Source organism: Microbacterium sp. Beta, assembly GCF_005502545.1.
Lineage (GTDB): Bacteria > Actinomycetota > Actinomycetes > Actinomycetales > Microbacteriaceae > Microbacterium > Microbacterium oxydans.
In genome coordinates this window covers 1-57,084 of record NZ_SCOG01000017.1, presented here as the reverse complement: position 1 = coordinate 57,084, position 57,084 = coordinate 1, and the positions used below count along the sequence as shown (strand labels likewise).

The 57,084-nt window shown below is 69.6% G+C and carries 53 protein-coding genes (1 of these 53 only partly in view); 19 read left to right on the top strand and 34 right to left on the bottom strand.

Annotated elements, in window-relative coordinates; translation table 11 throughout:
- The 9 genes from FFS56_RS14960 to FFS56_RS14920 form a co-directional block, all read right to left on the bottom strand.
- Positions 1–454, bottom strand: the start of a protein-coding gene (locus FFS56_RS14960; RefSeq protein ID WP_249352991.1) for an FAD-dependent oxidoreductase. It extends 1,064 nt beyond the left edge of the window; only the first 454 of its 1,518 coding nucleotides appear in the window; the start codon lies at positions 452–454; the stop codon falls past the left edge of the window.
- Between the two features lie 25 nt (positions 455–479).
- Positions 480–1,787 carry a S8 family serine peptidase gene (locus FFS56_RS14955; protein WP_127012413.1) on the bottom strand — a complete coding sequence of 436 codons (1,308 nt, stop codon included), beginning with the start codon at positions 1,785–1,787 and terminating at the stop codon, positions 480–482.
- A complete protein-coding gene (locus FFS56_RS14950; protein ID WP_127012414.1) occupies positions 1,784–2,326 on the bottom strand; it encodes a DUF501 domain-containing protein in 543 nt (180 codons plus the stop codon). The genes FFS56_RS14955 and FFS56_RS14950 overlap by 4 nt, the downstream gene beginning before the upstream one ends.
- 47 nt (positions 2,327–2,373) lie before the next feature.
- On the bottom strand, positions 2,374–2,979 hold the full coding sequence (locus tag FFS56_RS14945) for a septum formation initiator family protein (protein WP_171011021.1): 606 nt from the start codon (positions 2,977–2,979) through the stop codon (positions 2,374–2,376).
- Between the two features lie 73 nt (positions 2,980–3,052).
- Positions 3,053–4,333, bottom strand: a complete 1,281-nt coding sequence (eno, locus tag FFS56_RS14940; protein WP_046749639.1) for a phosphopyruvate hydratase — start codon at positions 4,331–4,333, stop codon at positions 3,053–3,055.
- Positions 4,334–4,430: 97 nt separating this feature from the next.
- On the bottom strand, positions 4,431–5,090 hold the full coding sequence (locus FFS56_RS14935) for an O-methyltransferase (RefSeq protein ID WP_046749640.1): 660 nt from the start codon (positions 5,088–5,090) through the stop codon (positions 4,431–4,433).
- A gap of 31 nt (positions 5,091–5,121) precedes the next feature.
- Positions 5,122–6,072, bottom strand: coding sequence for a type II CAAX endopeptidase family protein (locus tag FFS56_RS14930; RefSeq protein WP_127012416.1), 951 nt, complete (start codon positions 6,070–6,072; stop codon positions 5,122–5,124).
- A complete protein-coding gene (locus FFS56_RS14925) occupies positions 6,069–7,139 on the bottom strand; it encodes a DUF1648 domain-containing protein (protein ID WP_046749642.1) in 1,071 nt (356 codons plus the stop codon). The genes FFS56_RS14930 and FFS56_RS14925 overlap by 4 nt, the downstream gene beginning before the upstream one ends.
- A 2-nt stretch (positions 7,140–7,141) precedes the next feature.
- Positions 7,142–7,534, bottom strand: a complete 393-nt coding sequence (locus tag FFS56_RS14920) for a GntR family transcriptional regulator (protein WP_127012417.1) — start codon at positions 7,532–7,534, stop codon at positions 7,142–7,144.
- Between the two features lie 108 nt (positions 7,535–7,642).
- On the opposite strand from FFS56_RS14920, the gene FFS56_RS14915 reads away from it, so the two are divergent.
- Entirely contained in the window at positions 7,643–8,113 is a 471-nt protein-coding gene (locus tag FFS56_RS14915; RefSeq protein ID WP_127012418.1) for a DUF4442 domain-containing protein, read from the top strand.
- Here the strand turns inward: FFS56_RS14915 and FFS56_RS14910 are convergent.
- Positions 8,094–9,098 (bottom strand): LacI family DNA-binding transcriptional regulator, encoded by a 1,005-nt coding sequence (locus FFS56_RS14910; RefSeq protein WP_046749644.1) that lies wholly within the window; start codon positions 9,096–9,098, stop codon positions 8,094–8,096. The genes FFS56_RS14915 and FFS56_RS14910 overlap by 20 nt on opposite strands.
- 106 nt (positions 9,099–9,204) lie before the next feature.
- Here FFS56_RS14910 and FFS56_RS14905 point away from each other — a divergent pair, with 106 nt between their 5' ends.
- From FFS56_RS14905 to FFS56_RS14890, 4 genes are read left to right on the top strand one after another with little or no spacing between them, the layout of a single operon-like run.
- Positions 9,205–10,215, top strand: a complete 1,011-nt coding sequence (locus tag FFS56_RS14905) for an alpha/beta hydrolase (RefSeq protein WP_046749645.1) — start codon at positions 9,205–9,207, stop codon at positions 10,213–10,215.
- On the top strand, positions 10,212–12,575 hold the full coding sequence (locus tag FFS56_RS14900; RefSeq protein ID WP_127012419.1) for an MFS transporter: 2,364 nt from the start codon (positions 10,212–10,214) through the stop codon (positions 12,573–12,575). Before FFS56_RS14905 ends, FFS56_RS14900 begins: the two co-directional genes overlap by 4 nt.
- Positions 12,572–14,275 (top strand): CocE/NonD family hydrolase, encoded by a 1,704-nt coding sequence (locus FFS56_RS14895; protein WP_127012420.1) that lies wholly within the window; start codon positions 12,572–12,574, stop codon positions 14,273–14,275. Before FFS56_RS14900 ends, FFS56_RS14895 begins: the two co-directional genes overlap by 4 nt.
- Positions 14,276–14,279: 4 nt before the next feature.
- A complete protein-coding gene (locus FFS56_RS14890; RefSeq protein WP_046749646.1) occupies positions 14,280–15,509 on the top strand; it encodes an amino acid permease in 1,230 nt (409 codons plus the stop codon).
- A 33-nt stretch (positions 15,510–15,542) separates the two neighbouring features.
- On the opposite strand, the gene FFS56_RS14885 is transcribed toward FFS56_RS14890, so the two are convergent.
- On the bottom strand, positions 15,543–16,334 hold the full coding sequence (locus FFS56_RS14885) for a helix-turn-helix domain-containing protein (RefSeq protein ID WP_127012421.1): 792 nt from the start codon (positions 16,332–16,334) through the stop codon (positions 15,543–15,545).
- A gap of 87 nt (positions 16,335–16,421) precedes the next feature.
- Between FFS56_RS14885 and FFS56_RS14880 the strand changes: the two genes are divergently transcribed.
- A complete protein-coding gene (locus tag FFS56_RS14880) occupies positions 16,422–16,964 on the top strand; it encodes a VOC family protein (RefSeq protein WP_046749648.1) in 543 nt (180 codons plus the stop codon).
- Here the strand turns inward: FFS56_RS14880 and FFS56_RS14875 are convergent.
- The 4 genes from FFS56_RS14875 to nhaA all read right to left on the bottom strand — a co-directional run bounded on the left by FFS56_RS14875 (position 16,933) and on the right by nhaA (position 21,076).
- Positions 16,933–17,754: an SGNH/GDSL hydrolase family protein gene (locus FFS56_RS14875; RefSeq protein ID WP_249352989.1), complete on the bottom strand. Its 822-nt coding sequence runs from the start codon at positions 17,752–17,754 to the stop codon at positions 16,933–16,935. The genes FFS56_RS14880 and FFS56_RS14875 overlap by 32 nt on opposite strands.
- A 69-nt stretch (positions 17,755–17,823) precedes the next feature.
- A complete protein-coding gene (gene hisS, locus FFS56_RS14870) occupies positions 17,824–19,074 on the bottom strand; it encodes a histidine--tRNA ligase (protein ID WP_058632511.1) in 1,251 nt (416 codons plus the stop codon).
- An 82-nt stretch (positions 19,075–19,156) separates the two neighbouring features.
- The gene (locus FFS56_RS14865; RefSeq protein ID WP_233437424.1) at positions 19,157–19,762 is read right to left on the bottom strand and encodes a MazG family protein; all 606 of its coding nucleotides are present in this window, start codon (positions 19,760–19,762) and stop codon (positions 19,157–19,159) included.
- A gap of 144 nt (positions 19,763–19,906) precedes the next feature.
- Positions 19,907–21,076, bottom strand: coding sequence for a Na+/H+ antiporter NhaA (nhaA, locus tag FFS56_RS14860; protein ID WP_127012423.1), 1,170 nt, complete (start codon positions 21,074–21,076; stop codon positions 19,907–19,909).
- A 107-nt stretch (positions 21,077–21,183) separates the two neighbouring features.
- Here nhaA and FFS56_RS14855 point away from each other — a divergent pair, with 107 nt between their 5' ends.
- A complete protein-coding gene (locus tag FFS56_RS14855; RefSeq protein WP_046749651.1) occupies positions 21,184–23,877 on the top strand; it encodes a phosphoenolpyruvate carboxylase in 2,694 nt (897 codons plus the stop codon).
- Between the two features lie 132 nt (positions 23,878–24,009).
- Positions 24,010–25,380, top strand: a complete 1,371-nt coding sequence (gene gdhA / locus FFS56_RS14850; protein WP_113681030.1) for an NADP-specific glutamate dehydrogenase — start codon at positions 24,010–24,012, stop codon at positions 25,378–25,380.
- Between the two features lie 64 nt (positions 25,381–25,444).
- Here the strand turns inward: gdhA and FFS56_RS14845 are convergent, their stop codons facing one another.
- The 4 genes from FFS56_RS14845 to mfd form a co-directional block, all read right to left on the bottom strand.
- Positions 25,445–26,872 carry an APC family permease gene (locus FFS56_RS14845; protein ID WP_231589750.1) on the bottom strand — a complete coding sequence of 476 codons (1,428 nt, stop codon included), beginning with the start codon at positions 26,870–26,872 and terminating at the stop codon, positions 25,445–25,447.
- Positions 26,873–27,031: 159 nt separating this feature from the next.
- On the bottom strand, positions 27,032–30,076 hold the full coding sequence (locus tag FFS56_RS14840) for an aminotransferase (RefSeq protein WP_171011020.1): 3,045 nt from the start codon (positions 30,074–30,076) through the stop codon (positions 27,032–27,034).
- The gene (locus FFS56_RS14835; RefSeq protein WP_127012424.1) at positions 30,073–30,696 is read right to left on the bottom strand and encodes a gamma carbonic anhydrase family protein; all 624 of its coding nucleotides are present in this window, start codon (positions 30,694–30,696) and stop codon (positions 30,073–30,075) included. Before FFS56_RS14835 ends, FFS56_RS14840 begins: the two co-directional genes overlap by 4 nt.
- A 35-nt stretch (positions 30,697–30,731) precedes the next feature.
- On the bottom strand, positions 30,732–34,307 hold the full coding sequence (mfd, locus tag FFS56_RS14830) for a transcription-repair coupling factor (protein ID WP_046749655.1): 3,576 nt from the start codon (positions 34,305–34,307) through the stop codon (positions 30,732–30,734).
- A 78-nt stretch (positions 34,308–34,385) separates the two neighbouring features.
- Between mfd and FFS56_RS14825 the strand changes: the two genes are divergently transcribed.
- The 7 genes from FFS56_RS14825 (at position 34,386) to FFS56_RS14795 (ending at position 40,008) form a co-directional block, all read left to right on the top strand.
- Entirely contained in the window at positions 34,386–34,949 is a 564-nt protein-coding gene (locus FFS56_RS14825) for a GNAT family N-acetyltransferase (RefSeq protein ID WP_046749656.1), read from the top strand.
- Between the two features lie 77 nt (positions 34,950–35,026).
- Positions 35,027–35,890, top strand: a complete 864-nt coding sequence (locus tag FFS56_RS14820; RefSeq protein ID WP_127012425.1) for a DNA-formamidopyrimidine glycosylase family protein — start codon at positions 35,027–35,029, stop codon at positions 35,888–35,890.
- A gap of 285 nt (positions 35,891–36,175) precedes the next feature.
- Positions 36,176–37,237, top strand: coding sequence for a bifunctional diaminohydroxyphosphoribosylaminopyrimidine deaminase/5-amino-6-(5-phosphoribosylamino)uracil reductase RibD (gene ribD / locus FFS56_RS14815; RefSeq protein ID WP_127012426.1), 1,062 nt, complete (start codon positions 36,176–36,178; stop codon positions 37,235–37,237).
- The gene (locus FFS56_RS14810; protein ID WP_046749659.1) at positions 37,237–37,866 is read left to right on the top strand and encodes a riboflavin synthase; all 630 of its coding nucleotides are present in this window, start codon (positions 37,237–37,239) and stop codon (positions 37,864–37,866) included. The genes ribD and FFS56_RS14810 overlap by 1 nt, the downstream gene beginning before the upstream one ends.
- Positions 37,863–39,131 (top strand): bifunctional 3,4-dihydroxy-2-butanone-4-phosphate synthase/GTP cyclohydrolase II, encoded by a 1,269-nt coding sequence (locus FFS56_RS14805; RefSeq protein WP_058632891.1) that lies wholly within the window; start codon positions 37,863–37,865, stop codon positions 39,129–39,131. The genes FFS56_RS14810 and FFS56_RS14805 overlap by 4 nt, the downstream gene beginning before the upstream one ends.
- Complete coding sequence (gene ribH, locus FFS56_RS14800; RefSeq protein WP_046749661.1) at positions 39,128–39,601, top strand: 6,7-dimethyl-8-ribityllumazine synthase; 474 nt, start codon at positions 39,128–39,130, stop codon at positions 39,599–39,601. The genes FFS56_RS14805 and ribH overlap by 4 nt, the downstream gene beginning before the upstream one ends.
- 53 nt (positions 39,602–39,654) lie before the next feature.
- Entirely contained in the window at positions 39,655–40,008 is a 354-nt protein-coding gene (locus tag FFS56_RS14795) for a Fe-S protein (protein ID WP_137772128.1), read from the top strand.
- Here the strand turns inward: FFS56_RS14795 and FFS56_RS14790 are convergent.
- The 10 genes from FFS56_RS14790 to FFS56_RS14745 are packed head-to-tail and all read right to left on the bottom strand — an operon-like array spanning position 39,995 to position 50,167.
- On the bottom strand, positions 39,995–41,422 hold the full coding sequence (locus FFS56_RS14790) for an FGGY family carbohydrate kinase (protein WP_127012427.1): 1,428 nt from the start codon (positions 41,420–41,422) through the stop codon (positions 39,995–39,997). The two genes, FFS56_RS14795 and FFS56_RS14790, sit on opposite strands and share 14 nt — an antisense overlap.
- Positions 41,419–42,897: an FAD-binding oxidoreductase gene (locus FFS56_RS14785; protein WP_127012428.1), complete on the bottom strand. Its 1,479-nt coding sequence runs from the start codon at positions 42,895–42,897 to the stop codon at positions 41,419–41,421. Before FFS56_RS14785 ends, FFS56_RS14790 begins: the two co-directional genes overlap by 4 nt.
- Positions 42,898–42,939: 42 nt before the next feature.
- Positions 42,940–43,716: an SDR family oxidoreductase gene (locus tag FFS56_RS14780; RefSeq protein ID WP_127012429.1), complete on the bottom strand. Its 777-nt coding sequence runs from the start codon at positions 43,714–43,716 to the stop codon at positions 42,940–42,942.
- A 9-nt stretch (positions 43,717–43,725) separates the two neighbouring features.
- Positions 43,726–45,210, bottom strand: coding sequence for an NAD-dependent succinate-semialdehyde dehydrogenase (locus FFS56_RS14775; protein WP_046749666.1), 1,485 nt, complete (start codon positions 45,208–45,210; stop codon positions 43,726–43,728).
- A complete protein-coding gene (locus FFS56_RS14770; RefSeq protein WP_046749667.1) occupies positions 45,207–46,160 on the bottom strand; it encodes an NAD(P)-dependent oxidoreductase in 954 nt (317 codons plus the stop codon). The genes FFS56_RS14775 and FFS56_RS14770 overlap by 4 nt, the downstream gene beginning before the upstream one ends.
- Positions 46,157–46,693 carry a formaldehyde-activating enzyme gene (gene fae / locus FFS56_RS14765; protein WP_046749668.1) on the bottom strand — a complete coding sequence of 179 codons (537 nt, stop codon included), beginning with the start codon at positions 46,691–46,693 and terminating at the stop codon, positions 46,157–46,159. Before fae ends, FFS56_RS14770 begins: the two co-directional genes overlap by 4 nt.
- Complete coding sequence (locus FFS56_RS14760) at positions 46,693–47,634, bottom strand: glycine betaine ABC transporter substrate-binding protein (RefSeq protein WP_052748837.1); 942 nt, start codon at positions 47,632–47,634, stop codon at positions 46,693–46,695. Before FFS56_RS14760 ends, fae begins: the two co-directional genes overlap by 1 nt.
- A gap of 43 nt (positions 47,635–47,677) precedes the next feature.
- Complete coding sequence (locus FFS56_RS14755) at positions 47,678–48,469, bottom strand: ABC transporter permease (protein WP_046749669.1); 792 nt, start codon at positions 48,467–48,469, stop codon at positions 47,678–47,680.
- 2 nt (positions 48,470–48,471) lie between these two features.
- Positions 48,472–49,509, bottom strand: a complete 1,038-nt coding sequence (locus tag FFS56_RS14750; RefSeq protein WP_171011019.1) for an ABC transporter ATP-binding protein — start codon at positions 49,507–49,509, stop codon at positions 48,472–48,474.
- Positions 49,502–50,167: an ABC transporter permease gene (locus tag FFS56_RS14745; protein ID WP_137772127.1), complete on the bottom strand. Its 666-nt coding sequence runs from the start codon at positions 50,165–50,167 to the stop codon at positions 49,502–49,504. Before FFS56_RS14745 ends, FFS56_RS14750 begins: the two co-directional genes overlap by 8 nt.
- Positions 50,168–50,284: 117 nt before the next feature.
- Between FFS56_RS14745 and FFS56_RS14740 the strand changes: the two genes are divergently transcribed.
- On the top strand, positions 50,285–51,133 hold the full coding sequence (locus FFS56_RS14740; protein WP_046749670.1) for an IclR family transcriptional regulator: 849 nt from the start codon (positions 50,285–50,287) through the stop codon (positions 51,131–51,133).
- A 37-nt stretch (positions 51,134–51,170) separates the two neighbouring features.
- On the opposite strand, the gene FFS56_RS14735 is transcribed toward FFS56_RS14740, so the two are convergent.
- A complete protein-coding gene (locus FFS56_RS14735) occupies positions 51,171–51,632 on the bottom strand; it encodes a GAF domain-containing protein (RefSeq protein WP_233437307.1) in 462 nt (153 codons plus the stop codon).
- 26 nt (positions 51,633–51,658) lie between these two features.
- Positions 51,659–51,889 carry a hypothetical protein gene (locus tag FFS56_RS14730; protein ID WP_082108751.1) on the bottom strand — a complete coding sequence of 77 codons (231 nt, stop codon included), beginning with the start codon at positions 51,887–51,889 and terminating at the stop codon, positions 51,659–51,661.
- A gap of 150 nt (positions 51,890–52,039) precedes the next feature.
- On the opposite strand from FFS56_RS14730, the gene FFS56_RS14725 reads away from it, so the two are divergent.
- On the top strand, positions 52,040–53,500 hold the full coding sequence (locus FFS56_RS14725) for an MFS transporter (RefSeq protein ID WP_046749673.1): 1,461 nt from the start codon (positions 52,040–52,042) through the stop codon (positions 53,498–53,500).
- A gap of 18 nt (positions 53,501–53,518) precedes the next feature.
- Here the strand turns inward: FFS56_RS14725 and FFS56_RS14720 are convergent, their stop codons facing one another.
- The 3 genes from FFS56_RS14720 to FFS56_RS14710 form a co-directional block, all read right to left on the bottom strand.
- Entirely contained in the window at positions 53,519–53,896 is a 378-nt protein-coding gene (locus FFS56_RS14720; RefSeq protein ID WP_058632901.1) for a type II toxin-antitoxin system VapC family toxin, read from the bottom strand.
- Entirely contained in the window at positions 53,893–54,144 is a 252-nt protein-coding gene (locus FFS56_RS14715) for a hypothetical protein (protein WP_082108764.1), read from the bottom strand. The genes FFS56_RS14720 and FFS56_RS14715 overlap by 4 nt, the downstream gene beginning before the upstream one ends.
- A gap of 63 nt (positions 54,145–54,207) precedes the next feature.
- Positions 54,208–54,831, bottom strand: a complete 624-nt coding sequence (locus FFS56_RS14710) for an HAD-IA family hydrolase (protein ID WP_127012432.1) — start codon at positions 54,829–54,831, stop codon at positions 54,208–54,210.
- Between the two features lie 74 nt (positions 54,832–54,905).
- On the opposite strand from FFS56_RS14710, the gene FFS56_RS14705 reads away from it, so the two are divergent.
- Both FFS56_RS14705 and FFS56_RS14700 read left to right on the top strand, forming a co-directional pair.
- The gene (locus tag FFS56_RS14705) at positions 54,906–55,112 is read left to right on the top strand and encodes a hypothetical protein (protein ID WP_046749675.1); all 207 of its coding nucleotides are present in this window, start codon (positions 54,906–54,908) and stop codon (positions 55,110–55,112) included.
- Positions 55,113–55,189: 77 nt separating this feature from the next.
- Positions 55,190–57,076 carry an ABC transporter ATP-binding protein gene (locus FFS56_RS14700; RefSeq protein ID WP_046749676.1) on the top strand — a complete coding sequence of 629 codons (1,887 nt, stop codon included), beginning with the start codon at positions 55,190–55,192 and terminating at the stop codon, positions 57,074–57,076.
- Positions 57,077–57,084: the final 8 nt, after the last annotated feature.

The following is a 57,084-nucleotide window of genomic DNA, read 5'->3' as shown; positions in this document are numbered from 1 at the left end:
CGGGGAGCGAGGCGGCCTTGTCGAAGTTCGACATGACCTTGTCGCGGATCGCGACGGCCTCTTCGATCGTCTTCAGTCCGATCGCGTTGTCGGCGATGCCGGGGATCGGGAAGGTGCGCGAGACGGCGCCCGCCGTGACGACGATCTGGTCGTATGCGAACTCGTACGGCTCTCCCAGCGGCGGCGTGATGGTCGCGACCTTCTGGGCGTGGTTGATGTTGGTCACCTTGGCGGTGAGCACGTTGGTGCGCTTGAGGTGACGGCGGTGCGCGACCACCGAGTGACGAGCCTCGATGGAGCCCGCGGCGACCTCGGGGAGGAACGGCTGGTACGTCATGTACGGCAGCGGGTCGACCATGGTCACGTCGGCTTCGCCCTTGCGCAGGTGCTTCTCGAGCTTCCACGCGGTGTAGAAACCCGCGTACCCTCCGCCGACGATCAGGATCTTGGGCACAGTGCTGTTCTGAGGCACAGAAGAACTACTCCTCGGAGTCGGGGGTGTGGCGTACGGAAATGCGCGCCGATCGGATGCGCCGGGCAGCAGCGGTGACGCCAAGCGCTATCAGGATACCAGGGACTGTGAGCGCAATGAGCGGCAGGGTACCGTAGCGCAATGAATCCGCGCTGGGAAGCAGCGGTGAGCCGGGATCGGTGGGTGCGTCGGCCGCCGGCAGAGGCGGGATGTCTACCGGCGTGACGGGCGCGGCCGTCTCGGGCTCCGTCTGTGCACGGCGGAAGACGCGGATCCACTCGGCGAGATCCCCCATCGGGTTCTCGCTCACCGCCGGAAGGTTCGCGGAGATCGCCGCAGTGGCGTCGACCAGCCCATACCCGTACAGCGGGTCCTGCGGTTTGACCGCGTCGGGGACGGGGATGGCGGTCTTGATGATGCGGTTGATCACGTCGATCGCCTTGATCTCGGGGTGTGCCGAGCGGATCAGGGCAGCGACCCCTGCGACGATCGGGGCTGCGCCGCTCGTGCCGCGCCACGGCGTGACGGTCCCGTCGGCCGAGACTCCGATGAGTCCTTCGCTGGGCGCGGAGATGCCGATCGTGATGCCCTGTGTCGAGGCCTCGATGCTGGCCGTGCCGGTCTGGTCGACGCCGCCGACCGTCAGCACCCCGGGGATGGTCGCGGGAGCACCGATGATGTTCGTGCCGCTCCCCCTGTTCCCCGCCGCGACGACCACCACGACGTCGTGCTGGAACGCGTAGAGGAATGCCTCATCCCAGCTCTCATCCCAATCGAGCGTGTTCGTGGTGAAGGAGAGGTTGATGATGTCGGCGCCGTTGTCGACGGCCCACTTCATGCCCTTCGCGACCTGCTCCGTGAACGGCACGGCCGCGGCGGCGCCGAATCCGACGGAGATCGAGAGCAGATTCGCCTCCGGAGCGACGCCGATCATCCCGGTGCCGTCGGGAGCGCCTCGTCCGGCCGCGAGCGACGCCACCCAGGATCCGTGATTGCCGTCGACGGCACCCAGAGGGGTGCGGCCATCCGGCGTTCCGGTTCCCGATACGTCGGTTCCGCCGACCACGGCGTCGCCGAAGACGGAGGGCACCTTGGCGATACCCGTGTCGATCACGGCGATCGTCACGCCCTCGCCACGTGTGGTCTGCCAGGCTTCGCGGATACGCGCGCCGTCGAGCCAGTACTCCGAGGCCCGGACCGGGTCGGCCGGGTCGTCCGGGACCGGTGGCGGGGTGGCCGTGGCCCCGATGAGCAGCACGGACGCTGCGACCACCACGATGGCGGCAGCGCTGCGCAGCGTCCGGCGCACGGTCATGCCGTGGAGGCCGCCGTGTCGCGGGTGGCAGCGCCGGGGTCTTCGCAGCGGCAGACGGCGGGCGACCAGGAGGAACGCCCGAGCGCCGCGTCGCCGATCGGGTTCACTCCAGGACCGGCGGCCAGGGCATGCCCGGCCAGGGCGTGCAGGCACTTGACGCGCGTGGGCATGCCACCCGCGGAGATGCCGTCGATCTCGGGGACCTCGCCGAACTCGGCACGATCCGCCAGGTAGGCCTCGTGGGCTGCGAGATAGGCCGCAGCCATGTCCTCGTCCTCGGCGATGAGTGCGGCGAGCTCGGGCATCACCTGGGTGGCTTCCAGCGTCGACATCGCCGCCGTCGCCGCGGGGTGCGTGAGGTAGTAGAACGTGGGGAACGGCGTGCCGTCCGCCAGGCGCGGCGTCGTGGCGACCACCGTCGGGTTGCCGCAGACGCAACGGGCCGCGATACCCACCACACCCCGGGCGGAACGGCCGAGCTGGGCCGACACGACGGCGAGTTCGGCGGGCGTGGGGGCGGGGAAGGGCGGCGTGGTCACCCCACCAGCGTAGGGGAGGCTGCGGGGAAGATGCTCGGAGCGGATGCTCAGCGAGTGACGGCGGCGGTGTCGCTGAGCCCGGACGACACGAGGGTGCGCAGCAGCTGCGGCATCCAGTCCGTCGGCTTCTCGACGAGCGTGTCGCTCACCGGCTCCTGCTCCCGCGGGAGGGCAGCAGGATCGAGGTCGTTGTCGATCAGGTAGACGACCTCGCCTGGTTTCACGTAATAGAGGCGCTCGCGGGCCTGCGTCGTGATGTACGCGGGGTCGTTCCAGCGCTCGCGTTCGGCTTCGAGCGCCGCGATCTGGTCTTCGCTCACCTGCACGGAGGCCTCGAGGGCTGCGATCTTCTGGCGCTGGTCGATGAAGGTCCCGAGCGTCGGCACCAGCACCCACGCGCCGAGCACCACCAGCGAGAGCATGATGACGGAGAAGGCGGAGAGGCGGATGCCGGAAGCCCACTCGCGCACATCGACGCGGGGGGCTCCGCCTCGGCTCCCCGCCGCCGCGCGCGCGGTCGAAGGCGCCGCCGCGCGCGCGGTCGAAGGCGCCGTCGCGCGGGCCTTCGGCGTCGCCCTGCCCTTGCCTTTCGCCGGGGGTTTCGGCGTGTGCGCTCCCGGAGACGGCGAAGGAGGAGCCGGTCGTCGTGCCACGGCTCCTCCTTCGTCGTGCCGCATCAGCGGCGGTGTTCACCGCCCGCAGGCGGCTCTGCGTGCGTGTGTGCGCTCAGGCCTGGTAGCGCGGGAACGCGGAACGGCCGGCGAAGACCGCGGCGTCGCCCAACTCCTCCTCGATGCGCAGCAGCTGGTTGTACTTCGCGACGCGCTCGCTGCGAGCGGGCGCGCCGGCCTTGATCTGACCGGCGTTGGTCGCGACGACCAGGTCGGCGATCGTGGTGTCCTCGGTCTCACCCGAACGGTGCGACAGCATCGCGGTGTAGCCCGAGCGCTGTGCGAGGCTGACCGCGTCGAACGTCTCGGTGAGAGTGCCGATCTGGTTGACCTTCACGAGCAGCGAGTTGGCGACACCGCGCTTGATGCCGTCGGCGAGACGCTGCGGGTTGGTGACGAACAGGTCGTCGCCGACCAGCTGCACCTTCGAGCCGAGCGCCTCGGTCAGGTGCTTCCAGTTGTCCCAGTCGTCCTCTGCCAGAGCGTCTTCGATCGTGACGATCGGGAAGTCGTTGACGAGTCCGACGTAGTACTCGGTGAGAGCGGCGGCGTCCCAGTCCTTGTTGTCGAGGCGGTAGACGCCGTCCTTGAAGAACTCGGTGGCGGCGACGTCGAGGCCGAGCGCGATGTCGGTGCCCGGCGTGAAGCCGGCCTTCTCGATCGCCTTCACCAGGAAGTCGAGGCCCTCGCGGTTGCTGGGCAGGTCGGGGGCGAAGCCGCCCTCGTCGCCGAGGCCGGTCGCGTAGCCCGCGGCCTTCAGCTCGGCGCGCAGCACGTGGTAGGTCTCCACGCCCCAGCGCAGTGCCTCGGAGTAGGTCTCCGCACCGATCGGCGCGAGGAAGAACTCCTGCATGTCGATGCCGTTGTCTGCATGCTCGCCACCGTTGATGACGTTGAACAGCGGAACGGGGAGCACGTGGGCGTTCGGACCGCCCAGGTAGCGGAACAGCGGAAGGTCGGCCGAGTCGGCCGCGGCCTTCGCGACCGCGAGGCTCACGCCGAGGATGGCGTTGGCGCCGACGCGCTTCTTGTTCTCGGTGCCGTCGACCTCGATGAGGATCTCGTCGACGATGCGCTGCTCGCTGGCCTCGACGCCTTCGATCGCCGGTCCGAGCTCGTCGATGATGGCCTCGACGGCCTTGAGCACGCCCTTGCCGCCGTAGCGGCTCTTGTCGCCGTCGCGGAGCTCGTACGCCTCGAACGCGCCGGTGGATGCACCGGACGGCACGGCCGCCCGCTGCACGATGCCGTCGTCGAGGAGGACCTCCACCTCGACGGTCGGGTTTCCGCGCGAGTCGAGAATCTCGCGTGCGCCTACAGCCTCGATCAGTGCCACTGATGTGCTCCTTGCTCAGGGGGAAAACGTTGTGTGGAGCGTCGTCGATCCGCGCCCAGTCTAGCCCGGCCTCCCGACGGCTCCGAGGACCCGCCCGTCAGACGACGACCGCGATCGCGAAGCCGTCCCATCCCTTGGCTCCCACGGTCTGCAGTGCCGTGGCATCGAAGCGCGGGTCCTCCCCCAGCATGCGCAGACCTTCGCGCGTGCCGACGACCTTGGGGTCGTCGGAGTCGTCACGGACGATCTCGCCCTCGCGCCCGATGTTGTCGAGAACGATGACGGTGCCGGGATGACCGAGCTTCGCCGCCCAGTCGAGGTAGATCGTGTTGGACTCCTTGTCGGCGTCGATGAACACCAGGTCGAATCCGCCGACCAGGGTCGGAAGCACGTCCGCTCCCCTGCCCACCCGGATGTCAACGCGGTCTCCGACGCCCGCGGCGTCGATGCTGGCGCGTGCAACCGCCGCGTTGTCCGCCTCCGCCTCGACCGTCACGACGCGACCCTCGGAGCCCACGGCGCGGGCGAGCCAGATCGTGGAGTACCCGCCGAGGGTGCCGATCTCGAGCACCCTGCGCGCGCCGCTGATCCGGGCCAGCAGATGCAGGAGCTTGCCGGCCACCGGAGCGACCTCGATCTCGGGCATGCCCGCGTCACGCTGGGCGGCGAGCGCCGACTCCAGGTCGGGGTCGGGACCGACGAGCAGGTCGGCGAGGTAGGAGTCGGCATCGGACCAGGCGGCGGGGGTGGATTCCATGGCCTCAGCCAACCCCCGCCACTGCCCTCCGTCAAGAGCGCGGCGTGGAGAGCAGACGACCGGGCGCGTCAGCGAGCTCGGGCTGCCGTCGGAACTGGCCGGTCGACACGAGCACGAGCACGACCGCGGCGATCACGACCCAGCTGGCGACCCCCAGGGGACCTGCGAGAGCGAGGTCCGGCTGCGCAGCGGCGAAGATCATGACCATCCCCGCAGCCGCGTTCAACGAGCCGTGCGCGATCACGGCCGGCCACACGGAGGCCGACCGCAGACGCAGCCAGCCGAGCAGGATGCCCCAGGCCACGCATCCGCCGACCATGAACAGCACCCCGGTGATGTCAGTGCGCCCGAAGTTGTAGCCGAGCAGGATGACCGGACTGTGCCAGAGGCCCCAGATCACGCCACTGAGGATCAGCGCAGGCCAGGTCCCGAGCGGGCGCAGCGCCGGCAGCAGCCAGCCCCGCCACCCGAGCTCCTCTCCGAATGCGAAGAGACTGTTGAACAGCCCGCCGACCGGGATCATCGCCAGCTGCGCGAACACGATGACCTGGACGGGAGGAAGCGGCGTACCGGCCGGGACGGACTTCTCCAGCTCGGCGGCGAAGGCCGCGAACGTCAGGTCGAGCTGCACGAAGCCGAGAGCCGCGGACAACAGGATGCCCAGTGCCACCAGGAGCGGCGGCGCGAGCCAGCCAGCCACCATGAGCCAGATCACGCGTTTCGCGGGGCGCAACGGCCACAGTCCGAGGAAGCGGGCGCGCCGCCCTGGCGCGGGGACGCGCATCAGGAACGTCACCACCAGCGCGGCGATCGCAGGGGTGAACATCATGATCGGCAGCAGGAAGACCGACATCGGCTCGGCGAGACCGTCGCCCAGCCACAGTGGCAGCGCCACGAGCCAGGCGAGGGCGAAGGACACCGCCACGAAGACGATCACCGCGGCCCAGGGCACGCGACGCGCGTGCAGGATCCGGTCGTTCATGAGGTCGCCTTTCCGTCGTCGGTCGAGGGGGAATCCGGTGTTCGCGAGCGGTCGACATAGGACTGCAGCAGTGCGGCAGCTTCTTCCGCACCGTCGATCGTCGCGATGAAGGGCCGTCGACCGCGGCGGGACACCTCGATCGCCGCGCCACGTCGCATGACGATGCCCGTGCGGCCGTCGACGGCGATGCGCCATCCCCATCCGCCGAACTCACCGAACGGCGAGATGTCCACGGCGCGGGCGGACTCCACCTCATCGAGAGGGATGCGAACGCGCGGCCACCCCAGTAGGGAGCGGGCGGAGAAGCCTTCGGGCGTGACCTTGATGCGGAAGGACGTGGTCGCCGCCACCGCGAAGCCCACGACGAGCGCGACCACCGCGACGATCCAGCCGCCCTCGACGCCGGTGCCCAGCATGAACGCGGCGACTACGACGAGGCCGAAGAGCACGACGAAAAGGAGCAGGAGCGCCCCGCGCGGCATCGTGGTCGTGGCGACCCACACGACGCGCTCCCCCTTCGCGACGTGCACGGCGTACCGAGGCTCGAGTGTGCGTCCCTGTTCCGCTCGCACTCGCGGCTGCACGACCCACGCGATGGCACCGACCACCGCGAGCGCTCCGAAGGCCAGGGCCATGACGCCGCCGATCCCCGGAGCGTCAGCCGGGTCGGCGAGGTCGCGCTGGATCGCGAGCGAACCGAGGCTCAAGACGGCGGCGAGGGACGACATACCGGCGGCGAGCGCACCCATCAGCCGTGCAGCGCCGCCCCAGTGCGCACCGACCGCGGCGAGTGTCACGATGGCCATCAGCACGGGCAGCCCGAGGCCGACACCGAGGAGGATCCAGAGGTACGTGGCCGGAGCTCCGAAACCGTCGGCACCGTTCAGCCCCCAGTGCGTCGCGACCTCCGGCGGCAGCGCGGGCAACCACGTCAGCAGGACCACGACGGCGATCGCCGTGATGACGACCGGCAGGATCACCGCGACGAGGAAGAAGGCCAGCCGGGCGCGTCGCAGCAGTGGAGGCGGTGTGCGCGTGAGGTCGTGGGTGGTTTCGTGATCGGTCATGGCTAATCCTCCTCGGGGTTCTCGATCGGGTGCCTACCGGTGCCGGCGTCGCGGTGGGCGCGGACGATGCCGGCGAGCGTGTCGGCGGAGACGCCGAGCGCTGCGGCGCGACGCACCAGGTCGTCGATGTCGTGCGCCAGGTCGGCCAGGGGCGCGGCCGAGGCCGCGATGACCGCTCCCCTGCCGCGGCGGAGGTCCACCAATCCCTCGTCACGCAGCTGCTGGTACGCGTGCAGCACGGTGTGCTGGTTGATGTCCAGCGCTTCGGCGACGTCGCGCGCCGCGGGAAGGCGATCGCCGGGCGCCAGCACGCCGGCGAGGATGTCGGAGCGCACCGAAGCCGCCACCTGGTCATACAGTGCGCGAGGGCTGTCGGGATCGACGCGGATCAGCATCCGGTCCTCCTCTCGTGGAATCTCTATTTATTCTATGCGAACTATAACAACTGTGACAACCCTCCAGACGTCTTTGTCGGACTCGGTCGGGTGCTCCACACTGACCTCATGCGCATCACTCCCCGCCGTCTCGCGATCGGCATGAGCCTGTGGATCCCCAACCTCTTCAGCGGGATCCGCGTCTGTCGTTTCCGCGAGGACTGGACGCACGCGACCGTCGAGCTCCACGTCAACGTCTTCACCCGCAACTACGTCAAGACCGCGTTCGGCGGTTCCATGTCGGCGATGACCGACCCGTACTTCTTCATGCTGGTCATGCATCAGCTCGGACGCGACTACGTCGTGTGGGACACCCGAGGCGAGATCGAGTTCCTCAAGCCGGGACGTGGAGTGCTGACGGCCGAGTTCGAGGTGTCGAAGGAGAAGGCCGCAGAGATCCGGGAGCGGGCGCACGGGGGCGCCAAGGTGCTCGAGTGGTTCGAGACGGTCATCACCGACCGGGAAGGCGACGTCGTGGCGAAGGTGCGCCGCGAGGTCTACATCCGGGAGAAGAAGCGGGTCACCGCCTCGCGGGGTTGAACCCGGGGCCGAGCGTCGACGACCTCGCGATCAGGGTGGGGGCGAGTCTCACGGTGTCGTGCGCGGTCGACGCCCCCGACACCAGACCGAGGACGAGCTCGAGGGCCGTGCGTCCACTCTCCTCGAACGGCTGGCGGACGGTCGTGAGGTCGAGCGCATCCGCGACCTCGCCGTCGTCGTAGCCGACGACCGCGAGCGGCGGGGTGTCGACGTCGGAGCGCAGGGCGGACAGGACGGCGACGGCGAACTGGTCGTGATTCGCGACGATCGCCGTCGCTCCTGCGGCTCGGGCTGCGGCGATCACGCGATCGTCGACCGAGGACGGATGCGCCACCGCCAGGTCGGTCACCCCCAGGTGCTGCGTCAGCCCCTCGATGCGGAGCATCCCGGCCGACACGTACGCCGGCGAGCGCTGCGGCTCATGGACGAAGAGCACACGGCGATGCCCGAGCCCGGCGAGGTGGCGGCCGATCTGCGCACCGCCGTCGCGGTCGTCGACGAGGACGACCGGACCGCCCACGTCGGACCGCGTCGGCACCACGTCGACATAGACGACCGGGATGCGCGCCGCCTTGCTCGCCCGCCGCGCTGCTCCCCCGAGCGGAACCCCCATCACCACCAGACCGGTCGCGTCCGTGCGCGTGGGCAGCACGTCGAGCAGCGGCTCATCCGCGGCTGCCGCGGAATCGAGGTCGTAGGGGATGATGTCCACCGCCGCGTCCCTGGCCCGCCGGAGCATTCCGGAGAGGCGGCGCAGATACGACGGGTAGGTCGTGAACGGCGCGGCCACCGCGATGCGGGCGGCACCGACCCGGCGGCCCTGCGTCATCCGATAACCGAGGGTCGTGGCCGCCGCGACGATGCGTTCGCGGGTCTCCGGTCGCACCCGGTGCGGGGCGCTCACCGCCAGCGAGACGGTGGAGATGCTCACCCCCGCGCGCTCCGCGACGTCGTAGATGGTGACCCTGCCCGGTCGTGCGCGCATCGCCCGTGATTCTCTCTTCATCGAAGTTCTTCGATTGCCCAGACTAGGTCGGAACTCGTCTCGCGGGAACCCCGCCGAGACGCGAACCCATCGAAGGAGATGCCCGATGCCGACAGCACGGTCCCGGTTCCGACGCCCCGCGCTCGACAGCGCGGTGGCGGCGTGGGAGGAACGCGTCGCTCCGCTGCTCGCCCCGGAGCCCGCAGACCCCGCGGGCCGCCGCCGGGTCGCGGCTCAGAATGACGACGCCGTGAGCGCCGCGCTGGGTATCACCCCGCTGCCGACCGCCACCGAGGACCACATCGTCCCGGTCGACGGGCACCCCGACGTGCGCGTGCGGGTCTACTGGCCCGGTGAGGAGCGCACACCGCCAGGGTCGGGGCTCCCCGTGCTCGTGTACTTCTACGGCGGCGGGTTCACCATCGCGGGCATCGACTGGGTCTCGTGGGATGCGCGCTTCCGGGTCAGAGCACACGACGCCGGCATCGTGATCGTCGCCGCCGATTACGCCCATGCGCCGGAGGAGCGCTTCCCCACGCAGCCGGAGCAGTGCTGGTCGGCGTTCGAATGGACCCACGCGCACGCGGAGGAGCTGGGGGCGTCGCCCGAGAGGATCGCCATCGGCGGAGCATCGTCGGGAGGCGACCTCGCCGCGGCCGTGACGCTCATGAACCGTGATCGCTCCGCGCATCCGATCGCGCTGCAGCTGCTGGAGAATCCCGCCCTCGATCTGACCATGGGACATGCCGACATGAGTGGCATCGATGCCCGCATGCCTGGCGTCATCGTGCGCGCGGTCGGCCGGACGCTCGTGCGTCAGTACGTCGGAGACGATGCCGCGGCGGCACGCCGACCGTACGCCTCCCCGCTGCGGGCCGCCTCTCACGAAGGCCTGCCGCCGGCACTGATCCTCACCTCGGAGCTCGACCCCCTGCGTGGTGACGGGGAAGCCTATGCGCGCGCACTCTCGGCGGCCGGCGTGCCGGTGACGGCGATGCGCTTCATCGGACAGACCCACGGCTCGCTGGGATCGACCGGGTTCGTGCCCTCCGCAGACGTCGCACACCGTCTCGTCGTCTCCGAGCTGCGCACGCTCCACCCAGGAGCGACCGCATGAGCGCTCCCGAGTACCTCGAGCCGCCGTTGGGTCCCGAGATCCGCGATTGGATCCAGCGCATCGGCGAACTCTCCGCGACGCTCCCCGACCTCGAGTCTCGCGAGATGGCAGCCCGTCGCCGGGCGCAGCGCGAGTTGAGCGACCGCCTCGCCGTCGAGTTCACCGCTCCCGTTCCCGCCGAGGTGGAGATCGACGATCTCGTGGTGTCGGGCGGAGCGGAACCGCTGCGTGCCCGTCGGTTCCGCCCGACGTCGGCGATCGGGGCGATGCCGACGATGCTGTGGCTGCACGGCGGCGGGTGGACGGGCGGCACGATCGACGAGATCCTCAACGACCGCCTGTGCGCGGATCGCGCGCTGCGGTCAGGAGTGCAGATCGTCGCGCTCGAGTACCGTCTGGCTCCCGAGCACCCGTTCCCCGCCCCCGTCGACGACGCCGTGGCCGCTCTCGCCGACCTCCGCGAGCGCGCCGCCGAACTCGACGTCGATGCCGACCGGCTCGGTGTCGGAGGCAACTCCGCGGGGGCGACGATCGCGGCGACCACCGCTCTACGCCTGCGCGACGCCGGAGAGCCGCTGCATCACCAGGCGCTCGAAGTGCTGCCCGCGGCACTGCGGCTGTTCGGCGACTCGATGCACCGCCGCCTTCGGCCCGCCGAGCGCACGGGCATCGAGCACCTCGCCGGGCTGTATCGCGCGGGAGCGCCGCTCGCCGAGGCCTCACCACTGGATGCGCCGGATCACCGCGGGCTCGCGCCCGCACTCATCCTCGCCGCCGAGTACGACCCGCTCCGCGACGGTGCCATCGCGTACGCCGACAGCCTGCGTGAAGCAGGCGTCCCCGTCGTGCTGCACATCGGACTCGGGCACGACCACGCGTCTCCCGGGCTCACCGGATGCTGGGAGGGAGCCCGCGAATGGCGCGACGCCTTCGTCGAAGAGCTCGCCGGTGCCTACCGCGCCGACTCCCCATCCGATGCCCCGACCGTCCGCCGGAGCCGTGACCACCACCGGCACGCGGCCATGAACAGTTCCCACCCCGACCGAGACCAGGAGACGAAGATGTCCACCCACGCCGTCGATCCCGTTTTCCCCGCAGATCCCGCTCCCCCGCTCACCGCCGACGCGATCCCCGGACAGCGCCAGACGCGCCTGTTCTGGATCACCTTCGTGCTCGCGTGGTTCGGCTCCGGCATCGCCCAGGGCGTCGCCGGTGTCGCGATCCCGCAGCTGCTCAAGGAATGGGACCCCGACCAGGCGACGGGCAACCTCAGCATCATCCTCACCCTCGGCGGCGCCGCCATCCTCATCACGACGCCGATCTTCGGTCGGCTCAGCGACCGCTCGATGTCCCGCCTCGGCATCCGCCGCCCCTGGATCCTCTCCGGCGCGCTGATCGCCCTGATCGGCTACGTGATCCAGGCGACCGCGCCGAACCTCCTCGTGCTCGGCGTCGGCACGATCCTGGTCCTCGTCGGATGGGGCGCCGTGTCGATGACCGTGCACACCCTGTTCGCGGATCAGATCCGCCGCAGCATCCGCGCGATCATGTCCGCCGTCACCGGAGCGGCCACCGCCATCGGCATCCTCGGCGGAGTCTCCCTCGCGGGCATCGTCGCACCCATGGGCCAGATCGGCATGTTCCTGATCCCCGGCGGCCTCTCCGTGGTCCTCGCACTCACCCTGTTCTTCACGCTGAAGGACATCCGGCGACTGCTGCCAGCCGAGCCGCTCGACTGGAGCGGGGTGCTCGCCACCTTCTGGTTGAGTCCGCGTCGCTACCCGGACTTCGCATGGGCGTGGGTGTGCCGCTTCTTCATGACCGCGTCGATCGTCTCGGTCACGAGCTATCTCTACCTCACGATCTCCGGCCGCTTCGGCATCGACGACCCGACCGAGATCGCCGCCGTGCAGACTCAGGCCACAGCGGCCTTCACGCTGATGAACCTGGTCATGGCGTTCGTGTTCAGCGTGATCTCCGATCGCACGGGTCGCCGCAAGCCGAGCGTCATCATCGGCGCCCTCGCGAGCGCCGGAGGGCTCATCCTCGCGATCTCCTTCGGCGACATCGCCTTCTTCCTCGTCGGCATCGCGATCGTCGGGGCGGGGCAGGGCGCCTACATCGCCGCCGACGTCGCACTGATGACGGAGTGCCTCCCCTCGGTCGAGGACGCAGGCAAGGACCTCGGCATCGTGGCTCTCGCCTACCTGCTGCCGGGCATCCTCGTCCCCGTTTTCGGATTCTTCGCGACCCGCATAGGCTCGCCCACAGGTGAGAACTTCGCGGCCCTCTACATCGGCGCGGTCGTGATGGCCGTGATCGCCGCGTTCACGGTCACCCGAGTGAAGGGCGTGCGATGACCGATGCTCCCCGCCTGGGCGGCGCCGCGCGGCGCGAGTACCGGCGGCTCGCCCGCGTCGCCGACATGCCGGCGAAGACGCACCAGGACGTCGTCCGGACGACCGGCATCCGGGTGGCGTCGGACGACGGCGCCGCGCTCCTCACCGACCACTGGCACGCGGAAGGATCCGGAGGCGACACCATCCTGATCCGCACGCCGTACGGCCGCGACGGGATCGCCGGCGTCGCGCTCTTCCTGGCCGAGCGAGGGCACCATGTGGTCGTGCAGAGCTGTCGCGGCACCTTCGGCTCCGGCGGGACGTTCGATCCGCTGCACGACGAGGCCGCCGACGGGCAGGCGACGATGCGGTGGCTGCGCGCGCAGCCGTGGGCGACCGGACGCGTGCACTCGTGGGGCGGGAGCTACTTCGGGGTGACCCAGTGGGCGTACTGCGACGGCGCCGACCGCCCCGACGCGCTCGGCATCGCCATCTCCGCGCGGCGCTTCGACGATGCCATCCTCTACCCGGGCGGCGGATTCTCGATCGACACCCCGCTCACGTGGGCATACGCCCTCGACATCCAGGAGCGGGCGCTGCCGTCGAAGGCCTGGGCGCTGCTGCGTGCCCGGCGCGGATTCCGTCGCGGCGCGCTCGCCGTCCCGCCGGCGGATGCCGTGCGCGTGGCCCGAGGCGCCGATCCGCAGTTCTACCGCGACTGGGTCGAGCACAGCGATCAGGGGGATCCCTGGTGGGAGCCGATGCACTTCGCGCAGGACGTCGACTCCATCCCGCCCGTCACGCTGGTCGCCGGCTGGCAGGATCTGTTCCTCGTGGGCCAGCTCGACGACTACGCGGCCCTGCGCGATGCGGGTCGTCCGGTGCGCCTCATCGTCGGCGACTGGGTGCACGGGGCGCCCGACATCACCGTCATCGGCGTCCGCGAGGTGCTGCGCTCGTTCACCGGAACGGCGCAGACCGAAGGGGTGCGCATCGACGTGACAGGTGGCGGCGGCTGGCGGGAGCTGGACAGCTGGCCCCCGCCGTATACGGCCGTGGAGCTGGAGCTCACCCGCGACGGGCGCCTCGACGGCACGGGCGTCGCCAGCCCCGCGGCCGACCTCACGTACCGCTACGATCCGGCGGCCCCGACCCCGGATGCGGGCGGCAGGACCCTCAATCCGTTCTCCGCCGGGCGCCGCCACCAGCACACCCGCGAACGCCGGGCGGATGTGCTCGTCTTCACGGGCGACCGGCTTCCCGACGACCTCCTCGTCATCGGCACGCCCACGATCACGCTGTCCTTCGCGTCCTCGAACCCGCGCGCCGATCTGTTCGTGCGTCTGTGCGAGGTGGACGCGCGAGGGGTCTCGCGGGCGCTCACCGACGGCTACCGGCGCCTTCGGCCGGAAGAGGTGCACACGGACGAGACGCACACAGACGAGGCGGGCCGGATCCGTCTCGAACTCGCGCCTCTCGCCCACCGGTTCGCGGCGGGGTCACGCCTGCGCGTGCAGGTGTCGTCGGGCGCGCACCCGCTGCACCTGCGCAACCCCGGAACCGAGGACCCGGTGCGCGACCACTCGCGGCTCATCCCCAGCGATCAGACCGTCCGCGTCGGCGGCACGGCGCCGGCGACCCTCACGCTGCCCGCACTGGCCGTCGTGCCGTCACGCTCGCACGCCTCTTCACCCGCCGTTCACCGGCGCGTGACACGATGACGGGATGCCCCTCGCCCGTCGCCTGACGCTCGGAGACGCGGTCGCCATCGGTCTCGGCTCGATGATCGGCGCCGGTGTCTTCTCCGTGTGGGCTCCCGCGATCGGGGTCGCTGGCAGCGGCGTCCTCATCGCCCTCGCGATCGCCGCGGTCGTCGCATACGCCAATGCCACCTCATCAGCGCAGCTCGCCGCCGCCCACCCGGTCGCGGGTGGCACCTATGCCTACGCCCGCGCGGAGATAGGCCCCTGGTGGGGCTTCATCGCGGGATGGAGCTTCGTGATCGGCAAGATCGCGAGCTGCGCGGCGATGGCCATGACGTTCGCCGCCTACGCGGCACCGGCCGGCTGGCAGCTGCCCGTCGCGGTCGCCGCTGTCGTGCTGCTCGCCGCCGTGAACTGCCTCGGCGTGACCCGCACCGCCCTGGTCACCCGCATCCTCGTGGTGTGCTCCCTGCTCGGCCTCGCGGTCGTCGTGGTCTTCGGGTTCGCCGGCGCTCCGGCGGCGAACCCGACCCCCCTCCCCGATGCCACGGCCTACGGAGTGCTCCAGGGGGCCGGCCTGCTGTTCTTCGCATTCGCGGGGTACGCCCGGATCGCGACCATGGGTGAGGAGGTCGTCGATCCCGGACGCACGATCCCCCGTGCCATCGTGCTGGCGCTGGGCGGCACGGTCGTCGTGTACGCGCTGGTGGGACTCGTCGTCGTCCTGGTGCTCGGCGCCGGTGCGACCGATTCGACCGCTCCTCTGGTCGATGTACTGGTGGCCGCCGGGGCATCTGCCTGGGCGCCCGTGATCCGCGTCGCTGCTGCCGCCGCCTCCCTCGGTGCCCTGCTGGCTCTGCTCACCGGGATCGGTCGTACGGCCCTGGCCATGGCTCGCGAGGGTGACGTCCCTCGATTCCTCGCGAAGATCGATCGGCGCCATCAGGTCCCGCAGCGCGCGGAGATCGCCATCGCGCTCATCGTGGTCGCGATCGTCCTCATCGCCGACCTGCGCGGCGCCATCGGCTTCTCCTCCTTCGGCGTGCTGCTGTACTACCTGATCGCGAACGCCGCCGCATTCCGTCAGAGCGGGTCCGCGCGTCGGTATCCACGGGTGCTGCACGTGCTCGGAGCGCTCGGCTGCCTGGTGCTGGTGAACACTCTTCCCGTGCTGGCCTCACTGATCGGTGCGGGGGTCGTCCTCCTCGGGGTCGGATACCGGCTGCTGCGGCTGCGGTTCGAAAGAGCCTGAGCCCGGCGCACGCCTGAGCTCGACGCGCCGCGGTCAGCCCCGCGCCTGGGAGCGGTACATGCGCGGTGCGATGCCGAGGACCGCCTGGAAGTCGCGCGTGAGATGCGCGTGATCCGCGTAGCCGAGCTCGGCGGCGATCGAGGCCAGGTCAGTCTCCGGGTTCTCTCGCACTCGCTGCGCCGCCTCCTGCAGCCGCCGACGTCGGATCATCGCGGCGGGCGAGAGCCCCACGTGGCGGTGGGTCATCCGCTGCAGGGTGCGCACCGAGACGGCCAACCTCGTGGCGGCCTCCTCGGGGGTGAGCGCGGCGCCATCGCCCATCAGGACATCCATGAACGCGTTGGCCTGGCGTGCCGGTTCGCCGACCGGCCCCGCACGATCCTCGAGCCACTGAGAGAAGGCCTCGACCGCCCGCTCGCGTCGCCCCTCGCCCGAGCTCATCGTCGACACGACGGCAGCGCGCAGCGCGCCGGTACCGCTCCCGTCGTCGAGTTCCCGCTCGTCGTCGACGAGAGACGCCGGATCGTCGATCAGCACGGCGACCGCTGCCGGACGCAGCAGCGCCCCGACGGCCCAGCCGCTCCCCCGCAGATCGCGGTGCGACGCCCGCGTCGTCGCTCCGGCGAGCGTGACGGTGTTCGCGTCGACGACCAGGTTCAGCGCCGGATACGCCACGATCTCCTGCCGTGACGAACGCCCAGGCTCGATGTCCCACTCCGGGATCCAGAACCACTCCACCAGCTCCGCGGCTGCCGGCGGCGGTGGCAGCCGGTGGAACTGCGGAAGGCGAGCGGGGTAGAGCACCCCGCGGGTCGGATTCACCATCGGCCCAGCGTAGGCCCCGACGCCGACAGGGCGAGGCTGTCGCGGATCTTCAAGCCGCCGCCGCATCGCCCGTTCTACCGTGGCGTCATGAGCACAGACCACACCACGACGCACACCCCCACGGCCGGCGCGAACGGCACGTACACGACGAACGGGCGCCCGCACAGCGCCACCTCGCTCACCCCCTTCCTCGCCATCCCCGACGCGAAGCAGGCCATCGCGTTCTACCGCGACGTCTTCGGGGCCAGAGTCGTCGACGTGACCGAGTTCGGCGGCGTGGTCGCGCACGCCGACCTGGACTTCGGCCTCGGCCTGCTCCAGCTCGGGGAGCCCAATCCCGAGTACCACCTCGTGCGCTCCCCCGGTGGCGACGACGACTGCTACTCGATGGGGCTGTACGTCGCGGACGTCGATGCGGTCGTCGAGAAGGCGGTCGCCGCGGGAGCGACCGTGCGCGAAGCACCCGCACCCTTCGTCTCCGGTGATCGCTTCGCCAGCATCCGCGATCCGTTCGGGGTGCGCTGGTCTGTGATGACGCGCGTCGAGGACATCTCGGACGAGGAGAGCAGTCGTCGAGTGGCGGAGTGGGCGGCGTCGTTCAGCGGGTCTCCTGCGGACGAGGCGAGCTGAGCGACCGCTCCGCCGCGCGGCACACCGCCGGAAGCAGTGCCTCGGCCGTACGGCGGTAGCCCAGGGCGCTCGGGTGGAAGCGGTCGAGGCTGAACATCGCCTCGGGCTCGTCGAAGAACATCGGACCCACCGCTCGACGCAGATCGACCGGCTCCGCGCCCGCCCGCCGCGCCGTCTCGGCCTGGATCTCGGCCAGGCGGCGCGACAGACCGGAGGCGATCCGCCGCAACGGCTGCGGCACGGCGCGGAGCGCGCCCAGGTCGGGACACGTGCCGACGACGACCTCGGCATCCATGCCGCGCAGCCTGCGGATCGCCTCATGCAGATGCTGTTCCGACAGCGCAGGAGGCAGTCGGTGCGTCACGTCGTTGCCGCCGACGACGATCACGGCGACGTGCGGAAGGTACCTCTCGGGGAGCGCATCGAACTGGCTCGGCAGATCGCGAGACTCCGACCCTACGACGGCCACCGTGCGCAACCGCACCGGTCGCTGCAACCGGCGCCCCGTCGCCTTCGCGAGTCGAGCGTCGAGAGTCTCCTTGCGGCGCTCGGCACCGAGCCCGGCCGCGATCGAGTCGCCGAGCACCAGCAGCTCCAGCGGCTCGCCGCCGAGGGAGCGGCGCCAGACCCGATCCGCATCGAGGGAGTGCTCCCCCAGCGGCTTCCCGATCCGCCTTCGGGCGAGCGCGGCCTGCTGCACCAGCACGATGCGGACGACCCCGAGGACGATGGCCAGAGCGGCACCCGCCAGGACGATGCGGACGACGAACGCGGTGCCGATGCGACTCACCCCACGATTGCACCCCGTCGGCGTGAACGCGGCGTGAACGCGCACCGGCGGATGCCGGCCGCAGGAGGCTCAGGACAGGGGCTTGAGCTCCAGGTCTGCGGCACCGGCGGACACGATCGCGAACGAGGTGTAGCCGTCGGCCGCCGAACGCTCGAGCAGCGCCTTGACGTTCTTGGTGCGGCGCTCGAGTCGGACCCTGGCGCCGTCCGCGATGAGCGCAGCCTTGTGCGTGACGAGCTCGTGCACCGGAACGTCGGCGTCGTGGATCAGCACGACCGCGTTCGTCGTGACGTCCGACTCCTCGGCGATCAGGTCGACGAGGCGCTCGAACCCGAGCGAGAAGCCCACCGCGGGCACCTGCTGCCCGAGGAACCGACCGATCATGCCGTCGTAGCGTCCGCCACCGCCGAGGGAGTAGCTGACGGACGGATGCGCGAGTTCGAAGATCGTGCCCGTGTAGTACCCCATGCCGCGCACGAGGAATGGGTCGAAGACGAGCGGGATGTCGGACTGTCCCCGTCCCGCAGCCACGGCCTCGCCGATGCCGACCAGGTGCTCGACCAGGTCGGCCGGAGCTCCGTCGGGCAGCGCCTTGCGGATCTGCCGCTCGCCGAAGGGGTTGTACTCCAGCGTCTGCGGGCGGCGGAGGAAGGCGTCGAACGCGTCGGCGGCTGCGGTCGATGCGCTGCGCTCACGGAGCTCGGTCGCCACTCCCTCCGGACCGATCTTGTCGAGCTTGTCGATCGTGATGAGCACGCCGGGACGCTCCTCGGCGGTGAACCCGAAGCTGTCGAGCATCCACTCCAGCACCCGGCGATCGTTGATGCGCACGGTCGCCCCGTCGAGGCCGAGGGCGTCGACCGCGTCGAGCGAGGCGACCATCAGCTCGGCCTCGGCGCGTGCGGTGTCGTCCCCCATGATGTCGATGTCGCACTGCACGAACTGGCGGTAGCGGCCCTTCTGCGGGCGCTCCGCCCGCCAGACCGGTCCGATCTGGATCGAGCGGAAGACGGTCGGCAGTTGACCGCGGTTGCTCGCGTAGAAACGCGCGAGCGGCACCGTCAGGTCGTAGCGGAGGCCGAGGTCGGAGAGCGCTGCAGGGTCGTCGGCGGCGGCGCGGATCGCGTCGGCATCCAGGCCACGGCGGAGGATGTTGTACGAGAGCTTCTCGTTGTCGCCACCGATGCCGGCATGCAGACGGTCGTACTCCTCGACGACGGGCGTCTCGATCTCGTCGAATCCATGCGCGAGATAGCGCTCGCGGATGACGGAGAGCACGCGCTCACGGCGGGCCTTGTCGGCGGGGAGGATGTCGCGCATGCCGCGCGGCGGGTTCACGGTAGCCACGGTTCCATCTTCCCAGGTCCGCCGACTCGGTCGTGCCGGGGCAGGCGCGCGGGCATCAGGATGCGGCTTCCGTGGCCCGCACGTCGTCTTCCAGCGCACGCAGCCGCTCGCGGAGGGCGCGCTCGGCGTCCCACCCCTGCTCGCGGGCGGTCGCCACCAGCGCGAGGAGCGCGTCCCCCAGCTCTTCCTCCGAGGCGGGGGCGGCGGCAGAGGCGACCCGCTCGACGGGCACTCCTGCGCCGATGGCACGCCCGGCGATCTTCTGCGCGAGCGCGAGCGCCGGCATCCCGCGCGGCACTCCGTCGAGCACGCTGCGTCGGGTGCGCTTCTCCGCGGCCTTCGCGGCGTTCCAGTGCACCAGCACCTGCTCGGGAGTCTCAGCCACCTCCCCGGCGAACACATGCGGATGACGACGCACCATCTTCTCCGTGAGCGTCTGCGCCACGTCGTCGATGTCGAACGGATCGTCCGGGTCCTGCGCGGCGATCGCCGCGTGGAACAGCACCTGCCAGAGCAGATCCCCCAGCTCCTCGCGCAGGTCGTCGCGAGAGCCGACCTCGACGGCATCGATCACCTCGTGCGACTCCTCGATCAGATAGGGCACGAGGTCGCGATGCGTGATCTGCTGCGACCACACGCAGCGCTCCCTGACCGCGCGCATGGTCTCGGCAGCCTCGCGCAGCGGGTCCTCCCCGGGCGAGCGGACCTCGGATTCAACGCTCACGGTTCCTCCTTCTCCCGATGACCGGTTCACGACGGCGACCGATCACGACGCGCGATCACGACGCGCGATCACGACGCGCGATCACGACGATGCGGATGAGAGCCGACGGTACCAGCGCGCACGCAGCGACACGATGATGCCGGAGAGCACCAGCGCGATCAGCGAGCCCACCAGCACACCGAGGATCGCCTGATCCCTGATGCCGCCATCCTCCGCGAAAGCGAGGTTCGCCAACAACAGGGACACCGTGAACCCGATGCCGCCGAGAGCGCCGGCCGAGAGGATGTCGGCGAACGGCAACGCCGGGTCCGATCCCTTCGGGCGGATGCGCATCGCGATCCAGCCGAACAGCGAGATGCCGATGATCTTGCCCACCGGCAGGGCGACCACGATCGCCCAGAATGCCGGGGACAGCTGCGTGATCGAGACGGCGGGGATCACGACGAACGCCGCGACGAAGGCGAACAGCGGCAGGATCGCCCCGTTCACCGTCGGCTCGAGCGCATGTCTCGTGCGCTCGGCGGGGACGGGTGCCATCACGAGTCCGAGCAGCACGCCGGCGATCGTCGCGTGGATGCCGGAGGAGGCGACCAGACCCCAGGTGACGACGCCGACCAGGACCATGGCAACGGCGATTAGTGGGTGGCCCTTCGCATGCAGGAGTCGGCTCAGCGCCCAGAACACGGCCACGCCAACGATCGCGAGTCCGAACAGCAGCCACTGCACATCGACGGCGAACAGCACGGCGATGAAGACGATCCCGATGATGTCGTCGAGGATCGCCAGGGCGAGCAGGAAGACGCGCACCCGGGACGGGAGTCCCTTGCCGAACATCGCCAGCACCCCGAGCGCGAAGGCGATGTCGGTCGCCGTCGGGATGGGCCAGCCCGGTGCCGTGACGCCGTCCCCACCGGCGATCAGCAGGTAGACCGCGATCGGGACGAGCACTCCTCCGGTGGCCGCGATGGCAGGCTGCACCGCCTTGCGCGGGGAATCGAGTTCACCGTGGGTGAGCTCGTGGCGCAGCTCGATGGCCACGACCAGGAAGAAGACGGCGAGGAGACCGTCGGACACCCAGTGCGCGATCGACAGGTCGAGGGCGGTGCCTGGCACGGCGATGTGGACGTCGAGGAAGGCGGCGAGCGCATCATGCGTCGGGAGGTTCGCGAGCAGCAGGCCGAGACCGGCCGCGATAAGGAGGAGGACGGCGGGGAACTGCTGTCCGCGGAGGGGGTTCGCTGAGATGCGCATCCCGTCCATCGTAGGTCGCACACGTGCTGCGGGCCTCCGATGGCGCAGTGACGCAGTGCGTCGTCATGCGTGCAGGCGACCCCTCGCACGCGGGATACTCTCGAGGGGTGACCCCCGCACACTCCTTCTCCGAACCCACGAACACCGAGGCCATCCGCGTGATCGGCCGATTCGAGGCGGGCCAGGGCATCCCCGATGCCATGCGCACCGATGTCCGCATGCTGGGCCAGCTGCTCGGTCAGGTGCTGCGCGAGGCCGGTGGCGACGACCTGTTCGACGACGTCGAACGTCTGCGCCTCGCCACGATCCAGGCCTATGAGGACGAGACCTCGGACGCCTTCGAGCGCGCCGCGGCCATCGCCGAGTCGTTCACGGTCGCCCGTGCCGATGAGGTCGCCCGCGCCTTCACCTGCTACTTCCACCTCGTGAACCTCGCGGAGGAGCATCAGCGCGTGCGTGTGCTGCGCGAGCGCGCCGGCCAGCCGGGTCGCGAGGACACCGCGGACACCGTCGCCACCGCATACGCGCGCCTGCGCACCGAGGTGGGGGACGACGAGGCGCGACGTCGGCTGGAGGGGCTCCGCTTCCACCCGGTCTTCACCGCGCACCCGACCGAAGCCCGCCGTCGCGCGGTGTCGTCGAGCATCCGCCGTCTGTCCGAGCTGCTCACACAGCACGATGCGGCGAGCGAACGCGGTGCGGAGGAGCACCGTGCGCGCCGGCGCATGCTGGAGGAGATCGACACGCTCTGGCGCACGGCCCCGCTGCGGTCGCAGAAGCCGACTCCGACCGACGAGGTGCGCACCGTGATGGGTGTGTTCGACGAGACGCTCTTCACCACGGTGCCGCACGTCTACCGCCGTATCGACGATGCCCTCCGCGGAGACGATTCGGGTGCGAGCGCTCCGGTGGTCCCCGCGTTCGTGCGCATCGGCTCCTGGGTGGGCGGTGACCGCGACGGCAACCCGTTCGTCACGGCCTCCGTCACGCGGGAGGCGTCGCAGATCGCGGCGGACCATGTGCTCCGCGGCCTCGAGCGCGCGCTGGGGCGCATCGGCCGGACCCTCACTCTCGCCGCCGACGACACGCCGCCGAGCGCCGAGGTCACGGCGCTCTGGGAGCGCTTCGCCCAGACGGAGCCCGACCTGGCGGCCGAGCTCGCCACCCGCTCCCCCGATGAGCCGCACCGTCGCGTGCTGCTCGTGCTGGCGCGCCGCGTCGCCGACACCCGCCGCGGAGACGGCGGCCAGCCCTACGCGCGTCCCGAGGAACTGCTCGCCGACCTGCGGGCGGTGCAGGCGTCGCTCGCGGATGCCGGCGCGAAGCGCCACGCGTTCGGCGGGGTGCAGCACCTCATCTGGCAGGTCGAGACCTATGGCTTCCACCTGACCGAGCTCGAGGTGCGTCAGCACTCCCAGGTGCACGCGAAGGCTCTTGCCGAGCTCGATGCGGGCGAAGCCGTCAGCGCACAGACCGAAGAGGTGCTCGACGTCTTCCGCGCGATCGCGGACATCCAGCACGACCGGGGTCTGCGTGCGGCCGGGCGGTACGTCGTCTCCTTCACCCAGGCAGCCTCCGACCTCGCCAACGTGCACCGTCTCGCCCGATACGCGCTCGGCGACGATGCGCCTGTGCTCGACGTCGTGCCGCTGTTCGAGACCTTCGCCGACCTCCAGGCCGCCCCGGGCATCCTCGCCGAGGCCGTGACCTTCCCGGAGTTCCGCGAGCGCATGGCCGCGACCGGCAACCGGCTCGAGGTCATGCTCGGCTACTCGGACTCGTCGAAGGACGTGGGCCCCGTCGCCGCGAACCTGGCGCTGTACGAAGCCCAGGAGAAGATCGCCCGCTGGGCGCAGGACAACGACATCGAGCTGACGCTCTTCCACGGTCGTGGCGGCGCACTCGGACGAGGGGGCGGGCCTGCCAACTCGGCGATCCTGGCGCAGCCGCCGCACTCCGTCGACGGCCGGTTCAAGCTCACCGAGCAGGGCGAGGTCATCTTCGCGCGCTACGGCGAGCCCGCGATCGCGATGCGGCACATCGACCAGGTCGCCGCGGCCACCCTGCTGGCGTCGTCCCCCACCGAGGAGGAGCGCACCAGCCGTGCGGCAGAGCGCTACGCCGAGGTCGCCTCGGCGATGGACGCGGCCTCTCGTGAGCGCTTCTTCTCGCTGGTGAAGGCCGAGGGGTTCGCATCGTGGTTCGCCACCGTGACCCCGATGGAGGAGATCGGTCTGCTCGCGCTCGGCTCGCGCCCGGCACGACGCGGGTTGTCGGTCGAGTCGCTGGAGGACCTCCGCGCCATCCCGTGGGTGTTCGCCTGGACGCAGGCCCGCATCAACCTCGCCGGCTGGTTCGGACTCGGCTCCGCCCTGCAAGCCGTCGGCGACGAGGAACTTCTCGTCGAGGCGTACCGGGAGTGGCCGCTGCTGCGCACCATGATCGACAACGTCGCGATGAGCCTCGCCAAGACCGACGAGCGCATCGCCCGCCAGTACCTCGCCCTCGGCGACCGCGACGACCTGGCCCAGCTCGTGCTGGACGAGCTCGCCCTCACGCGGCGCTGGGTGATCCGTCTCACCGGCGGCACCGGACTCCTCGAGAACAAGCCCGTGCTGCAGCGGGCCGTGCAGCTGCGCAGCCCCTACGTCGACGCCCTCTCGCTCCTGCAGCTCCGGGCGCTGCGTGCCCTGCGTTCGGCGGATCACGGCCCGACCGGCTCCGGAGCCGACGCGGAGCAGCAGCGGCTGCTGCTGCTCTCGGTCAGCGGGGTCGCCGCCGGGCTGCAGAACACCGGGTGACCCGAGCCCTCCCGCCGGGTGCGCTGACGCGGCTGTGGCCGACGCTAGAGTGAAACCTCCGCCTCACCCGGCTCTGCTTTCGCGCGCGACACGATCGCCCGCACCCCATCCCCCACCAGAAAGCCCTTCCGCGTGACCGCTACGTCCCCTGCTGACTTCCATCCGCTCGCCGACTCCGTGCAGCCTGTCTTCGACACGGTGCTCTCCCGCAGCCCGCACGAGCCGGAGTTCCACCAGGCCGTCCACGAGGTGCTGCACTCGATCGCACCCGTCCTGGAGCGTCACCCGGAATACGTCGACGGCGGCATCCTCGAGCGCCTGGTCGAGCCCGAGCGCCAGATCCTCTTCCGTGTGCCGTGGATCGACGACGCCGGGAAGCTGCACGTCAACCGCGGCTACCGCATCCAGTTCTCCTCCGTGCTCGGCCCGTACAAGGGCGGGCTGCGCTTCCACCCCTCGGTGAACCTGTCGATCATCAAGTTCCTGGGCTTCGAGCAGATCTTCAAGAACGCGCTCACCGGTCAGGGCATCGGCGGCGGCAAGGGCGGGTCCGACTTCGACCCGCACGGCCGCTCCGACGCCGAGGTCATGCGCTTCTGCCAGTCGTTCATGAACGAGCTCTACCGGCACCTCGGCGAGCACACCGACGTCCCCGCGGGCGACATCGGCGTCGGCGGCCGCGAGATCGGCTACCTGTTCGGCCAGTACCGCAAGGTCACCAACCGCCACGAGTCGGGCATGTTCACGGGCAAGGGCACCGGATGGGGCGGGGCCGAGGTGCGCACCGAGGCCACCGGCTACGGCGCGGTGTTCTTCGCGCAGGAGATGCTCGCCGTGCACGGCGACTCCCTCGACGGCAAGCGCGTCGGCATCTCGGGCTCCGGCAACGTGGCCATCTACGCGATCCAGAAGGCCACCCAGCTCGGTGCGACCGCGGTCACGGCGTCCGACTCGTCCGGCTACGTCGTCGACGACGCCGGCATCGACCTCGACCTGCTGCGTCAGATCAAGGAGGTCGAGCGCGCCCGCATCGTCGAGTACGCCAACCGTCGCCCGAGCGCCCGCTTCGTGGAAGGCGGCAGCGTGTGGGAGGTGCCCGTCGACATCGCGGTGCCCTCCGCCACGCAGAACGAGGTCTCCCTGGCCGATGCAGAGGCCCTGATCGCCAACGGCGTGCGCGCGGTGTCGGAAGGTGCGAACATGCCCTGCGTGCCCGACGCCGTCGACGCCTTCCAGAAGGCCGGAGTGCTGTTCGCCCCCGGCAAGGCCGCGAACGCCGGTGGCGTCGCGACCTCGGCGCTCGAGATGAGCCAGAACGCCTCCCGTCAGCGCTGGAGCTTCGGCGACAGCGAGAACAAGCTCCGCGAGATCATGGGCGACATCCATGGCGCCGCCTTCGACGCCGCGGAGCGGCACGGCGTCCCCGGCGACTACGTGGCCGGGGCCAACATCGCCGGCTTCGAGCGCGTCGCCGCCGCGATGCTCGCTCAGGGCGTCATCTGACCTTCCGGTCGCGATATGTCAGCTGTTTCCACCTTTTGAGCTGACATATCGCGACCGGAGCGGGTCAACTCTCGTCGACCGGCACCTTGACCACCTTGTTGTACCCGGTCACCGCCTGGTTCTCGTCGAACGCGACGACCTTCTTGCGGAAGCCCTTGGTGATGATCGCGAGGTAGACCACCCCGATCGCGGTCCACACCAGACCGCCGCGCAGCGCGTCCTCGTGCAGGTTCGCCCACAACAGGCCGGTGAGCACCATGCCGATCCCCGGCATCACGATGAAGCTGAAGATGTCGCCCGGGGTCTTGCGGCGGCCCTTGCGGATCGCGAACCACGCGATCACCGAGATGTTGACGAACGTGAAGGCGATCAGCGCGCCGAAGTTGATCCACGCCGCGATCAGCTCGAGCGTGAAGGGGATCGCGAGCAGCGAGATGGCGCCCACCAGCACGATGTTGAACGTCGGGGTGTGGGTGCGGGGGTTGATGTAGCCGAACGCCCGCTGCGGCAGCACGTTGTTGCGCCCCATCACCAGCAGCATGCGAGACACCGAGGCGTGCGAGGCGAGACCGGAGGCCAGGGTCGCGCAGAAACCGGCCGCGGTCAGCACGGCCATGAGCACGGGGCCGCCGACCAGGTTGCCGATGATCGGCAGCGTCGAGTCCTCGACGAACTGCATGTCGCCGCCGGGGGCGAACTCGTTCCAGTCGGGGAAACGCAGCTGCGTGAGGTAGCCCGAAATCAGGAAGATCGCCCCACCCAGCAGCACGGTGAGAAGAATCGCCTTCGGCATGATCTTCGGATCCTTCGCCTCCTCCGCGTACATGGTGACGGCATCGAAGCCGATGAACGAGAAGCACACGATCGTGGCGCCCATCAGCACCGCCCCCATGGTGGCGCCGTCGTGGAAGATCGGCGTCAGCGAGGCGACCGTGCCCGCACCGTCGCCGCGCATCAGCTGTGCGACGACCATCACGACGAACACGGCCATCACGACGATCGAGAACACCAGCAGGATCATGTTCATGTTCGAGGTACCGCGCATCGTCAGGTAGATGATGCTCGTGACGAGGATGCAGTAGAGCACCACCCAGATCCACCCGGGGATCTCAGGGAACAGCGCCTCGAGGTAGCTGCGGATGATGAGGCAGTTCACCATCGGCAGCAGCACGTAGTCGATGAGCGACGTCCAGCCGACCATGAAGCCGAGGTTCGGGTGGATCGACTCGCGCACGTACGTGTATGCGGACCCGGCGCTCGGGATCGCACCGGAGATCTTGCCGTAGCTGATCGCGGTGAAGACCATCACGACCAGGGCGACGAGGTAGGCCGCCGGTACGACGTTGTCGGTGTCTCGGGCGACCATGCCGAAGGTGTCGAACACGACGGTCGGCGTCATGTACCCGAGACCGAGGCCGACGATCGCCCACAGCCCGAGGTTTCTCTTCAGCGTTCCTCCGCCTTGCGCGAGCGGCTTCGTCTTCGTGGCCATGGGTACTCCTCGGGGGACAGCGCATGGGTCGGACTTCGGGTCGTCCGACGCTGAGCAACAGTATGGACCGGAGGGAATCATCTGCGCTACGGCGAATTCGGTTCGAAATGCGCTTTTAACAATCGGACCGACCGCGGGATTCGAAGACCCGTCGCGCGGTCACCATCCTTCGGCGAGCACCCGATCCAGCATCGCGACGACATGGTCGGCGCTGTCGGCTGTGAGGCACAGCGGCGGCTTGATCTTCAGGACGTTGGATCTCTCGGAGGTGGTCAGCACGATCACACCGAGCTCGCGCATCCGCTCGCAGATCGCCGCGGCCTCTGCGGCCGCCGGCTCCATCGTGTCGCGGTCACGCACGAGTTCGACGCCGAGATACAGGCCCTCCCCGTGCACGACGGCCACCAGCGGATGCCGATCGACGAGACCGCGAAGCCCCTCGGCGAGGCGGGCGCCGATCACGGCGGCGTTGCGCTGCAGGTCGTCCTCGACCATGGCGTCGAGCACCGCGAGTCCGACACGACAGCTGAGCGAGCTGCCTCCGGCCGATGAGAAGAACTGCCCCTGCGTCGACAGCGCGTCCGCGATGCGCTTCGACGTGATCACACCGCCGATGGGGTAGCCGTTGCCCATGGGCTTCGCGATCGTGACGATGTCCGGCACGACACCTGCGAGCTCGAACCCCCAGAAGGCGGACCCCATCCGCCCGAACCCGACCTGCACCTCGTCGGCGATGCACAGCCCGCCCGCCGCCCGGATCTGCGCATAGGCACCATCCAGGTAGCCCTCGGGGAGCACCACGCCGCCCGCGTTGCCGAGGATCGACTCGCAGAGGAACGCTGCGACCTCCCGCCCCTCGTCCTGCAGCCGGTCGAGATCGCTCGCGAGGTCGGCGAGGTAGTCGGCGGCGACATCCGCCCCTCGATACGTGCCACGGAAGCGGTTGGGCACATCCGCGACGTGCACCCAGTCGGGACGCGTCTCGAGCGCGGAGGGGTTGTCGTACGCGCTGGTGGTGACCGCATCGCTCGCCGCGGTCCAGCCGTGATATGCCTCGCGCAGTGCGACGACCGTGCGTCGTCCGGTCGCGGCCTGGGCCAGACGGATCGCCAGATCGACCGCCTCGGAGCCGCTGTTGACCAGCAGCACGGTGTCGAGCCCGCTTCCTTCCGGCATCAGGGCGAGCAGCCGTTCGCTGTACTCCGCGAGGTCGCGGAACAGGAAGCGGGAATTCGTGGCCAGGGTGCGCAGCTGGCGGCCTGCCGCCTCCGCGACCTTCGGATGCGCGTGACCGAGGCCGGCGACGTTGTTCACCATGTCGACATAGGTGCGCCCTGTGGTGTCGATCAGATGGTGCCGCCATCCGCGTTCGATCTGCGGAGGACGCTCGTAGTAGCGCTCCTGCGCGGAGGCGAAGATCCGCTCACGTCGCCGCAACTCCGCGGCCGCGTCGTCGCGCTGCACGAACGACGGCAGCCCGAGCAGCGGGGCGGGGTCGGCGGCAAGACGGCTCCACGCCGGGACGCGCTCGGGCGCGACGAGTGGCGCACCGTCCGCCTGACGTTCGGGAGCATCATCGCGGTGGATGCCGACGGTCAGGCGCCGCGGCTCGAATGCGGCAGCGATCCAGCCCACGGTCTCGCCGACGTCCACGGGGCGCTCGCGCCGCTCCTCCGCATCGAGCCCCGAGATCTGCAGCACCCAGTCGTGACCGTCGCCAGCACCGTCGTCGCCTGCACCGTCGCCAGCACCGTCGTCGCCAACACCGTCGTCTCCAACACCGTCGTCTCCAACACCGTCGAGATCGAGGACGAGACGGGCCACCCCGCCCCGTTGCGTCACCCGCCCGCTCGCCGGAGCCGCCACCCTCACACGAGGGCCCGGAGGGAGATGCAGTTCGCACGACGTCGCCCACGTCTCCCCCGACTCGGCCTCGTCGATGCGCGCCCGGGTGAGTCGGAACACCCCGTAGGGCAGCACCGCTACGGCGCCCCCGAGCTCGATCGCCTCGGCGACCAGTTCCCGCTCCGACGTCTCCTCGAGCCAGCGTCCGCCGTCGAGGTCCGCCGACTCGACGCCCGGATCGATCACGGCGACGCGACCGGTGAGATCCGGCAGGAGCGCGGCCAGCGGAGCGGCGCCAGGATCGGTCACCACATCCGCCGCATCGAAGCCGGGGCCCTCATCGACGCCGACCGTGGCGAGCACGTGCTCTGTCATCTCGACGAGCGGCAGCAGTGTCGCGGCGTCGAAGATCGCCTGCTCGCCCGCGACCCTCTCACGCGCGTAGTCGTTGTCCCCGTCGATCTCCAGCTGACGCCACCCGCTCGCGACCAGCAGGGCAGCGCGCAGCACCACGAGCGGCCAGACCGCTCTCGCCTCCGCGTCCCTCAGAGGTGCATGACGGTGGAAGGCAGCGATGGTCTCGAGCACCCGCAACGGCCGCTCCGGCTCGTGATGCAGCATCGATGCCGCGCACACCGCCAGCTCGGCGACGCGCCAGCCGAGCCCGAGGTCGCCGAGATCGAGCACCGTGCGCGGGTGCAGCCGTGCGTCGTCGCCGCGCTCCCCCATCACGTTGTCGTCCGTGAGGTCGCCGTGGATCGCCTGCACGGGGAGCCGCTCGGCGAGAGGCTCGACGGCGGCATGCGCCTTGGCCGCGGCGCGCAGCACCCGTCCCCGGAGCGCGGCATCGGCGATCGACGGCGCGAGCGCATCGATCTGCTCGTACGCGACGCGCATGTCCCACATCTGCCGACGGTCGAGGCCGGGATGATCCAGCGCCGACAGCGCGTTCACGGATGCGCCGGCCAGCGCCCCGAACTCCGCGAGCACGACGGGTGCGAGGTATCCGGCATCCACCATCGGCTCGCCCGGCGCGCACTCGCTGCGCCGCGCGGCGAAGCCGTTCCAGCGCTGGGTGAGCGCGCCGTCGAGCCCCGGGAGGACCGCCGGGACCTCGACGCCTGCGTCACGGTAGGCATCGAGTGCGACGTGCTGCGCCTCGCGCTCGTCATCGCCGAACACCGGGTTGTCGATCCTCAGCACGCTCTTCGCCCCATCCTGCGTGGTGAGCAGGAAGTTCCGATCCTGGTTGCTGCCCAGCTCCTCCGCGGTCGCCGCGATCCCCCAGCAGTCGAGGGCGATCCGCGCGGCGTCGGCCGTGCTGACGGCGGGGCGGACCAGGCCCACGTCGCCCGTCATGCGTGGGACTGCCCGCGGTGCGCGTCGAGGCTCACATCCTGCGCATGCCGTGCCAGCGAGCTGCCGTAGCGCTCCGTCAGCTGCACCATCAGGTCGGGGGTATCCCGGTCGACCCCGAAGACGTGCCCGGGGAAGTCGAGGTCGGGCTGCGCCGCCGCGATCTCCTCCTCCCGGTCGGGCGAGAACAGCTGCACCGGATCGCCGACAGCCACCCAGCCGATCGGCACGACGGTGCCCTCAGGCAGCACCGCGCGGCGGAGCACGATCGCATTGACGCGCACCTCGCAGCGCGATCCGATCAGGGAGCCGTTGAACACCCGCGACCCCGAGGCGAGGAACGTCTCCTCCCCCACGGTCGCACCGGCGATGCTCGACAGCGTGCCGATCAGGGTGTGCGCTCCGATGTGCACCGCGTTCGCCGCAGTCGCCCGGATGAGCGCGTTCTCCATGACGATGACGTGCTCACCGAGGGTGATCGCGCCTCCCTCGGCGGTGATCACGGCGCCGTGCAGCACCTGGCAGCCCGGCCCGATCACCACGTCTCCGGAGACGACGGCGGTGGGGGCGATGACGGCGGTGTCATGGATGCGGGGGCGAGCCCCGAGGTGCTCGTACAACATGCGGCCAGACTAGTACTGCCGCCCGGGGCCCCGCGCTACTCGGCCTTGACCGGTTCGGGGAAGATCGCCGTGAACAGCTGTCCGACCCACTCGAGCAGTTGCGCATCGGGCAGGGGTTCGAGCCCCACGCCGACTGCAGCAGGGACCGTGGGCATCGGCACGACCAGAGCCTCTCCCCCGGAGACGAGCTTCGCCTTCGGGTACAGACGCTGCAGCCGCACCTTGATCGAGTCCTCGAGCCGCGCGGGCGCGATGCGCAGGTTCGACCCCATCACCACGACGTCCGTCAGCCCCGCCCGTGCCGCACGACGACGAAGGCGCGAGACGGCCAGCAGCCCTTCGACCTCTTCCGGCGGAGTGCCGTAGCGGTCGACGAGCTCTTCGACGACGAGATCGATGGCATCGTCCTTCGCGGTCGCAGCGGATGCGGCGGAGAGCTTCTGGTACGCCTCGAGGCGCAGCCGCTCACTGTCGATGTAGTACTCGGGGATGCGCGCGTCGAGGGGCAGCTCGAGCCGCAGCTCCTGCCCGGTCTCGACCTCGTCGCCGCGGAAGGTCGCCACGGCCTCGCCGATCATGCGCAAGTAGAGGTCGAAGCCCACGCCGGCGATATGACCGGCCTGCTCGGCACCGAGCATGTTGCCCGCACCACGCAGCTCGAGGTCCTTGAGCGCGACCTGCATCCCCGAGCCGAGTTCGTTGTTGACCGCGATCGTCTGCAGACGGTCGGCGGCAGTCTCGCTCAGCGGCTTCATCTCGTCGTACAGGAAATAGGCGTAGGCGCGCTCTCGCCCACGACCGACGCGGCCGCGCAGCTGGTGCAGCTGGCTGAGTCCGTACTTGTCGGCGCGGTCGATGATGATCGTGTTCGCGTTCGCGATGTCGAGTCCGGTCTCGATGATGGTCGTCGACACGAGCACGTCGAACTTGCGCTCCCAGAAGTCGTCGACGACCTGTTCGAGCTGGTGCTCGGCCATCTGACCGTGTGCGACCGCGATCCTGGCCTCCGGCACCAGTTCGGCGAGCTCGCTCGCGACCCGCTGGATCGACTGCACCCGGTTGTGCACGAAGAACACCTGGCCTTCGCGCAGGATCTCGCGTCGGATCGCCGCCGCCATCTGCTTGTCGCTGCGGGGACCGACGAACGAGAGGATCGGATGCCGGTCCTCCGGTGGCGTCGCCAGGGTCGACATCTCGCGGATGCCGGTGACCGCCATCTCCAGTGTGCGCGGAATCGGGGTCGCGCTCATAGCGAGGATGTCGACGTTCGTCTTCATCTTCTTGAGCGCGTCCTTGTGCTCGACGCCGAAGCGCTGCTCCTCGTCGATGATCATCAGGCCAAGGTCCTTGAAGATCACCTGATCGGTGAGGATGCGGTGGGTGCCGATCACCATGTCGACCGAGCCCTCCAGCAGGCCCTGCAGGGTGAGGCGCGCCTCCTTGTCGGTCTGGAAGCGCGACAGCGGCCGCACCTTCACCGGGAAGCCCGCGAAGCGCTCCGTGAACGTCTCGAGGTGCTGCTTCACGAGCAGCGTCGTCGGCACGAGCATGGCGACCTGCTTGCCGTCCTGGATCGCCTTGAACGCGGCACGGACGGCGACCTCGGTCTTGCCGAAGCCCACATCGCCCGAGAGCAGACGGTCCATCGGGATCGGCCGCTCCATGTCGGCCTTGATCTCGTCGATGGTCTGCAACTGGTCCTGGGTCTCGGCGAACGGGAAGGCTTCTTCGAGTTCGCGCTGCCACGGGGTGTCGGGGCCGAACGCGTGGCCCTTCGCGCTCATCCGGGCGGAGTAGAGCTTCACGAGCTCGACGGCGATGTCGCGGACGGCCTTGCGTGCTTTGCCCTTGGCCTGCGACCAGTCGCTGCCGCCCATCTTCGAGAGCGTGGGGGCCTCGCCACCGACGTACTTCGAGAGCAGGTCGAGCTGATCCGTCGGAACGAACAGCTTGTCGCCGGGGTACCCGCGCTTGGAGGGCGCGTACTCGAGCACGAGGTAGTCGCGGATCGACTTCGTGGCGTTGCGTCCGCCGGTGGACACCTCGCGCTTGGTCATCTCGACGAAGCGGCCGATGCCGTGGGTGGCGTGCACCACGAAGTCGCCCTGCTTGAGCTGCAGCGGGTCGACCACGTTCTTGCGACGCGATGCGAGCTTCTTGACCACCCGCTGGTCACCGCCGATCGTGCGGCCGTAGAACTCGTTGTCGGTGAGGACCGCGAGCTTCGCCTCCGCCACCTGGAAGCCGGCTTCCACGGACCCGATGACCAGCGTCGCGACGCCGCCCTCCGGTGCATCGCCGAGCGTCTCGACCACTCGGGCGGCCAGGCCGCGGTCGGCGAGCACGTCGCGTGCGCGGTCGACCAGACCGCCACCGGCCGCGATCACGACGACGCGCCACCCGTCGGTCAGCTTCGCCTCGACGAAGGAGATCGCGCCGTCGACGTTGCCGTGGAAGGACGGGATGACGGCGGCGCCGAGGTTCGTGGCGTCCGCGTCGCCCTCGCCGAGCCCGGCTCCGAACGGGCTGAGCCGCCACCACACGCCGTCCCGATCCCGCACGACCTCGCGCAGCTCGGCGATCGTCAGGAAATCGCCGGCACCGAGGTCGATGGGAGCCGACGCCCCCGAGGTCGCGGCGCTCCACGCGGCATCGAGGAACTCGCGATTCGTGTCGCCGAGGGTGATGGCACGCGCACTCGAACGCTCCGGGTCGATGATCGCCGTGGCGCTGCCGACGGGCAGGTACTCGGCCAGCGACTTCAGCGGCCCTGCGACGGCGGGGAGCAACGACTCCATGCCCTCGACCGGGATACCCTCGGCCATCTTCTCGAGCATTCCCGAGATCGCGGGGAAGCCTCCGACCAGGGCACGGGCACGATCTCGGACCTCGGCGGTGAGCAGCAGCTCGCGGGTGGGAGGCAGATCGACACCGGTGACGTCGCCGGGCAACGAGCGCTGATCGGCGACCGAGAACGCGCGGATCTGATCGATCTCGTCGCCGAAGAACTCGACGCGATACGGATGCTCCGACGTCGGCGGGAAGACGTCGAGGATGCCGCCGCGCACCGCGAACTCGCCGCGACGGGACACCATGTCGACGCGCGAGTAAGCGCGCTCGACCAGCTGCTCCACCGCGAGGTCGAGTTCGTTCCCCCTGCTGCCGACGGCGAGTTCGAGCGGGGCGATCTCTCCCAGGTTGCCCGCGATCGGCTGGAGCGCGGCGCGCACGGATGCCACGACGACGAGCGGGTGATCGCCCGACCACTCGGCGATCCGGCGCAGGGTCTGCAGCCGCTGGCCGACCGTGTCGGGGCTCGGGCTGAGCCGCTCGTGCGGCAACGTCTCCCAGGCCGGGAAGGTCAGGACATCGGCCTCCGGAAGGTAGGCGTGCATCGCGAGCGCGAGGCTCTCCGCCCTCCTGCCCGTGGGGACGACGGCGAGCAGGGCGGCGGGGTGCCCTGCCGCGGCGCGCTTCTCGAGCAGCCCGGCGAGCGCGGGCGCATCGAGCCCGTCGACCAGGCCGAGATCGGCGTCGGTGCGCGCCCAGCTGAGGGCATCGCGGTACAGAGACGCCTCTTCCAAGGCGCGCAGAATCCCCGGAACAGTCACCGGACAAGACTAGTCGCGCCCACCGACACTCCGGCCGCTCCGCGTTCGCAGGGGCATCGTTCTCCCTAGGCTGTCGGGATGGAATCCGTCGTCCTCACCACCGAACGCCTCGTCCTGCGCGCCCCGACGGAGGCGGACATCGATGCGATCACGGATGCCTGCCAGGACCCGGAGATCCCGCGCTGGACGACCGTTCCGAGTCCGTACGGTCGCGAGGACGCCGCAGAGTTCGTGCGCATGGTCGCCGCGCAGTGGGACACCGGGTCGGAGGTCGTCTGGGGCATGTACGCGGATGGCGAACTCGTCGGCATGATCGGTCTGCACAACATGACCGAGCACTTCACCGGCGCGACTGCCGAGCTCGGCTACTGGGTGACGGAGGCGGCCAGGGGCAAGGGCTATCTCGCAGAGGCGGGGAGGGCAGTGGTCGACTGGGGGTTCGTCGGACTCCGGCTGGTGCGCATCCGCTGGCAGGCCGTCGCGGGCAACGTCCCCTCCGCCCGCGCTGCGCGCGCCCTCGGCTTCCGGTACGAGGGACTGCAACGGCAAGCGCTCACGGGCCCGCGCGGCCGGGACGACGGCTGGATGGCCGGGCTGCTGCCGAGCGACGACCGCACGCCGGTGGACTGGCCCATCCTCTGAGGTTCGTGACCGCGCGGCGAGCGATGACCTCGGCAGCCGAGGGTGACAGTGTCGGCGGCCGATGACAGGATGAACGCATGCCGGAGATGCCGGAAGTCCAGGGGCTGTCCACCTTCCTCGGCGAGCGCGCCGTGGGGCACACGATCACGCGCGCCACCGTCTCGGCGATCGCCGCGCTGAAGACGTACGATCCGCCGATCCATGCGCTTCAGGGGCAGACGATCACGGCGTCCACCCGTCTCGGTAAGTTCGTCGTGCTCTCCTGCGGCGACGAACTGCACCTGGTGTTCCACCTCGCGAAGGCCGGCTGGCTGCGCTGGTACGAGACCCTCCCCACGACGCTCATCAAGCCGGGCAAGTCGCCGATCGCCCTGCGCGTCGCGCTCGACGACGGGAGCGGGTTCGATCTCACGGAGGCGGGCACGAAGAAGTCGCTCGCGGTTTATGTCGTCCGCGATCCGCGGGAGGTGCCGGGCATCGCCAGGCTCGGACCCGATCCGCTCGACGAGGCGTTCACGCGCGAGACGTTCGCCGCCCTGCTCGACGGCCGCCGCATGCAGATCAAGGGGCTGTTGCGCGACCAGGCGGTCATCGCCGGTATCGGCAACGCGTACTCGGACGAGATCCTGCATGCCGCTCGCATGTCGCCGTATGCGATCGCCGACACGCTCGACGGTGCCGAGATCGATCGCCTCTTCGATGCCATGCGCGAGACGCTCACCGAAGCGGTCGCCGAAGCCTCCGGCAAGCCACCGGCCGACCTGAAGGATGCGAAGCGCCGTGGGATGCAGGTGCACGCCCGCCGGGGGGAGGCCTGCCCGGTGTGCGGCGACACGGTCCGCAGCGTGTTCTTCGCCGACCGTTCGCTCGAGTACTGCCCCACCTGCCAGACGGGCGGCAAGGTGCTCGCCGACCGGCGTCTGTCCCGGCTTCTCAAGTGACGGCGAGCGCGTGGCGCACCCGGATGCATGTCTTGGAATGAAATCTGCGCAGATGCGTTGACTACACTCAGATCAACAACGTGCTCCGGGGTCGGTGGGAATCCGAACCGGCGGTGACAGTCCGCGAGCGTCTCGAGAGATCGAGATGCCGATCCGGTGGAATTCCGGGACCGACGGTGATGCGAGGGAGACCTCGCTAGTCCGGAAGGGAGGCAGCACGAGACGCATACGTGCGTCCGTTCCGCCATCCCTGCCCGAATCCGGAGCCTCAGAGGAGGACGACGGATGGCAGTGAACGCGGCAGAGCGCACCGCGATGGACCGCGCTCTCCATCTCGCCGCACGCGGGCCCCGCGGGGCGAACCCGCAGGTCGGCGCGGTCATCCTCTCCCCCGACGGCACCGTGCTCGCCGAGGGCTGGCACCACGGCGCCGGCACTCCGCACGCCGAGGTCGACGCTCTCTCGAAACTCGCTCCCGGCGAAGCCGAAGGCGCGACGGCCGTGGTCACACTCGAACCCTGCAACCACACCGGCCGCACTGGCCCCTGCGCCGTCGCCCTGATCGAGGCGGGCATCTCACGGGTGGTCTACGCTCTCGACGATCCCGGCGCGGTGTCCGGGGGCGGCGCGGAACGTCTGCGCACTGCCGGCGTCGAGGTCGAGTCCGGCGAACAGGCGGATGCCGCGCACGCCCTCATCGCCGGATGGCTGACCGCCCAGCGACTCGGCCGTCCGCACGTCACCGTCAAGTGGGCGCAGAGCCTCGATGGCCGCGTCGCCGCCGACGACGGGTCGAGCCGGTGGATCACCGGATCCGCAGCCCGCACCGACGTGCACCGTCGCCGGGCAGCGGCCGATGCGATCGTCGTCGGCACGGGAACGGTGCTCTCCGACGACCCCGCTCTCACGGCCCGCGACGGTGAAGCTCTGCACCCGCATCAGCCGATCCCCGTGATCATCGGAACGCGGCCCACACCCGCCGCGGCAGCGGTGCATCGCCACCCGCAGACGCCCCTGTTCTTCGACACCCGCGACCTGCATGCCGTCGCGGCCGACCTCCATGCCCGCGGCGTGCAGAGCGTGTTCGTGGAGGGCGGCCCGACGCTCGCCAGCGCCTTCATCGCGGCGGGGCTGGCCGACCGGGTGCTCGCCTACATCGCGCCCGTGCTGCTGGGCGGACGCCGGCTCGCCCTGACGGAGATCGGCGTCGGATCCATCGGCGAGGCGCGCCGCCTCGTCGTCGACGAATGGGTACCTCTCGGCGAGGACCTGCTCGCCGTCGCACACCCCGCGGACACGGCGGACCCTGCGCAAACCACGAACCCCCAGAGCGAAGGAGCCGCCTGATGTTCACCGGAATCATCGAGGAGATGGGCGAGATCACCGCGATCACCCCCGCGGGCGACGGCTGGCGACTCACCGTGCGCGCGCCCCGCGCCGCTGCGGATGCCGTGCACGGCGAGTCGATCGCCGTCTCCGGCGTGTGCCTGACCGTGGTCGGCTCGACCGCGGACACCTTCGACACCGACGTGATGAAGCAGACGCTCGATGTGGCCGCGATCGGGTCGGCGACCATCGGCACCCGCGTGAACATCGAGAAGGCCATGCCGGTGGGCGCCCGACTCGGCGGACACATCGTGCAGGGCCACGTCGACGGGGTCGGCGAGGTGCTCGAGGTGCGGCCCGGCGCGCAGTGGAGCGTGCTCCGAATCAGTCTGCCCGCCGATCTCGCCCCACTCGTCGTCGACAAGGGCTCCATCTCGGTCGACGGCACCTCGCTGACGGTGAGCGCCGTCAGCGCCCCTGCAGACCCCTCTCCGTGGTTCGAGGTCTCGCTGATCCCCGAGACCCTCGCCGCGACGACCCTCGGCGTCCGCGCCGTGGGGGACCGCGTGAACCTGGAGACCGATATCCTCGCCCGCCACGTGGAACGCCTCCTCGCGTTCCGGGCTGCACCGGAAGGAGGCTCGCGATGAGCCTTTCCACGATCGACGAAGCCCTGGAAGCCCTGCGCGCCGGGCGACCCGTCCTCGTCGCCGACGATGAGAACCGCGAGAACGAGGGCGATGTCATCCTCTCGGCAGAGCTCGCGACGCCGGAGTGGGTGGCGTGGACCGTGCGCTGGTCGTCCGGTTTCATCTGCGCCCCGATGCCCGCCGACCTCGCCGACCACCTCAACCTGCCGCCGATGGTCGCCGCCAGCGAAGACGCCCGCTCGACCGCCTACACCGTGAGCGTCGACGCCGCGCAGGGGGTCACCACCGGCATCAGCGCCCATGACCGCGCCCACACGCTGAACGTGCTGTCGAACCCGGAGTCGACGTCGACCAGCATCATCCGCCCGGGCCACGTACTGCCTCTGCGGGCGGTCGACGGCGGCGTGCGCGAGCGCAGCGGCCACACCGAGGCCGCCGTCGAGCTCATGAAGCTGGCGGGGCTCCGCCCGGTCGGAGCGATCGCGGAGGTCGTCGCGGAGGACGGCAGCATGATGCGCCTGCCCGGACTCATCGAGCTCGGTGCGCGAGACGGCGTACCCGTGATCACGATCGAGCAGCTGATCGCCCACCTGAACGAGATCGACCCCGATGGCGCGACGCCCAGTGCGCACCGCGGACGCCGCGTGAGCCTGCGCGCCGACGCCACCGTCCCGACCACGCACGGCACGTTCCGCTTCCTCGCGTACAAGGACCGCATCACCGGCACCGACCACATCGCGGTCGTCTCCGGCGAGCCTGGCGACACCGCGCTGGTACGCGTGCACTCGGAGTGCCTGACCGGCGAGGCGTTCGGGTCGCTGAAGTGCGAGTGCGGCCCACAGCTCGACTCCGCACTCGACGCGATCGAGAAGGAGGGCGGGATCGTCATCTACATGCGCGGCCACGAGGGGCGAGGGATCGGCCTGATCAACAAGCTGCGCGCCTACAGCCTGCAGGAGGAGGGCCTCGACACGGTCGATGCCAACCTCGCTCTTGGCCTGCCCGCAGATGCGCGCGACTACGCCGCGGCGGCCGGCATCCTCTCGGACCTCGGCGTATCGAAGGTGCGTCTGCTGACGAACAACACCGACAAGGTCGCGCAATTGCGCGAACTCGGCCTCGACGTGATCGAGCAGGTGCCGCTGATCGTCGGAGTGGGTCCGAACAACCACCAGTACCTGGAGACCAAGCGTGACCGGATGGGTCACATCATCGGCGAAGCAGACCTCGCAGAGGCACTCGCCCACGGAAAGGACGACGAATGAGCGGCGCAGGAGCACCCGAGACGGGAAACATCGACGGGCGGGGTCTGAACGTCGTCATCATCGCCGGCACCTGGCACGAGACGATCTCGAACGGCCTGATCGCCGGGGCGGAGCGCGTGCTCGACGCCGCCGACGCCACGCACCGGCTCGTGCGCGTGCCCGGCTCCTTCGAGCTCGCGATCGCCGCGCAGGCCGCTTTCGCCGGGGGAGCCGACGCGGTCGTCGCGCTGGGCGTGATCATCCGCGGCGGAACCCCGCACTTCGAGTACGTCTCGGCGGCGACCACCGACGGCCTCACTCGGGTCGCACTGGATGCCGGCAAGCCCGTCGGCTTCGGCGTGCTGACTCTCGACGACGAGCAGCAGGGACTGGACCGCGCGGGGCTGGAGGGTTCCAAGGAGGACAAGGGCGCCGAGGCGGCCGATGCCGCCCTGCGCACCGCTCTCGTCACGAGGGAGCTCCGCGGCTGAGGTCAGCCTGCCCTTGCTAGCGCAGGAGGGCTCCAGGCTCGTACGGTGAGGGCATGGAGACCCTGCGTCATATCGTCGTGTTCATCCACCTGATCGGCTTCGCCGTGCTTTTCGGCGCCTGGGCCGCGCAGGCCTTCGGCGGTAAGCGCCAGATCACGAAGATCATGGACTACGGTCTCGCGATCGCCGGTGTCGCAGGTCTCGCCCTCGCCGCGCCGTGGGGCATCGACTACGACCTCAACTACGTGAAGATCGGCGTCAAGCTGGTCGTGCTGGTCATCATCGGCGCGCTCCTCGCCATCGGTTCGGCGCGACAGAAGCGCGGAGACGCCGTGCCGCCGGCCGTGTTCTGGCTGATCGGCATCCTGGCACTCCTGAACGCGGGACTCGCCGTCATCTGGCGCTGACCGGCGCCACTTCCTCCCCCTCGAACAGCTTTCGCACGCGCGGCAGCACTCGCGCATAGGTCCGCTGCACCTCGGCGTAGGCTGCTCTCGCTTCGGGGTCCACGTCCACTTCCGCCCCCACCGCGACCATCGAGGCCATGGCAGCGTCCCACGAGGGGTGCATGCCGGTGCCGACGGCCGCGCAGATCGCCGCCCCCATCCCGGCGGCGTCGTGCACCAGGGGCACCCGCACCGGGACTCCGTACACCGCGGCGAGGATGCGCAGCATGAGCGTCGATGCGCTCCCGCCGCCTGTGACGAGCAGGCCGCTGCGGGGGCGACCGAGTACCCGTCTGGCACGGGAGTCCGCCGCCTCGGTCTCGATCGCGAGAGCCTCGAGGATCGCCCGGTGGATGTGGAAGCGTCCCTGCGTGCCGTCGAACCCGACGAGGGCGCCGCGTCGCCACGGTTCATCGGCGGGCGCGAGCCAGTCCAGAGCAGCGACCAGGCCGCCGGCACCGACGGGCACGTCCTGGGCGCCCCGGTTCAACTCCTCTTCGGAGATGGTGACGTCGGCGCCCGACAGCAGGTCACGGAACCAGCTCACCGTCCACATCCCACGGCGCACACCTCCGCTCTCGTAGAGGAACGCGCCCGGCTCCGCGGCGAAGTTCGTCCAGACGTCCGGGTGCTCCGGCAGCGGCCGATCACCCGGCGTCATGGTCGCCACGTAGGTCCCGAGCGACAACAGGGCATCGCCCTCATCGCGGAGGCCGGCGCCCAGTGCCTCCACGGCCTTGTCGTTCGAGGTCGCGATCACCGGAATCCCGGCGGGCAGACCGGTAAGCTCGGCGGCGCGCTGGGTCAACCGGCCGAGGGGCTCGCCCGGCGCCACGAGCTCGAACAGCATCGAGGGATGCATACCGGCGCGGGCATATTCATCCGCATCGTCGCTCCACCCCCAGCGATCCGCATCGATCGGCCAGACCCCCTGTACGTTCCCTGCGGCATCGCGCCTCTCCCCCGTGAGCCGGTGCCCGAGGTATCCGGACGACGTGGTGACGTACACCGCGTCTTCGACCTCCCTCTCGTAGGCTCGCGAAAGCCGCTCGTCCATCCAGCTCATGACGGGCTGCGCCAAGGTGCCGTCGGCGCGCAGTACCGCCCGGCAGAAGCGGATGGTGCACAGGCCCACACCGCGGATCTCCGTGGCGTCTCCGGAGAACTCCGCCATCGCCTTGCGGACGGCGGCCACGATCGAGTCCCACAGATCGTCGTCCGGGTACTCCCATCTACCGGGCGCCGGCGAGGAGTACGGGCGCAGGGCTGCTCGCGCGCTGGCGTGCACGACGCCCGTCCCGTCGACGATGAGCACCTTCGTGCTCTGGGAGCCGTTGTCGATCGCGACGACGTAGCCCGGCGCCGTTGCGCTCACGCCGTCAGCTCGCCGTGCTGCAGCGGGTAGATGGTTCCCCGATTCATGATCCCCCTGGGGTCGAGCCCGTCCTTGAGCATCCGCAGCAGCCGGTACGCGCTGCCGTGCTCCTCGTGGGTCCACGGCGTGCGGTACTTGCCGATGCCGTGGTGGTGCACCATCGAGCCGCCCAGACGCAGCGCCTCCTCGACCACGATGGCGTTGAGGGGCTCGTGGTACTCGGTGATCTCCTCGCGCGGCTCGCACCGGATGTCGTAGTCGTACACGAAGTAGAGGTTGGTGCCGGTCTGGTAACTGTGCGACGAGTGCGCGCCGAGCAGCGTCAGGTCGGCCGCGCGTGGGAACTCGGTCCTGGCACGGCGCATCACGGACTCGAACAGCTCCTCCACGCCCGACCAGTCGATCGACACCTCTGTGGTGTAGCCGAGGCGTGCGTTCTGGAGCATCTCGCGCTTCTCGGCGTCGATCTTGTCCTGACCCCAGTTGAGGTTGTCGAACCATTCCTCGATCAGCGCCGGGTCGACCTTCTCGTGCGGGATTCCGGCGAAGATCTCCTCGACGCCCGCGGCCGTGGCATCGGCCACGCCCTTCGGTCCCTCGGCGACGACGACCACGACCGCTCCGCCCCCCGCGAAGTGCGAGAAGTGCTGCGCCGCATCCTCCTCGGAGTACGCGCGCGCGACGGAGGGCCGGTAGCCGGCGACGACGATCTCGCGAAGACCGGCCACACCGGCGGGGAGCGAATCGACCAGATACCCGAGGAAGCGGTTGTTCTCGGGCTGGTACGTGAACACCTTGACGGTGACCTCGGTGATGACCGCGAGCGCTCCCTCGTTGCCGATCACGATGTGGCGGATGTCGGGGCCGGCCGCACGACGCGGGACGTTCTTGACCCGCACGACGTCTCCGTCGGGGAGCACCGCCTCGAGCCCGACGACCATATCCTCGATCCCGCCGTACAGGGTGGAGAATTGGCCGATGGACCTGGTCGCGACGAGTCCTCCCATCTGTGCGAGAGGCTTGGACTGCGGAGAGTGCCCTGTCGTCAGGCCCCGCGCCCGCAACGTGTCCTCGAGCACCTGCAGGGGAACTCCGCACTGCGCGGTGACCATCATGTCGACGGGGTCGATCTCGAGGATCGCGTCCATGCGGGAGCCGTCGAGCACGAGGGAGTCCTCGACGATCGTCTCGAGGCCGCCCTCGGTCGCCGTGCGTCCGGTGCGGGGCACGACGTTGACGAGATTCTCCGCGGCGAACGCGAGGATCGCCGAGACGTCCGCCGTCGAGCGGGCATAGACGATCGCGGCCGGGATCGGGCCGTCGAAGATGCCGTGCACCGAGGTGTACTTCTTGAAGCGGTCGACGCTCGCCTCGCGCAGCGCCTGTGCCTCGGTCTCGACCTGGTCGGCGCCGAGGAGCTCCTGCATGCGGGTGACGATCTCCTCGCGTGAGAGAGCGGATCGTGAAGTGACCATGGGGAGGGTGTCCTGTTCGTTGGGTGTGGAGGCGCGCCGCTGTCAGCGCACCAGGTAGCCGCCGTCGACCGACAGCACGTGTCCGTTGACGAAGTCGGAGGCGGGACTGGCGAGGAAGACGGTCGCCCCCATGAGGTCGGCGACGTCCCCCCACCTCCCCGCCGGGGTGTGGTCGACGATGCGGCGGTTCGCCTCGTCGTCGGCCCTGGTATCGGAGGTGAGGGGAGTCGCGAAATATCCGGGGGCGATCGCATTGACCTGGATGCCGTGACTGCCGAGCTCGTCGGCGTACGCCCTGGTGAGACCGGCGATGCCGTGCTTGGTCGCCGCGTAGGCGGGCGATCCGAGTCCGCCGAGGAACGAGAACAGCGAGGCGATGTTGATGATCTTCCCCGAACCCTGCGGGATCATCCGCTTGGCCGCTTCGTGCGACATCTCGAACGCGGCGGTGAGGTTGACCGCGACCATGGGGTCCCACTGCGCGCGGCCGAAATCGGTCACGTCCGCGATGCGGCTGATCCCGGCGGAGTTCACCAGGATGTCCAGCCCCCCGAACGCCTCGACGCATGCATCGATCACCCGGGCAGGTGCCCCGCCGGCGGTGATGTCGATGCGCAGCTCCCGGTAGCCGACCCCGGCCTCGGTGAGGAGCGCAGCGGTCTCGCCACCGTCATCGAAGAGTGTGGGGACGAACACGTCGGCTCCCGCCTTGGCGAGGGCGAGCGTGAACGCCTGACCGAGGCCGGTGTTCCCGCCCGTTACGATCGCTCGTCTGCCCTGGAGTGAGAAGTGATCGAGGGAGAATTCGGTGATGTGCACGATGATCCTTCAGGAAAGAGAGCCAGCGAACGGATCGGCGATGCCGATGTAGGTCGTCTCGAGGTATTCGTCGATCCCCTCGAACCCGCCCTCACGACCGATGCCGGACTGCTTGACGCCCCCGAACGGGGCAGCCGGGTTCGACACGAGGCCGGTGTTGAGGCCGAACATCCCTGTCTCGAGCCGCTCGGCCAGACGGAGACCGCGATTGAGGTCCTGCGTGTACGCGAAGCACACGAGGCCGTACTCGGAGGCGTTGGCGAGCCGCACCGCCTCGTCCTCGTCGCGGAAGGTCGTGATCGGCGCGACCGGGCCGAAGATCTCCTCCTGGAGGATGCGGGCGTCCCGAGGCACGTCGACGAGCACGGTCGCAGGGTAGAAGTACCCACGACCCTGCGGAACGCTTCCGCCGAGTGCGATGCGCGCGCCGTCCTCGACAGCGCCGGACACGAGCTCGACGACCTTGTCCCGGGTCGACTGGTCGACGAGCGGGCCGAGCGTCGATTCCGGGTCGGTGCCGCGCGCATTCACGGAGCCGGCCATGCGGTCGATGAGGCGGGAGGTGAAGACGTCGGCCACGCTCTCGTGGACGAGGAATCGGTTCGCCGCCACGCATGCCTCCCCGCCGTTGCGCAGTTTCGCGAGGAGGGCTCCTTCGACGGCCGCATCGATGTCGGCGTCCTCGAAGACGAGGAACGGTGCGTTGCCGCCGAGTTCCATCGACACGCGCAGCACCTGGTGGGCGGCGTCGGCGATCAGCCGTCGTCCCACCTCGGTCGATCCGGTGAAGGAGAGCTTGCGCAGGCGGGGATCGGCGATGAGTGGCCCGGTGACCGCACCCGCGCGGCTGGTCGGGATGACGTTCACGACCCCGTCCGGCACCCCGGCCTCGCGCAGGACTTCGGCGAAGAGCAGGGCTGTGAGGGGCGTGAGCGCCGCAGGCTTGAGCACCGAGGTGCACCCGGCGGCGAGCGCCGGAGCGATCTTGCGTGTCGCCATCGCGAGCGGGAAGTTCCAGGGCGTGATGAGAAGGCTGGGTCCCACGGGGCGTTTCGCGACGAGCAGTCGATTGCGGCCGTCCGGTGCGGTGGCGTAGCGCCCCGAGATGCGCGGCGCCTCCTCCGAGAACCAGCGCAGGAACTCGGCTCCGTAGGCGACCTCGGCACGCGACTCGGCGAGCGGCTTGCCCATCTCGAGGGTCATGACGAGTGCGAAGTCCTCCGCGCGTGCCGTGACGATGTCGAATGCCCGGCGGAGGATCTCACCCCGTTCACGCGGAGCGGTCGCTGCCCAGGCCGCCTGTGCTGCGGCGGCCGCATCCAGCGCCGCCATGCCGTCCTCCGGCGTCGCGTCGGCCACCTCGGCGAGCACGTCGCCGGTCGACGGGTCGTGAACCGCGAAGGTATGCCCTGAGGCTGCGTCCCGCCACTGCCCGCCGATCAACAGGCCCTTCGGTATGGAGGCGATGACGTCGAGCTCGCGAGCGGCGCTCATACGGCCACCTCCCGACGCAGGTCGCGTCCGAGGACCTCTTCGTACAGGCGCACGGGTGTCATCTCGCCGGCACGGTCTCCGTAACGGGCGCGCGCCCGACGGAAGATCTGCTCGACGAGCGAGGACACCTCCACCGGCATTCCCACCGATCGAGCGAGGTCGATGGAGAGGCCCAGGTCCTTGCACGCGAGTGCGATCGCGAACCCCTCGTCGTAGTCGCCGTGGTCGAGGATGGACAGCACGTCGCGGGAGACGAAGGTGCTGTTCGCCGGGCTCGCGATGAGCGCGTCGCGAAGCACACCGAGGTCGACGCCCGCCGCGACGCCGACCGAGAGCACCTCGGCGGTCGCAACCAGGTGCGAGAACCACAGCTGGTTGATCATGAGCTTCACTGCGTACCCGGCGCCGTGACCGCCCACATGGAGGATCCGCTCCGGGTCGCCCATCGCCTCGAACACGGGGCGCAGCCGCTCGACGTCTGCGGCCTCGCCTCCCACGAAGATCTGCAGCATTCCGTTCGCCGCCCCCACCGACATCCCGCTCACGGGCGCATCGACCAGGTGCAGACCGCGGCTGGCGGTCGAGGCCCTGACGCCGTCCAGCACATCGGGCACGGAGGTGGACATGTCGATCCAGGTGCCGCCGTCGGGAAGCCCGGCGACGAGACCTTCCGGGCCCGTCGCCACGGCTTCGACGTGTTTCGGCGTCGGCAGCATCGTGATCACGAGGTCGCTGGATGCGGCGACCTCGCGGGGCGTGTCCGCCCACGTCGCACCGCCGGCGATCAGCGCGTCCGCCGACTCGCGTCGGAGATCGGTGACCACCAGGGGGAAGCCGGCAGCCTGCAGGTTGAACGTCATGCCGGAGCCCATGTTGCCGAGGCCGATGAAGCCGACGGTGGGCCGGGTCTCGACGCGTTCGGGGTCGAGGACGGGGGTGGGAGAACTCATCGGTCGTGCGTGTCCTTCGAGATCGGAGTGGAGGGGGTGAAGAAGGGATTACGTGGCTCGTGCCGCGCAGCGAGCACCTCGTCGAGGAGCGGCAGCCCGCCGGCGCCGTTCACCAGTGCGGTGCGCGTGGCCTCGCGGTTGTTCCGGTAGACGGCCTCGGCGTCGTCGGCTGCGGGGTTCACCCACACCGCGGCGATGAGGGCGTGCGTCTCCGCGGACTCGGAGGGGATGGCCCCCTCGGCCACGGCATCCGCGACGCCGGCCGCCACGCCCGCCTGCGCGGGGCCCCAGATGAGGAGGCCGTGCTCGTCGCCGACCGGGGCCGCCTTGGTGACGAACAGGGTCATCGGCTTGACCGGTAGGGAAGGCCGGAGCACGGCGACGAAGGGCACGTGCCCTGCGCTGGGGCTGGCGAGGGCGGTGGCCCATGCCGTCCCCGCCGGGCCCTCGCGATGACCGAGCACGGTGTTGATGTGCGCCGCGTTCACGCCTTCTCCGACGAAGCTCTCGCCGATCTGGAGGGACGCGGTCATCAGATGAGTCCCTGCTCTTCGAGCCAGTCGATCGCGATGTCCTCGGGATCCTCACCGTCGACATCGGCCTTGGCGTTGAGCTCCTGCATGACCTCGGTGGTCAGCAGCGGGCTCAGCTTCGCCAGCACGTCGGCGATCGCCGGGTACTCGTCCAACGTGCTCTGCTTGAGCGTGAAGCCGCCCTGGTAGCTGGGGAAGAACTCCTTGTCGTCCGCCATGACCACCAGGTCGAGTGCGGGGATACGGCCGTCGGTCTGGAAGACCTCGCCGAAGTTGCAGTCGTCGCCCTTCTGGGTCGCGGTGTAGATGACCCCGGTGTCGAGCATCGTGACGTTCGCGTCCGGAGCGTCGAAGCCGTAGGCGGCCTTGAGTCCGGGCCAGCCGTCGTCCCGCGTCGAGAACTCGCTCTCGATGCAGAAGGTCTGGTCTGCGCCCGGCAGCTTCGCCACGTCGCTGAGCGTTTTCACACCCAGCTTCTCGGCTTCACTCTGGCGGATCGCGAAGGCGTAGGTGTTGTTGAACGGAGCCGGATCCAGCCATGCGATGCCGTTCTCGGCGTCGGCCTTCTTCACGGCGTCGAACTGCGCCTCGGCGCCCTGCACGGGTGCGGTGTTGCCGTTGTAGGTGATCCACGAGGTGCCCGTGTACTCCCAGTACCCGAGGAACTGGTCGTTCTCGAGCGCCTGCCGCACGTTCGCGGATCCGACGAGCTTGGTGTTGGCTTCGACGTCCGCGCCGTGGGCGTTGAGCAGCTCGGCCGTCATGTAGGCGAGGATGTACTGCTCCGAGAAATCCTTCGAGCCGATCTCGCCGGTGAGACCTTCGAGCTCGTCGCCCTGGGCGCCGGAGCCCCCTGCGGAGCTGGAGGAGCAGCCGGCGAGCAGCAGCGTGCCGGCGGCGATCGCGGCGAGCGAGGCGGATGCGATGGTACGGGAGTTCATTGCGGTTCCTTTCGGGATGAGGACGTGAGGAGGACGGTGGGTGTCACAGGCCTTTGGGGCGCACGATGTCTTCCACGACACCGGCTGCCCAGTCGATGAGCACGGCGATCGCGGCGACGAGGACCGCCCCGACGACGAGCACGGGATAGCGCTGGAGCTTCAGACCGTTGATGATCATGTCGCCGAGACCTCCGGCGTTGATGAACGTCGCCACCGTGGCGACTCCGACGGCGAACACGAGAGCGGTGCGAAGACCGGCGAGGATCACGGGTGAGGCGAGAGGGAGCTCGACCCGACGGAGGACCTGCGCGGAGGTCATGCCCATTCCCCTGGCCGATTCACGGATGTTCGGGTCGACCTGCGCGAGTCCGGCGATCGTGTTCTGCAGCACCGGGAGGAAGGAGTAGATCACGAGGGCCAGGAGGGCGGTGGTGAATCCGGTCTGCCACACGATCGCCAGCAGGATCACGACGCCGATCGCCGGTGTGGCCTGGCCGATGTTGGCGATGCCGATCACGATGCCGCGGAAGACCTTCGACCGCGAGCGGCTCACCGCGATTCCCACCGGGATGGCGAGCACGGCGACGAGGATCGAGGCGATGATCGAGAGCACCAGGTGCTCGCCGATCCGAGACGTGATGTAGCCGGCGTTGAGCGTGCGCTGCTCGATCGAGTCGAGCTCCAGGCTGGAGACCCACGCGTAGGTGAGCAGCAGCACGACCGCGACCACGATCAGCGGCATCGTCCGTCGCAGCAGCACGGGCATCCCCCGGCGCCGGACACCCTGCGTCTGCAGCACCGTGGTCGCCGAGGGGACCACCTGCGGGCCGGTCATGATCAGCCCTCCTCGGCGCGGCGCACGGGACCTTCGACCCCGAGCGCGGCGGAGATCGCTGCCTGGTCGACCGAGCCGACGACCTGGCCGGCACGCGTCACGTTGACCCGCACGGCTCCCGTGACGACCAGGGTGTCGAGTGCCTCACGAAGGGAGGCGTGCTCGTCGACGGTCGCCAAGGGTGCCGCGGTGTCGGCCGCCCCGATGCGGGCATCGGCGACCGGGATGAGGGCGAGGCGCTTGAGCGCCGCACCCTCCCCGATGAACGAGCGCACATAGTCGTTGGCCGGTGCCGCGAGGATGCGCGCGGGGGTGTCGAACTGCTCGATCTGGCTCCGATCGCTCAGCACGGCGATGCGGTCCCCCATCCGGATCGCCTCTTCGAAGTCGTGCGTGACGAAGATGATGGTCTTGCCGATGTCGGCCTGGAGACGGAGGAACTCGGCCTGCAGCTTCTCGCGCGTGATCGGATCGGTGGCGCCGAACGGCTCGTCCATGAGCATGACGGGCGGGTCGGCGGCGAGGGCTCTGGCCACTCCGACGCGCTGCTGCTGTCCCCCCGACAGCTGCCGCGGATAGCGCTGTGCGAACGTGCCGGGGTCCAGCTGCACGGTGCGCAGCAGCTCGTCGACACGCTCGGCGATCTGGGACTTCGACCAGCCGAGCAGCTTCGGGACGATCGCGATGTTCTCGGCGATCGTGAAGTGCGGGAACAGACCGATCTGCTGGATCACGTAGCCGATGTGGCGGCGCAGCTCGTTGCCGTCGAGCGAGAGCACGTCGTCGCCGTTGATGCGGATGGATCCCGACGTCGGTTCGATGATGCGGTTGATCATCTTCATGGTCGTGGTCTTGCCACAGCCGCTGGGGCCGACGAACATGATCAGCTCACCGGGTTCGATGCGCATCGAGAAGTCATCGACGGCCGGTGCCGACTGCCCCTGGTACTGCTTCGTGATGTGGTCGAGCACGATGTCGACCCCGCCCTGCTGGGCTGCGAGAGAGGTGAGAACGCCGGTGTTCGTGGTGATGTCAGGCACGGAGACCCCTTGAGGTGGTGAGACGGGCGATGAGCACGAGGATGCCGTCGAGGACGAGGGCGAGGAGGATCACGGCGACGGTGCCCGTGAGCGCGTAGTTCAGAGCGTTCTTCGAGCCGAGCGAGCTCAGCCCCTTGAAGATGTACTCGCCCAGTCCGGGGCCGGCGACGTACGCGGCGATCGCGGCGATGCCGACCGTGAGCTGAGCGGCGACGCGGATGCCGGTCATGATCACCGGCCAGGCGATCGGGAGCTGGACCGTGAACAGGATGCGGGTCGGGCCGAGACCCATTCCGCGAGCAGACTCGAGCACCGGGAGGGGGACCTCCCGGAGCCCGACCACCGTGTTGCGGACGACGGGGAGCAGGGAGTAGAAGACCAGCGCGACGACGGTCGGAAGCCATCCGAGTCCGAGCACCGGGCTCAGCAGCGCCAGGAGCGCGAGGGACGGGATCGTGATCGCGACGGCCGCGGCGGTGAGGACGCTGGTGCGGGCGATGCGATAGTTGCGCACCAGGATGCCGAGCCCCACGCCGATGATCGCCGCGAGGACGACGGAGATGAGGACGACGACGAGATGATCGCGAGTGAGCTCGAGGATGTCGTCGGCGCGACGTGCGAGGAAGGCCATGAGGTCTTCCCAGTTGAATCCGGACAAGGGGGCTCCTGTCTCGTCTTTGAGGCCGGTACCGGGTATGTGATTCACCGTAGCCGGTGTAACCATTTCGCCAAAGAGTGTTGCGTATATGGCAACAAAAGCAGGTAGACTTCCGGTGTGAGCACGACTCCCTCCGCCCCACGGCGCAACTCCTCCGGCCTCGGCCGCGACATCGAGATCCTCGAGCTTCTCGGCGGTGACGACGCACTGAGGGCCGGTGGACTCGGCGTCTCCCAGGTCGCTCAGGCGACAGGTCGCGACAAGGCCGTCGTGTCACGGACGCTCGCCACGTTGGCCGAGACGGGCCTCGTCGAACGGGACGAGGTGACGCTGCGCTATCTGCTCGGTCCGCGGCTGTACGCTCTCGCGGCGCACACCGCCACCTCCACGCTCGTGCACGCCTCGCGCAGCATCCTCCGCCGCCTCGTGCAGTCCACGCGGGAGACCAGCCACCTCTGTGTGCTGCGCGGAGGCAACGTGCTGACGCTGCTGAGCGAGCTCAGCCCGCACGACGTGCGCACGACCGGCTGGGCCGGCACCACGACGGCTGCATGGCGGACACCCTCCGGTCGCGCGCTGCTGAGCGACTGGGACGAGGAGTCGCTCTCCCGCTGGTACGACGATCACGGACAGGATCAGCCGCTCGTCGGGCACTTCGATCAGGCGGACCCCTTCGGATTCCCTGTGCTCGACGCTCCGCCGCCCGGCAACTCCCCCGTGACAGACCTCGGCACCCTGCAGTCCGAGCTCGCGCGCATCCGCGATCAGGGCTACGCGCTCTCGGACGAGGAACTCGAGTTCGGAGTCGTCGCGGCGTCAGCACCTATCGTCGATTTCACCGGTCGTATCGTCGCCGCGGTGAACGTGAGCGCGCCGAAGGCACGCATCGGCCCTCGCCTCGACGCCCTCGGGGCGCTCGTCTCACGCGCCGCGCGCGAACTGTCCCTCCGCCTGGGCGCGAGCTGACGTCCGGAACCGATCCGCCTGTATCCCCGGGGAACGGTCAGTCGTTCGCGAGCCGTCGCTGCAGCTCGACGCTGGCCGTTGCAGCGTCCACGTCGCGGATCCGCTGCCAGTTGCGGCCCCCGCGGGCGAACGCCACCTCCACCCCCGGCGGCACGAGCGCAGCCGGCATCGGCGTCGCCAGCCAACGGCATGACCTGATGTGCATGAGGTCGACCTCGTGGGCGCCCGGAGAGGAGTCGAAGCGCCACGGCCCGTCGAGTGCGCCGAGCCAGAAGAGGCCGTCGACGTCGCGTGTCCACACCGGTGCTCCGTCCGGCGCCGCAGCGAAGCGCTCGACCTGTCGAGCCATGCGTTCGCCATGGCGGAGGTCGACCGCGACGAGGGCGTCCCTCAGGCGTTCCGGGGCGGCGTCGAGTCGTCCGCCCAGCCCGCAGACACCGAGGAGGAGCGCACGCTCCACCGCCGCCCCGGCCGGCACGAGATCGTCACGTGACCGCATCGGCGCACGGTAGACGGGAATCTCGCTCACGACAGTGGCACCAGCGTCGCGTCCACCGCGGCACCATCGACCTCGACCCATATCATCGTGCGGGCGGGTCGGCGGCGACGGTCGGTCGGTGACCCGGGGTTCAGCAGTCGCATGCCCGCGTGCACGACGAGGTCGGCCTCATCAATCGCCTGCAGGACAGCGTCCGGCAGGCGCTTCGCCCTCTTCGGGACGTGCGTGTCAGCGAGCAGCAGCATCCTCGTCCCCATGGTGTCCTCCCCGCGTTCCGCCTCCCCGACTCTACGCACCACCATCGCCCTCCGGGATGACACGCGACATGCGCGTACAGCGAACACTCAGGAAGGCGTAAACTCGCCCGAGTCCCTTGGTATACCGGGGACTCGATCGGAGGAACACACATGAGCACTGCCACTGCGCCGGCGAATCCCCGCTCGCGCGTCATCACCGCGAGCCTGGTCGGCACCACGATCGAGTTCTACGATTTCTACGCGTATGCGACGGCGGCCGTGCTCGTGTTCCCGGTGCTGTTCTTCCCCACCGGCGACGACACGACATCGCTCCTCTCCTCGTTCGCCGTCTTCGGCGCCGCGATGGTCGCCCGCCCGATCGGCGCTGTGGTGTTCGGCCACTTCGGCGACAAGTTCGGACGCAAGGCCACGCTCGTGGCATCTCTGCTGACGATGGGCATCGCGACCTTCGTGATCGGTCTGCTGCCGACCTACCAGGACATCGGCTGGTGGGCGGCACTGCTGCTGCTGATCCTCCGCCTCGCGCAGGGCTTCGCGCTCGGCGGCGAGTGGTCAGGGGCGGCCCTGGTCGCGACCGAGAACGCCCCGAAGGGCAAGCGCGCCTGGTACGGCACCTTCCCGCAGTTGGGAGCCCCGCTCGGGTTCATCATCGCGAACTTCCTCTTCCTCGCGATCAACTGGCTGCTGCCGCACGCCGACAACCCGGCACTGAAGTCCGAGGCGTTCCTCGCCTGGGGCTGGCGCATCCCGTTCCTGTTCTCCGCCGTGATGGTCATCATCGGCCTGTGGGTGCGGCTCAAGCTCGTCGAGTCCGACACCTTCAAGAAGGCCGAGACGAAGGGCGTGATCCGCAAGCTCCCGCTCGCGACCGTGTTCCGCCACCACTGGAAGCAGCTCATCCTCGGCACGTTCATCATGCTGGCGACGTACGTGCTGTTCTACCTGATGACGAACTTCACCCTCGCCTACGGCACCAAGCCCGCGTCGCTGGAGACGGCCTCGGCTGCGGCGAAGGCGGCGGCCGAGGCGACCGGCGCCTCGTTCGATCCCACCAAGTTCGCAGCGCAGTTCTATCCGGGACTCGGCTTCGGCTACACCGACTTCGTGCTGATGCAGATCATCGGCGTGGTGTTCTTCGGCGTCTTCACCCTGCTCTCGGGTCCCATCGCCGATGCGGTGGGCCGGCGCAAGCTGCTGCTGTGGGTCACGGGAACCATCATCGTGTTCGGCCTCACCTTCAACGCGTTCCTGCTCCCGGCGATCGACCCCAAGTTCACGGGTGCGCTCACGCAGGCGTTCCTGGTGTTCGGCTTCATGCTGATGGGCGCCACGTTCGGGCCAATGGGAGCCCTGTTGCCCGAGCTGTTCCCGACGAACGTCCGGTACACGGGGTCGGCCATCGCCTACAACGTCTCCTCCATCCTCGGCGCGGCGGTGGCCCCGCTCATCGCTCTGAAGCTGTGGGAGGTGGCCGGCGGCGCGCCTTGGCTGGTCGGTCTGTACCTGTCGGCGATGGGTGTGCTGACCTTCATCGCGCTGATCCTCTCGCCGGAGACGAAGGACCACGACTACGACGACGACCTCGGCGTGGCCGCAGCCGTCGAGCTCTAGTCCGCCCGAGGGCGGGGATCAGAGGACGATGACGTCGCAGTAGCGTGCGGCCGATTTCGCGAGTCGACGGTCGAGCGTCAGCAGAGGCACGCCGAGCGCCTCCGCCAGTGCGACGTACCCGGCGTCGTAGGCGGAGATCTCGTCGCGCAGCATCCACACCCTCGGGATCAGACGACGCAGAGGATGGCGGGTGATCTCCAACTCGCTGAAGGCATCCAGCGCCTCGCGCGCGATGTGCGCTGGGAGACGATGGTGGATTGCCTGCCGCCGCAGGACGGAAAGCACCTCGATGTCGAGACCGGCATGCGCATGGAAAATATCGCCGCCCAGCCACTCCTCAGTACCGATCACCGCCTCGATCGCAGCCGAGGCGTCGAGCACCGCTCCGGCGCTCACCGATCGTGCTCAGCATCCCGGTCGGCGCGCGCCGCGTCCCGCGCCTCGAGGACCTGGTCTCGGGTGAGGGCGCTGCCGCGCGCGGCAGCCCTTGCTCGGGCCGCCGCGACGATCTCCGCGTTCGTCCTGTACTGCACGAGGCTCGTGAGCTGAGCGGCGACATAGTCGGAGAGGGACATGCGCTCTGCGGCGGCTCGCTCCTTGAGCCGTGCGTGAACGTCGTCCGGAAGGTTTCTCACCTGCAGCATCCGACCCATTTTTCCAGCGTCGCATGTTCAGCACATGCGGTAAAGAGCAATCTGTGGATAACTTCAGCCGGCGAGGAATCCCTCGATCGCGGCGATCGTCGTCGCGTTGTCGACATGCCGCACGGCGCGGATCCCGACCGCTTCGGCTCCGTGGACAGACACCTGGTGGTCGTCGATGAACAGCACGTCTCCCGGCTTCGCCCCCATGCGCTGGAGCGCACGCAGGTAGGCCTCACGTTCCGGCTTGTTGACGCCCTGCTCGTGGCTGTAGCAGATCGGATCGAAGATCTCGGAGAACCCGAAGCGGCGTTCCTCCTCCTCTCGCGCGCCATCGGCCGAGTTGGAGAGGATCGCGGTTCCCGCGCGCGACGAGAGGGTTCGCGCGTACTCGATCAGTTCCCCGTTGGCCGTGCCGCAGTACGCGTCCCAGAAGTCGGCGCGCATGGCGCTGCGTTGCGCGGCATCGAGGTCGAGCGCTGTGCTCACCGCGTCCCAGAAATCCGACTCCGTCCCCGTGGTGACGTCGATCGCGGGAAGATGGGCGGCCGCGATGCGCGCATCGAAGACACCGCGGTCGAGACCGCTCGCCACCTGCCAGCGATCCCACCATTCCTGCTGCCATACGTCGTCGTCGACGACCTCGAGAACTCCACCGATGTCGAACAGGACCCACTTCTTCGAAGTCATCGCCCCAGACTGTCACGTCAACATGTATTGACTTCCCGGCCCGCGTCAACGACTATTGACGCAGGAGGCTCATCATGACACTGCCGACGACAATCGCCCAGGACGACGGGAGCGAGCCGCTGGCCGCCCTGCACCGCCTCGCCGAGGTGCGGAAGGAGGTCGCCCGCGCCGAGGAGGCGAACGTGCGTCGCGCACGCAACCTCGGCTACTCGTGGCAGGCCATCGCCAGCGCTCTCGGTGTGAGCAAACAGGCGGCCCACCGCCGTTTCGGCCGCTCCTGAAGCTCTTACAGCCACTCCATAGGATCCGACCGCGAACGAAGTACGGTCGAAGTACCATCTCCAGATAGAGGTCCCGCATGTCCGGTTCGGCGACAGCACGCCGTCGCGGACGTGGCGCACAGCCCGAAGGCCCCCGCGCGACGTTCCGCCAGCTCCTCCCCTTCCTCTTCGAGCACAAGCGCACCCTCATCGTGGTCGCCGTGCTCAGCGTCATCGGCGCAGCGACGTCGCTCGTGCAGCCGCTCCTCGTGGGTCAGGTCATCGAAGCCGTGCAGTCCGATACGGGGATCGGGATCCTCGTCTGGCTCCTGGTCGGCTTCGTGATCGTGTCGTCGATCATCTCCGGCTTCCAGCACTACCTGCTCCAGCGCACCGGCACCGCCGTGGTGTATTCGAGCCGTCGCAAGCTGATCGCCCGCATCCTGCACCTGCCGACCTCCGAGTTCGACGCCCGCCGCACCGGTGACCTCGTCTCACGCGTCGGCACGGACACGACGCTGCTCTACGCCGTGCTCACTCAGGGCCTCGCCGATGCCGTCGGCAGCGCAGTGCTCTTCGCCGGAGCACTGATCGCGATGCTCGTGATCGACCCGATCCTGCTGCTGCTCATCGTCGTGGTGATCGGCATCTCGGTCGCGGTCGTCGTGCTGCTGAGCGGACGTATCCGCACCGCATCGACCGCCCAGCAGGAGAAGGTGGGTGAGCTCGCCTCCGGCGTGGAGCGTGCCGTCGGCTCGATCCGCACCATCCGCGCCTCCGGGGCGACCGAACGCGAGACCACCGCCGTCACCGCCCTCGCATCAGACGCCTACGGGATCGGCGTGCGCATCGCCAAGATCTCCTCCATGGTCGTGCCCGTCTCCGGCATCGCCCTGCAGCTCTCGCTGCTGGTGGTTCTCGGCGTCGGCGGCTTCCGTGTGGCGGCCGGAGCGATCACGATCGCCTCCTTGATCTCGTTCATCATGTTCCTGTTCCTGCTCGTGATGCCCTTGGCCACCACGTTCGGCGCCATCACCTCGGTGAACCAGGCCCTCGGTGCGCTCGGTCGCATCCAGGAAGTCCTCGATCTGCCGACCGAGTCGCAGGACGACGAGAAGATCGCCGCGTCGCTGCCTCGCGAGACGCCGACCCCCGACGCACCGGCCATCGAGTTCCGCGACGTGCGCTTCCACTACCCCGCGAACGTCGTCGCTGCCCGTGCGGCCGCAGCCGAGGAGGCCCGGACCCTGCTCGCGGATGCACACCTCGAGTCCGCAGAGGAAGCGACGTCCGCCGTGCAGGACCACGAGGTGCTCCGCGGCGTGTCCTTCGCCGTGCCCCACGGCTCCCGCGTCGCCCTCGTCGGCCCCAGCGGCGCCGGCAAGAGCACGATCCTGTCGCTCATCGAGCGCTTCTACGACCCGACGGGCGGCTCGATCCGCCTGCACGGCCACGACGCGCGCACGTATCCGCGCGACGAGCTGCGCGCCCACTTCGGCTACGTCGAGCAGGACGCGCCGACGCTGGCCGGCACTCTCTCCGAGAACCTGCGGCTCGCCTCTCCCGAGGCGACCGACGCCGACTGCGAGCGCGTGCTGCGCGCCGTGAATCTCGGCGACGTGCTCGAGCGCAGCCCCCTCGGGATCGAGGCACCCGTCGGCGAGGACGGCGTGATGCTCTCCGGCGGTGAGCGTCAGCGACTCGCGATCGCCCGCGCGCTGCTGACCGACGCCCCGATCCTGCTGCTCGACGAATCGACGTCGTCGCTCGACGGTGTGAACGAGCAGCGCATGCGCGAGGCCATCGATGCGGTCTCCACCGACCGCACGCTCGTGGTCATCGCCCACCGCCTGTCGACGGTCGTCGACAGCGACCTGATCGTGGTCCTGCAGGACGGCGTCGTGGTAGGCCAGGGCACGCACGCCGAGCTCGTGGAGTCGACACCGCTGTACCGCGATCTCGCCCGGCACCAGCTGCTCGCCTGATCCCCGCC

Excerpts from the sequence above, each read along its gene's own strand:
- FFS56_RS14825 (WP_046749656.1), top strand. The coding sequence starts at position 34,386 with ATGGAATCCGTCGTCCTCACCACCGAACGCCTCGTCCTGCGCGCCCCG.
- FFS56_RS14890 (WP_046749646.1), top strand. The coding sequence starts at position 14,280 with ATGCCCCTCGCCCGTCGCCTGACGCTCGGAGACGCGGTCGCCATCGGT.
- FFS56_RS14700 (WP_046749676.1), top strand. The coding sequence starts at position 55,190 with ATGTCCGGTTCGGCGACAGCACGCCGTCGCGGACGTGGCGCACAGCCC.
- fae (WP_046749668.1), bottom strand. The coding sequence starts at position 46,693 with ATGACCGCGTCCCTCCAGATCGGCGAGAGCTTCGTCGGAGAAGGCGTG.
- FFS56_RS14895 (WP_127012420.1), top strand. The coding sequence starts at position 12,572 with ATGACCGATGCTCCCCGCCTGGGCGGCGCCGCGCGGCGCGAGTACCGG.
- FFS56_RS14840 (WP_171011020.1), bottom strand. The coding sequence starts at position 30,076 with ATGACGGGCGACGTGGGCCTGGTCCGCCCCGCCGTCAGCACGGCCGAC.
- FFS56_RS14805 (WP_058632891.1), top strand. The coding sequence starts at position 37,863 with ATGAGCCTTTCCACGATCGACGAAGCCCTGGAAGCCCTGCGCGCCGGG.
- FFS56_RS14775 (WP_046749666.1), bottom strand. The coding sequence starts at position 45,210 with ATGAGCGCCGCTCGCGAGCTCGACGTCATCGCCTCCATACCGAAGGGC.
- FFS56_RS14755 (WP_046749669.1), bottom strand. The coding sequence starts at position 48,469 with ATGACCGGCCCGCAGGTGGTCCCCTCGGCGACCACGGTGCTGCAGACG.
- FFS56_RS14735 (WP_233437307.1), bottom strand. The coding sequence starts at position 51,632 with ATGCGGTCACGTGACGATCTCGTGCCGGCCGGGGCGGCGGTGGAGCGT.
- FFS56_RS14880 (WP_046749648.1), top strand. The coding sequence starts at position 16,422 with ATGAGCACAGACCACACCACGACGCACACCCCCACGGCCGGCGCGAAC.
- FFS56_RS14715 (WP_082108764.1), bottom strand. The coding sequence starts at position 54,144 with ATGCTGCAGGTGAGAAACCTTCCGGACGACGTTCACGCACGGCTCAAG.
- FFS56_RS14760 (WP_052748837.1), bottom strand. The coding sequence starts at position 47,634 with ATGAACTCCCGTACCATCGCATCCGCCTCGCTCGCCGCGATCGCCGCC.
- FFS56_RS14925 (WP_046749642.1), bottom strand. The coding sequence starts at position 7,139 with ATGACCGATCACGAAACCACCCACGACCTCACGCGCACACCGCCTCCA.
- nhaA (WP_127012423.1), bottom strand. The coding sequence starts at position 21,076 with ATGCGCATCTCAGCGAACCCCCTCCGCGGACAGCAGTTCCCCGCCGTC.
- ribH (WP_046749661.1), top strand. The coding sequence starts at position 39,128 with ATGAGCGGCGCAGGAGCACCCGAGACGGGAAACATCGACGGGCGGGGT.
- FFS56_RS14705 (WP_046749675.1), top strand. The coding sequence starts at position 54,906 with ATGACACTGCCGACGACAATCGCCCAGGACGACGGGAGCGAGCCGCTG.
- FFS56_RS14820 (WP_127012425.1), top strand. The coding sequence starts at position 35,027 with ATGCCGGAGATGCCGGAAGTCCAGGGGCTGTCCACCTTCCTCGGCGAG.
- FFS56_RS14785 (WP_127012428.1), bottom strand. The coding sequence starts at position 42,897 with ATGGTCACTTCACGATCCGCTCTCTCACGCGAGGAGATCGTCACCCGC.
- FFS56_RS14955 (WP_127012413.1), bottom strand. The coding sequence starts at position 1,787 with ATGACCGTGCGCCGGACGCTGCGCAGCGCTGCCGCCATCGTGGTGGTC.
- FFS56_RS14725 (WP_046749673.1), top strand. The coding sequence starts at position 52,040 with ATGAGCACTGCCACTGCGCCGGCGAATCCCCGCTCGCGCGTCATCACC.
- hisS (WP_058632511.1), bottom strand. The coding sequence starts at position 19,074 with ATGCGCGACATCCTCCCCGCCGACAAGGCCCGCCGTGAGCGCGTGCTC.
- FFS56_RS14930 (WP_127012416.1), bottom strand. The coding sequence starts at position 6,072 with ATGAACGACCGGATCCTGCACGCGCGTCGCGTGCCCTGGGCCGCGGTG.
- FFS56_RS14770 (WP_046749667.1), bottom strand. The coding sequence starts at position 46,160 with ATGAGTTCTCCCACCCCCGTCCTCGACCCCGAACGCGTCGAGACCCGG.
- FFS56_RS14920 (WP_127012417.1), bottom strand. The coding sequence starts at position 7,534 with ATGCTGATCCGCGTCGATCCCGACAGCCCTCGCGCACTGTATGACCAG.
- FFS56_RS14900 (WP_127012419.1), top strand. The coding sequence starts at position 10,212 with ATGAGCGCTCCCGAGTACCTCGAGCCGCCGTTGGGTCCCGAGATCCGC.
- FFS56_RS14795 (WP_137772128.1), top strand. The coding sequence starts at position 39,655 with ATGGAGACCCTGCGTCATATCGTCGTGTTCATCCACCTGATCGGCTTC.
- FFS56_RS14905 (WP_046749645.1), top strand. The coding sequence starts at position 9,205 with ATGCCGACAGCACGGTCCCGGTTCCGACGCCCCGCGCTCGACAGCGCG.
- FFS56_RS14730 (WP_082108751.1), bottom strand. The coding sequence starts at position 51,889 with ATGGGGACGAGGATGCTGCTGCTCGCTGACACGCACGTCCCGAAGAGG.
- FFS56_RS14935 (WP_046749640.1), bottom strand. The coding sequence starts at position 5,090 with ATGGAATCCACCCCCGCCGCCTGGTCCGATGCCGACTCCTACCTCGCC.
- FFS56_RS14910 (WP_046749644.1), bottom strand. The coding sequence starts at position 9,098 with ATGCGCGCACGACCGGGCAGGGTCACCATCTACGACGTCGCGGAGCGC.
- FFS56_RS14835 (WP_127012424.1), bottom strand. The coding sequence starts at position 30,696 with ATGTTGTACGAGCACCTCGGGGCTCGCCCCCGCATCCATGACACCGCC.
- FFS56_RS14710 (WP_127012432.1), bottom strand. The coding sequence starts at position 54,831 with ATGACTTCGAAGAAGTGGGTCCTGTTCGACATCGGTGGAGTTCTCGAG.
- ribD (WP_127012426.1), top strand. The coding sequence starts at position 36,176 with ATGGCAGTGAACGCGGCAGAGCGCACCGCGATGGACCGCGCTCTCCAT.
- FFS56_RS14885 (WP_127012421.1), bottom strand. The coding sequence starts at position 16,334 with ATGGTGAATCCGACCCGCGGGGTGCTCTACCCCGCTCGCCTTCCGCAG.
- FFS56_RS14865 (WP_233437424.1), bottom strand. The coding sequence starts at position 19,762 with ATGCGCGCGGTCAGGGAGCGCTGCGTGTGGTCGCAGCAGATCACGCAT.
- FFS56_RS14915 (WP_127012418.1), top strand. The coding sequence starts at position 7,643 with ATGCGCATCACTCCCCGCCGTCTCGCGATCGGCATGAGCCTGTGGATC.
- FFS56_RS14845 (WP_231589750.1), bottom strand. The coding sequence starts at position 26,872 with ATGGCCACGAAGACGAAGCCGCTCGCGCAAGGCGGAGGAACGCTGAAG.
- FFS56_RS14810 (WP_046749659.1), top strand. The coding sequence starts at position 37,237 with ATGTTCACCGGAATCATCGAGGAGATGGGCGAGATCACCGCGATCACC.